Annotated in this window: 51 protein-coding genes (2 of these 51 running past the window's edge); 27 read left to right on the forward strand and 24 right to left on the reverse strand. The window is 70.7% G+C overall.

Annotation, left to right across the window (positions count from 1 at the left end; all coding sequences use genetic code 11):
• Positions 1–147: the end of a hypothetical protein gene (locus ACFY12_RS17935; protein ID WP_390716725.1), read on the forward strand. 237 nt of this gene lie to the left of the window's left edge; the window shows 147 of its 384 coding nt (coding positions 238–384); its start codon lies off the left edge, out of view; it ends in the stop codon at positions 145–147.
• A gap of 208 nt (positions 148–355) precedes the next feature.
• Here the strand turns inward: ACFY12_RS17935 and ACFY12_RS17940 are convergent, their stop codons facing one another.
• The 3 genes from ACFY12_RS17940 to ACFY12_RS17950 all read right to left on the reverse strand — a co-directional run bounded on the left by ACFY12_RS17940 (position 356) and on the right by ACFY12_RS17950 (position 4,691).
• Positions 356–1,339: a hypothetical protein gene (locus ACFY12_RS17940; protein ID WP_390716726.1), complete on the reverse strand. Its 984-nt coding sequence runs from the start codon at positions 1,337–1,339 to the stop codon at positions 356–358.
• Positions 1,340–2,088: 749 nt separating this feature from the next.
• Complete coding sequence (locus ACFY12_RS17945; RefSeq protein ID WP_390716727.1) at positions 2,089–3,309, reverse strand: acetyl-CoA C-acetyltransferase; 1,221 nt, start codon at positions 3,307–3,309, stop codon at positions 2,089–2,091.
• 362 nt (positions 3,310–3,671) lie between these two features.
• Positions 3,672–4,691, reverse strand: a complete 1,020-nt coding sequence (locus ACFY12_RS17950) for an SGNH/GDSL hydrolase family protein (RefSeq protein WP_390716728.1) — start codon at positions 4,689–4,691, stop codon at positions 3,672–3,674.
• Between the two features lie 212 nt (positions 4,692–4,903).
• On the opposite strand from ACFY12_RS17950, the gene ACFY12_RS17955 reads away from it, so the two are divergent.
• Positions 4,904–6,292: a cystathionine beta-synthase gene (locus ACFY12_RS17955; protein ID WP_390716729.1), complete on the forward strand. Its 1,389-nt coding sequence runs from the start codon at positions 4,904–4,906 to the stop codon at positions 6,290–6,292.
• A gap of 710 nt (positions 6,293–7,002) precedes the next feature.
• Complete coding sequence (locus tag ACFY12_RS17960) at positions 7,003–7,929, forward strand: MurR/RpiR family transcriptional regulator (RefSeq protein WP_390716730.1); 927 nt, start codon at positions 7,003–7,005, stop codon at positions 7,927–7,929.
• Positions 7,930–8,066: 137 nt separating this feature from the next.
• On the opposite strand, the gene ACFY12_RS17965 is transcribed toward ACFY12_RS17960, so the two are convergent.
• The 5 genes from ACFY12_RS17965 to ACFY12_RS17985 form a co-directional block, all read right to left on the reverse strand.
• A complete protein-coding gene (locus tag ACFY12_RS17965; RefSeq protein ID WP_390716731.1) occupies positions 8,067–9,431 on the reverse strand; it encodes a diaminopimelate decarboxylase in 1,365 nt (454 codons plus the stop codon).
• A gap of 127 nt (positions 9,432–9,558) precedes the next feature.
• The gene (locus ACFY12_RS17970) at positions 9,559–10,596 is read right to left on the reverse strand and encodes an ABC transporter permease (protein WP_390716732.1); all 1,038 of its coding nucleotides are present in this window, start codon (positions 10,594–10,596) and stop codon (positions 9,559–9,561) included.
• A gap of 59 nt (positions 10,597–10,655) precedes the next feature.
• Entirely contained in the window at positions 10,656–11,513 is an 858-nt protein-coding gene (locus tag ACFY12_RS17975) for an ABC transporter ATP-binding protein (RefSeq protein WP_390716827.1), read from the reverse strand.
• Between the two features lie 92 nt (positions 11,514–11,605).
• Entirely contained in the window at positions 11,606–12,004 is a 399-nt protein-coding gene (locus ACFY12_RS17980) for a transcriptional regulator (protein ID WP_390716733.1), read from the reverse strand.
• Positions 12,001–12,510, reverse strand: a complete 510-nt coding sequence (locus ACFY12_RS17985) for a hypothetical protein (RefSeq protein WP_390716734.1) — start codon at positions 12,508–12,510, stop codon at positions 12,001–12,003. Before ACFY12_RS17985 ends, ACFY12_RS17980 begins: the two co-directional genes overlap by 4 nt.
• A gap of 263 nt (positions 12,511–12,773) precedes the next feature.
• Here ACFY12_RS17985 and hutU point away from each other — a divergent pair, with 263 nt between their 5' ends.
• The 4 genes from hutU to hutI all read left to right on the forward strand — a co-directional run bounded on the left by hutU (position 12,774) and on the right by hutI (position 18,395).
• Entirely contained in the window at positions 12,774–14,444 is a 1,671-nt protein-coding gene (gene hutU, locus ACFY12_RS17990) for a urocanate hydratase (protein ID WP_390716735.1), read from the forward strand.
• Positions 14,445–14,461: 17 nt separating this feature from the next.
• Positions 14,462–15,703, forward strand: a complete 1,242-nt coding sequence (locus tag ACFY12_RS17995) for an allantoate amidohydrolase (RefSeq protein ID WP_390716828.1) — start codon at positions 14,462–14,464, stop codon at positions 15,701–15,703.
• Positions 15,704–15,735: 32 nt separating this feature from the next.
• The gene (locus ACFY12_RS18000; RefSeq protein WP_390716736.1) at positions 15,736–17,070 is read left to right on the forward strand and encodes a formimidoylglutamate deiminase; all 1,335 of its coding nucleotides are present in this window, start codon (positions 15,736–15,738) and stop codon (positions 17,068–17,070) included.
• Between the two features lie 143 nt (positions 17,071–17,213).
• Entirely contained in the window at positions 17,214–18,395 is a 1,182-nt protein-coding gene (gene hutI, locus ACFY12_RS18005) for an imidazolonepropionase (RefSeq protein ID WP_390716829.1), read from the forward strand.
• A gap of 133 nt (positions 18,396–18,528) precedes the next feature.
• Here the strand turns inward: hutI and ACFY12_RS18010 are convergent, their stop codons facing one another.
• Complete coding sequence (locus tag ACFY12_RS18010; RefSeq protein WP_390716737.1) at positions 18,529–19,467, reverse strand: RNA polymerase sigma factor SigF; 939 nt, start codon at positions 19,465–19,467, stop codon at positions 18,529–18,531.
• A 275-nt stretch (positions 19,468–19,742) separates the two neighbouring features.
• On the opposite strand from ACFY12_RS18010, the gene ACFY12_RS18015 reads away from it, so the two are divergent.
• The 5 genes from ACFY12_RS18015 (at position 19,743) to ACFY12_RS18035 (ending at position 25,448) form a co-directional block, all read left to right on the forward strand.
• Entirely contained in the window at positions 19,743–20,111 is a 369-nt protein-coding gene (locus ACFY12_RS18015; protein ID WP_390716738.1) for an STAS domain-containing protein, read from the forward strand.
• A 173-nt stretch (positions 20,112–20,284) separates the two neighbouring features.
• Positions 20,285–20,788, forward strand: coding sequence for an ATP-binding protein (locus ACFY12_RS18020; RefSeq protein ID WP_390716739.1), 504 nt, complete (start codon positions 20,285–20,287; stop codon positions 20,786–20,788).
• 435 nt (positions 20,789–21,223) lie between these two features.
• Positions 21,224–21,979, forward strand: coding sequence for an LPXTG cell wall anchor domain-containing protein (locus ACFY12_RS18025; RefSeq protein ID WP_390716740.1), 756 nt, complete (start codon positions 21,224–21,226; stop codon positions 21,977–21,979).
• A gap of 953 nt (positions 21,980–22,932) precedes the next feature.
• Positions 22,933–24,033 carry a hypothetical protein gene (locus ACFY12_RS18030; protein WP_390716830.1) on the forward strand — a complete coding sequence of 367 codons (1,101 nt, stop codon included), beginning with the start codon at positions 22,933–22,935 and terminating at the stop codon, positions 24,031–24,033.
• A 35-nt stretch (positions 24,034–24,068) separates the two neighbouring features.
• Positions 24,069–25,448, forward strand: coding sequence for a hypothetical protein (locus ACFY12_RS18035; RefSeq protein ID WP_390716831.1), 1,380 nt, complete (start codon positions 24,069–24,071; stop codon positions 25,446–25,448).
• Positions 25,449–25,554: 106 nt separating this feature from the next.
• On the opposite strand, the gene ACFY12_RS18040 is transcribed toward ACFY12_RS18035, so the two are convergent.
• Positions 25,555–27,084 (reverse strand): peptide MFS transporter, encoded by a 1,530-nt coding sequence (locus ACFY12_RS18040; protein ID WP_390716741.1) that lies wholly within the window; start codon positions 27,082–27,084, stop codon positions 25,555–25,557.
• 520 nt (positions 27,085–27,604) lie between these two features.
• On the opposite strand from ACFY12_RS18040, the gene ACFY12_RS18045 reads away from it, so the two are divergent.
• Entirely contained in the window at positions 27,605–28,285 is a 681-nt protein-coding gene (locus ACFY12_RS18045) for a response regulator transcription factor (protein WP_390716742.1), read from the forward strand.
• 6 nt (positions 28,286–28,291) lie between these two features.
• Positions 28,292–29,542: an ATP-binding protein gene (locus ACFY12_RS18050; protein ID WP_390716743.1), complete on the forward strand. Its 1,251-nt coding sequence runs from the start codon at positions 28,292–28,294 to the stop codon at positions 29,540–29,542.
• Positions 29,543–29,830: 288 nt separating this feature from the next.
• Here ACFY12_RS18050 and ACFY12_RS18055 read toward each other — a convergent pair whose 3' ends face one another.
• Both ACFY12_RS18055 and ACFY12_RS18060 read right to left on the reverse strand, forming a co-directional pair.
• A complete protein-coding gene (locus ACFY12_RS18055; RefSeq protein ID WP_390716744.1) occupies positions 29,831–30,340 on the reverse strand; it encodes a GtrA family protein in 510 nt (169 codons plus the stop codon).
• Positions 30,341–30,518: 178 nt separating this feature from the next.
• Complete coding sequence (locus ACFY12_RS18060) at positions 30,519–30,923, reverse strand: hypothetical protein (RefSeq protein WP_390716745.1); 405 nt, start codon at positions 30,921–30,923, stop codon at positions 30,519–30,521.
• Positions 30,924–31,282: 359 nt separating this feature from the next.
• Between ACFY12_RS18060 and ACFY12_RS18065 the strand changes: the two genes are divergently transcribed.
• The 3 genes from ACFY12_RS18065 to ACFY12_RS18075 are packed head-to-tail and all read left to right on the forward strand — an operon-like array spanning position 31,283 to position 34,211.
• Positions 31,283–32,437, forward strand: coding sequence for a 5-(carboxyamino)imidazole ribonucleotide synthase (locus ACFY12_RS18065; RefSeq protein ID WP_390716746.1), 1,155 nt, complete (start codon positions 31,283–31,285; stop codon positions 32,435–32,437).
• On the forward strand, positions 32,434–32,973 hold the full coding sequence (gene purE, locus ACFY12_RS18070) for a 5-(carboxyamino)imidazole ribonucleotide mutase (protein ID WP_390716747.1): 540 nt from the start codon (positions 32,434–32,436) through the stop codon (positions 32,971–32,973). Before ACFY12_RS18065 ends, purE begins: the two co-directional genes overlap by 4 nt.
• Complete coding sequence (locus tag ACFY12_RS18075; protein ID WP_390716748.1) at positions 32,970–34,211, forward strand: dipeptidase; 1,242 nt, start codon at positions 32,970–32,972, stop codon at positions 34,209–34,211. The genes purE and ACFY12_RS18075 overlap by 4 nt, the downstream gene beginning before the upstream one ends.
• Positions 34,212–34,253: 42 nt before the next feature.
• Here ACFY12_RS18075 and ACFY12_RS18080 read toward each other — a convergent pair whose 3' ends face one another.
• Positions 34,254–34,625, reverse strand: a complete 372-nt coding sequence (locus tag ACFY12_RS18080; RefSeq protein WP_390716749.1) for a VOC family protein — start codon at positions 34,623–34,625, stop codon at positions 34,254–34,256.
• Positions 34,626–34,703: 78 nt separating this feature from the next.
• Between ACFY12_RS18080 and ACFY12_RS18085 the strand changes: the two genes are divergently transcribed.
• The gene (locus ACFY12_RS18085) at positions 34,704–35,294 is read left to right on the forward strand and encodes a CGNR zinc finger domain-containing protein (protein WP_390716750.1); all 591 of its coding nucleotides are present in this window, start codon (positions 34,704–34,706) and stop codon (positions 35,292–35,294) included.
• Between the two features lie 70 nt (positions 35,295–35,364).
• Here ACFY12_RS18085 and ACFY12_RS18090 read toward each other — a convergent pair whose 3' ends face one another.
• A complete protein-coding gene (locus ACFY12_RS18090; RefSeq protein WP_390716751.1) occupies positions 35,365–36,708 on the reverse strand; it encodes a UDP-glucose dehydrogenase family protein in 1,344 nt (447 codons plus the stop codon).
• 206 nt (positions 36,709–36,914) lie between these two features.
• Here ACFY12_RS18090 and ACFY12_RS18095 point away from each other — a divergent pair, with 206 nt between their 5' ends.
• Entirely contained in the window at positions 36,915–38,090 is a 1,176-nt protein-coding gene (locus ACFY12_RS18095) for an acyl-CoA dehydrogenase (RefSeq protein ID WP_390716752.1), read from the forward strand.
• Between the two features lie 139 nt (positions 38,091–38,229).
• Here the strand turns inward: ACFY12_RS18095 and ACFY12_RS18100 are convergent, their stop codons facing one another.
• Positions 38,230–39,519: an LCP family protein gene (locus tag ACFY12_RS18100; protein WP_390716753.1), complete on the reverse strand. Its 1,290-nt coding sequence runs from the start codon at positions 39,517–39,519 to the stop codon at positions 38,230–38,232.
• Positions 39,520–39,850: 331 nt separating this feature from the next.
• On the opposite strand from ACFY12_RS18100, the gene ACFY12_RS18105 reads away from it, so the two are divergent.
• Positions 39,851–40,414 (forward strand): acyl-CoA thioesterase, encoded by a 564-nt coding sequence (locus ACFY12_RS18105; RefSeq protein ID WP_390716754.1) that lies wholly within the window; start codon positions 39,851–39,853, stop codon positions 40,412–40,414.
• On the opposite strand, the gene ACFY12_RS18110 is transcribed toward ACFY12_RS18105, so the two are convergent.
• From ACFY12_RS18110 to ACFY12_RS18120, 3 genes are read right to left on the reverse strand one after another with little or no spacing between them, the layout of a single operon-like run.
• A complete protein-coding gene (locus ACFY12_RS18110) occupies positions 40,356–40,952 on the reverse strand; it encodes a VanZ family protein (RefSeq protein ID WP_390716755.1) in 597 nt (198 codons plus the stop codon). The two genes, ACFY12_RS18105 and ACFY12_RS18110, sit on opposite strands and share 59 nt — an antisense overlap.
• Positions 40,953–41,010: 58 nt before the next feature.
• Complete coding sequence (locus ACFY12_RS18115; RefSeq protein ID WP_390716756.1) at positions 41,011–41,556, reverse strand: hypothetical protein; 546 nt, start codon at positions 41,554–41,556, stop codon at positions 41,011–41,013.
• A gap of 35 nt (positions 41,557–41,591) precedes the next feature.
• Positions 41,592–43,052 carry an LCP family protein gene (locus tag ACFY12_RS18120; protein ID WP_390716757.1) on the reverse strand — a complete coding sequence of 487 codons (1,461 nt, stop codon included), beginning with the start codon at positions 43,050–43,052 and terminating at the stop codon, positions 41,592–41,594.
• 203 nt (positions 43,053–43,255) lie between these two features.
• Here ACFY12_RS18120 and ACFY12_RS18125 point away from each other — a divergent pair, with 203 nt between their 5' ends.
• Positions 43,256–44,485 (forward strand): RNA-guided endonuclease InsQ/TnpB family protein, encoded by a 1,230-nt coding sequence (locus ACFY12_RS18125; protein ID WP_390716758.1) that lies wholly within the window; start codon positions 43,256–43,258, stop codon positions 44,483–44,485.
• 293 nt (positions 44,486–44,778) lie between these two features.
• Complete coding sequence (locus ACFY12_RS18130) at positions 44,779–45,810, forward strand: glycosyltransferase family 2 protein (RefSeq protein WP_390716759.1); 1,032 nt, start codon at positions 44,779–44,781, stop codon at positions 45,808–45,810.
• Between the two features lie 150 nt (positions 45,811–45,960).
• Here ACFY12_RS18130 and ACFY12_RS18135 read toward each other — a convergent pair whose 3' ends face one another.
• Positions 45,961–46,197, reverse strand: a complete 237-nt coding sequence (locus ACFY12_RS18135) for a DUF397 domain-containing protein (RefSeq protein ID WP_390716760.1) — start codon at positions 46,195–46,197, stop codon at positions 45,961–45,963.
• Positions 46,187–47,059: a helix-turn-helix domain-containing protein gene (locus ACFY12_RS18140; RefSeq protein WP_390716761.1), complete on the reverse strand. Its 873-nt coding sequence runs from the start codon at positions 47,057–47,059 to the stop codon at positions 46,187–46,189. The genes ACFY12_RS18135 and ACFY12_RS18140 overlap by 11 nt, the downstream gene beginning before the upstream one ends.
• A 282-nt stretch (positions 47,060–47,341) precedes the next feature.
• Between ACFY12_RS18140 and ACFY12_RS18145 the strand changes: the two genes are divergently transcribed.
• From ACFY12_RS18145 to ACFY12_RS18160, 4 genes are all read left to right on the forward strand, one after another.
• Complete coding sequence (locus ACFY12_RS18145; RefSeq protein ID WP_390716762.1) at positions 47,342–47,659, forward strand: hypothetical protein; 318 nt, start codon at positions 47,342–47,344, stop codon at positions 47,657–47,659.
• Positions 47,659–47,853, forward strand: coding sequence for a hypothetical protein (locus ACFY12_RS18150; RefSeq protein ID WP_390716763.1), 195 nt, complete (start codon positions 47,659–47,661; stop codon positions 47,851–47,853). Before ACFY12_RS18145 ends, ACFY12_RS18150 begins: the two co-directional genes overlap by 1 nt.
• A gap of 411 nt (positions 47,854–48,264) precedes the next feature.
• Positions 48,265–48,483, forward strand: a complete 219-nt coding sequence (locus tag ACFY12_RS18155; RefSeq protein WP_390716764.1) for a hypothetical protein — start codon at positions 48,265–48,267, stop codon at positions 48,481–48,483.
• Entirely contained in the window at positions 48,480–49,670 is a 1,191-nt protein-coding gene (locus ACFY12_RS18160) for a methyltransferase domain-containing protein (RefSeq protein WP_390716765.1), read from the forward strand. Before ACFY12_RS18155 ends, ACFY12_RS18160 begins: the two co-directional genes overlap by 4 nt.
• Before the next feature lie 191 nt (positions 49,671–49,861).
• Here the strand turns inward: ACFY12_RS18160 and ACFY12_RS18165 are convergent, their stop codons facing one another.
• From ACFY12_RS18165 to ACFY12_RS18180, 4 genes are all read right to left on the reverse strand, one after another.
• Complete coding sequence (locus ACFY12_RS18165; RefSeq protein ID WP_390716766.1) at positions 49,862–51,607, reverse strand: LCP family protein; 1,746 nt, start codon at positions 51,605–51,607, stop codon at positions 49,862–49,864.
• A 138-nt stretch (positions 51,608–51,745) separates the two neighbouring features.
• The gene (locus ACFY12_RS18170; RefSeq protein WP_390716767.1) at positions 51,746–53,596 is read right to left on the reverse strand and encodes an LCP family protein; all 1,851 of its coding nucleotides are present in this window, start codon (positions 53,594–53,596) and stop codon (positions 51,746–51,748) included.
• Positions 53,597–53,832: 236 nt separating this feature from the next.
• Positions 53,833–55,098 carry an LCP family protein gene (locus tag ACFY12_RS18175; protein WP_390716768.1) on the reverse strand — a complete coding sequence of 422 codons (1,266 nt, stop codon included), beginning with the start codon at positions 55,096–55,098 and terminating at the stop codon, positions 53,833–53,835.
• Positions 55,099–55,201: 103 nt separating this feature from the next.
• A complete protein-coding gene (locus tag ACFY12_RS18180) occupies positions 55,202–55,963 on the reverse strand; it encodes a TIGR03089 family protein (protein ID WP_390716769.1) in 762 nt (253 codons plus the stop codon).
• 128 nt (positions 55,964–56,091) lie between these two features.
• Here ACFY12_RS18180 and ACFY12_RS18185 point away from each other — a divergent pair, with 128 nt between their 5' ends.
• On the forward strand, positions 56,092–56,101 hold the start of the coding sequence (locus ACFY12_RS18185) for a peptidoglycan recognition protein (RefSeq protein WP_390716770.1). It continues 1,487 nt past the right edge of the window; only the first 10 of its 1,497 coding nucleotides appear in the window; its start codon is at positions 56,092–56,094; the stop codon falls past the right edge of the window.

The following is a 56,101-nucleotide window of genomic DNA, read 5'->3' on the forward strand; positions in this document are numbered from 1 at the left end:
GCCCTGCGGGCCGCGGCCGCCCGCCCGCCCGCCGAAACGACGCACTCTGACGCGAAAGTGGCCCCCGCCGAGGAACGGAAAGTGGCCCCCGCCGAGGAACTGGCAGAGGCCCTGCGCCTCATCCGCGCCGCGGCCGAGCTCTGCTAGGGCCCGGCCGAGCTCTGCTAGGGCCCGACCGAGCGCTGCTAGAGCCTGGAATATCTCTCGACCCCAGCCGGTTGTGGCCCGCAAGGGGGCCTCGTACCCCCTAGGGGATCTGTTCGACCGTCCCTTAGGGGAAAGCGGCAAACCCCATGACGCGTGCTGTGCCCGTAGTGTCGCGCCAGGTCGGAGTGACCAGGGCGGAGTGACCAGGTCAGAGTGAGGCGATGACGCGGTCGGCGAGGATGTAGGCGCTCTCGTCGCGGTTCTCGCCCCAGGAGAAGGTCAGTGCGTACGCACCGGAGATCCCGGAGCCGCCCAGCAGCACCGGGGTGCGCCCGGACTGCAGTGCGCCGGCGACGCGCTCGGCGGCCTCGCGCTGGCCGGGGGTCAGGCAGAGCGTGGTGCCGTCGGCGAAGACATAGACGTCGAGGGTGCCCAGCGGGCCGGGACGGACGTCCGCGACCGGGGTGCGCTCCTGCGCCAGCTCCTCCAGGCGCGCCACGGTGCGCTCATGGTCGTTGATCACCGGGGACGGTGTGAAGTCCGGATGCGAGGGGTGGCGGCGGCGGGCGGCGGCCAGCTCGGCGGACTCGGTCTCCTCGACCGGCTCCAACTCCGGTGCGTCCAGGGCGTCGAGCGCGTCCACCGGCTCCAGGGCGTCCGGGCCCAGCAGCGGTTCGATACCGGCGAAGTCCGCCTGGCGGGGCAGGAACGGCTGGGTGTCGAGCCGGTCGAGCCGGTCGAACTCCGGCCGCTCGGGCAGCTCGCACTGCTCGGCACGGGCGTCCATCAGCCCGTCGTCGCCGAGGCCGGCCAGGCCGCCGAGCAGGGACGGAGCGTCGGCGGCGTCCCGGGCCTCCTGCGCCGCCCAGAAGGCGCGGGCCTCGGCCAGTTCCCGTTCCCGCTCCTCCGCCAGCGCGTCGGCGACGGCCGCCCGTATGTCCGCGAGCGGAGTCTCGGCGGCCGGGGTGGTGCGGGCGGCCGGAATGGTCGCGCCGACCGCGTCCGCCGCGTCCGCCACGGGTGCCGCCTCGGCGCGCGCGGTGGCGTCCTGACGGGTGGCGACGAGCTCCGCGTGCAGCTCGGTGATCTGGTGGCGCAGCGCACGGGCGGTGCGCAGGGCGACGACGCCCAGTGCCACGGCGACGGTCGCGGCCAGCAGCAGGACCGGCAGGACCAGGGTGCTGACACTCATGCCGTAACCTCGCTTCGCTCCGCCGCGCGGGCGCGAGACACGTACCTCACCAGGGCTCCCCACCGGCCTCCGGCCGGGGCGACCCCCATGCTGCGCTCGCTCATGCGTGCTTCTCACTTCGCTCGGCGGCCCACTTGCCACGGGCCGCGCATCCGTACATGGACATCCCCCGACCGCCGGTGGGGCTGACCCCCTTGATGCGCTCGCTTACGGGGCGAACCCTGGTGGCGGCTCGGCCTGCTCCGGCGGTTCCGACGACTCCGACGGTTCCGACGACTCGGAGGGCGCGGACGGACGGCTCGTTCACCGGCGTACTCCCGTTAGCAGAATGTTCTCCGACTTCTACCTCAGCCTGCCGGAGATCTGCGACCGCTGCCGGTGCACTATGTCCTGAAATGCTGGGGGCCAGGGGGCTTCTGCGTACGGGTGCCCCCTTGCTGACCTGCAAGAACGCCTCGCCCCCAGGGCGTTGGTCACAATCCTGGGGGAGATTGGGTCGCGATCTTGTTAACGCGTGATACGGCTCACGCTGCCGTCGCCGCCCGTGTCTGTGTGACCGCGAAGGGTGTGCGCGGGGCGGGAGTTGGTCCGTTTTCTCCGCACATCTCTCCGCGCACGCCCTTCAGCGGGACGAGGAAGCCACGCCGACTCAGTTCAGTCCGACTCAGTTCAGTCCGACTCAGTTCGGTCCGGCTCGGTTCGGTCCGGCTCGGTTCGGTCCGGCTCGGTTCAGATCGGTTCGGTTCGGTTCAGCTCAGCCGCTCGATCACCATGGCCATGCCCTGCCCGCCGCCCACGCACATCGTCTCCAGGCCGAACTGCTTGTCGTGCCACTGGAGGGAGTTGATGAGGGTGGTGGTGATCCGGGCGCCGGTCATGCCGAAGGGGTGGCCGACGGCGATCGCGCCGCCGTTGACGTTCAGGCGGTCCAGGTCGATCCCCAGGTCGCGGTACGAGGGGATCACCTGGGCGGCGAACGCCTCGTTGATCTCGACCAGGTCGATGTCGCCGATGCTCATCCCCGCGCGGGCGAGGGCCTGCTTCGACGCCTCGACCGGGCCGTATCCCATGATCTCCGGGGAGAGGGCGGAGACGCCGGTGGAGACGATCCGGGCCAGCGGGGTCAGGCCCAGCTCGCGCGCCTTGGTGTCGGACATGATGACCAGCGCCGCGGCGCCGTCGTTCAACGGGCAGCAGTTGCCGGCGGTCACCAGGCCGTCGGGGCGGAAGGCCGGCTTCAGCCCGGCGACGCCCTCCACGGTGACGCCGGCGCGCGGACCGTCGTCCTTGGTGACGACCGTGCCGTCGGGCAGCGTGACCGGGGTGATCTCCCGCTCCCAGAAGCCGTCCTTGATCGCCTGCTCGGCCAGGTTCTGGGACCGTACGCCGAACTCGTCCATCTCCTGGCGGGTGATGCCCTTGAGGCGGGCGAGGTTCTCCGCCGTCTGCCCCATCGCGATGTACGCGTCCGGGATCAGGCCGTCCTCGCGCGGGTCGTGCCAGCTGGTGCCCTCCTCCTCGGCGCGTGCGGCGGTACGGGCCTCGGCGTCGGCGAAGAGCGGGTTGTGGGTGTCGGGCAGACCGTCCGAGCTGCCCTTCACGCTGCGCGAGACGGTCTCGACGCCGGCCGAGATGAAGACATCGCCCTCACCGGCCTTGATGGCGTGCAGCGCCATACGGGTCGTCTGCAGCGAGGAGGAGCAGTAGCGGGTAATGGTGCAGCCGGGGAGGTGGTCCATCCCCATCTGGACGGCCACGATGCGGCCGAGGTTGTGGCCCTGCTCGCCGCCGGGGAGGCCGCAGCCGAGCATCAGGTCGTCGATGTCCCGGGGGTCCAGCTCGGGGACCTTGGCGAGGGCGGCCTCGATGATCGTCGCGGTCAGGTCGTCCGGACGCAGCTCCTTGAGCGAACCCTTGAAGGCGCGGCCGATCGGGGAGCGGGCGGCTGAGACGATCACGGCTTCGGGCATCACGGCTCCTGAAGGACAAGAACAAGGGCAAACGCCAAGGGCAAGCGCCAAGGGGCGCACAAAGAAGGACTGTGAGGGAAGTTACCCGCACGTACTGCTGAGGTCACGACGTGCGGCCTGTGATGCGGACCTCTTTTCTAAGCGGGTGCTTATGCGAACGGCGTGGGGGCGCCGGGTATTCCGTAGCGAGGTGGGGCGCCGGGTGGTAGTCCGTGCCGTCCCGCTTGTGTGCCCGTGTGCCCGTGTGCCCGTCCGCCAGTCTGCTCGTCTGCGCGGTTCGGCTCAGTACGGCTCCGCCCTGTCGCGTCACCCGGTGACAGGCGGGCGATCCGCGTCACCCGGTGACGGGCCGGCGATCCGCGTCATCCGGTGACGGGTGATCCGTCCGTCGGCTCCTCCGCGGGCAGCCGGCGCCGCCTGCGGTGCTTGAGCAGCGCCCAGGGTCCCCGTGAGGCGCTGGCGGCGACCTCCGTGCCGCCCTCGGCGGCTGCCTCGGCGGCCGCCTGCTCGACCGGCAGAATGCCCTCGCCGCGGGCCGGCTCCGGCCGTTCCTCCTCCGGCCACAGCCCCAGCGCGGCGCACACCGTCGGCAGGACGGCCATCGCGGCGGTGGCGTAGCCCTCGGCCGACGGGTGGTAGTTGTCCGGGCCGAACAGCTCCCGCGGCCGCGCCTCGAACTCGGGGCCCAGCAGATCGCCCAGCGAGACCGTACGGCCGCCGCTCTCGACCACGCCGATGGTCTGGGCGGCCGCGAGCTGCCGGGACAGCCGCCGGGCCACCCAGCGCAGCGGCTGGTAGACCGGCTCGATGGTGCCCAGGTCGGGGCAGGTGCCCACCACCACCGCACAGCCCGCCGCGCGCAGCCGCCGCACCGCGTCGGACAGGTGGCGTACGGACTGCGCCGGCGGCATCCGGTGGGTGACGTCATTGGCGCCGATCATGATCACGCAGATGTCCGGCGCCCAGGGGTTGCCCGCCAGCATCAGCTCGACCTGCCGAGCCAGGTCGTCCGACTGCGCGCCCGGCAGCGCCACATTGCGGAAGTCCACCGGCAGCTCGGAGACTGCCGCGAGGCCGGAGGCGAGTAGCGCGCCCGGGGTCTGGGAGGCGCGGTGCACGCCTTGGCCGGCGGCCGTGGAGTCGCCGAGGAAGCCCATGCGAAGCGGCGGGCGGTCGGTGCGGTGGCCGAAGGCGGCGCCGTAGCGGCCGTCCGCGCACGGCGGGATGTCGCTGGAGCCGCCGACAGTACGGCGGGCCAGCCGGACCTCGGTCAGCAGTACCCCGAGGGCGGCGGCGCCCAGCAGGCCGATCCCGCCCCCGCCGAACGCGGCGGCGGTCGCGATCCGCCGCGCAACTCTCGCCCTGGACATCGTCATCGGCATCGGCCGGGCACCTCCCGTGCGGTACGGGTGCGCCACGGCCACCGGCGGCCGTGGCGCGTACTTCCACCACGCTTCTTGAATCGGCAAGAACCCCTACAACAGGGTGTTGCCCGTTCCTGCACGGAACGCAACGCGTCGGACCACCGCTCCATCCGGGCAATAGGCTGGCAGTACGGGCGCAGGAGAGCGTGCCCCCGACCGCGGAGACCACCGTGCAGTTTTACGATTCGATGATTGAGCTCGTCGGCAATACCCCGCTCGTGCGGCTCAATAACGTGACCAAGGGCATTCAGGCCACCGTCCTGGCCAAGGTCGAGTACTTCAACCCGGGCGGGTCGGTCAAGGACCGGATCGCGCTGCGGATGATCGAGGCCGCCGAGCAGTCCGGCGAGCTTCAGCCGGGCGGCACGATCGTCGAGCCGACCTCCGGGAACACCGGTGTGGGCTTGGCGATCGTGGCTCAGCAAAAGGGCTACAAGTGCATTTTCGTGTGCCCGGACAAGGTGTCCACGGACAAGATCAACGTGCTGCGGGCGTACGGCGCCGAGGTCGTGGTCTGCCCGACGGCGGTGGACCCCGAGCACCCGGACTCGTACTACAACGTCTCCGACCGCCTGGTGCGCGAGACCCCCGGAGCCTGGAAGCCCGACCAGTACAGCAACCCCAACAACCCGCGCTCGCATTACGAGTCGACCGGCCCCGAGCTGTGGGAGCAGACCGAGGGGAAGATCACCCACTTCGTGGCGGGCGTCGGCACCGGCGGCACGATCAGCGGCACCGGCCGCTATCTGAAGGACGCCAGTGAGGGCCGGGTCAAGGTCATCGGCGCCGACCCGGAGGGCTCCGTCTACAGCGGCGGTTCCGGGCGTCCGTACCTGATCGAGGGCGTCGGCGAGGACTTCTGGCCGACCGCGTACGACCGTACGGTCGCCGACGAGATCGTGGCGGTCTCGGACAAGGACGCCTTCCAGATGACCCGGCGGCTGGCCAAGGAGGAGGGGCTGCTGGTCGGCGGCTCCTGCGGGATGGCCGTGGTGGCCGCGCTGGAGGTCGCCGCGAAGCTCGGCCCGGACGACGTGGTGGTCGTGCTGCTGCCGGACAGCGGCCGTGGCTACCTCTCCAAGATCTTCAACGACGAGTGGATGGCCGACTACGGCTTCCTGGAGGAGGGCGGCACCGCGGCCCGGGTCGGCGACGTCCTGGAGTACAAGGAGGGCGCGCTGCCCTCGCTGGTGCACATGCACCCCGAGGAGACCGTCGGCGAGGCGATCGAGGTCCTGCGCGAATACGGCGTCTCGCAGATGCCGATCGTGAAGCCGGGCGCCGGGCACCCGGACGTGATGGCCGCCGAGGTCGTCGGCTCCGTCGTCGAGCGGGAGCTGCTGGACGCCCTCTTCGCCCAGCGTGCGTCCCTCACCGACCCGCTGGAGAAGCACATGTGCCCGCCGCTGCCGCAGGTCGGCTCGGGCGAGTCGGTCTCCGACCTGATGGCGGTCCTGGAGGGCGCGGACGCGGCTGTCGTCCTGGTCGAGGGCAAGCCGAAGGGCGTGGTGAGCCGGCAGGACCTGCTGGCGTTCCTGGCCCGGGAGGCGGGCAAGTAACGCGCTGGTACGGAGCGCGCCGGCGCGTGGCGGCGTCGGCGCGCGGCGATGCCGACGCGTAGGGCCGATGCGTGGACTGACGCGTTGTGCCGACGCGTAGGGCTGGCGAGTAGTGATGCCGGAGCGGCGGCGGCTGTCCCCAGGGCGGCCGCCGTTTCCGCTGTGTTCTGTGGTGTTCTGCATCCTGTTGTGTTCTGCGCCCTGTTGTGTTCTGCACATTGCCATCAGGAAACGGCCCGTCAGCACCAGGTGTACGTATGCGTCATGTGCTCGCAGCACGGACTTAACACGCGTCAGGCACAGTCATGTGCACGGCGATACGGACCTCCGGAGCGGCTCCCGGACCTCCACGATCGCCACCCGGATGCGACGACCGGCCAGGGCCCGGATCGCGTCCCTTGCGGGGACCGCCGTCGTCCCGCCCCCGGCCCCGGCCGGGGTGCGGCGGTCCCCGCAACAACCGGCCCCAGACGCGGCGGCCGGCCGGTGGAGCGCTGTGCGTACCCCGGACCGGCCCGGACCGGCAGGTAGTCCGCACCGGCAGGCGTAGTCCGCACCGGCAGGTAGTCCGCCTCGGCAGGTAGTCCGCCTCGGCAGGTAGTCCGAATCGGCAGGTGTAGTCCGGGCCGGCGCGAGCCAGAAATTCCGTACAGTCGGTCGACACAGGACAAGGCCCCTACCGGGCCCCTACCGGCCGGGAGGAAGAGGCGATGAGCGGGGACGGGGAGCGCGGCGGCATCAGCGGTAGCGGCGGTGCCGGTGGTGTCAGCGGTGCCGGTGGTGTCGGCGGTACCGGCGGCGCGGACACCGGCGCCGCCGCCCGCCTCCAGAAGCTCTTCGAGGGCCACCGGCTGACCCCCACCCAGCGCCGGATCGCACACTGCATGGTGCGCCGGGCCGCCGACGCGCCTTTCCTGTCCAGTGTTGAACTGGCCGAGCTGGCCGGTGTCAGCCAGCCCTCCGTCACCCGCTTCGCGGTCGCGCTCGGCTTCGACGGCTATCCGGCGCTCCGCCGCCATCTGCGCGAGGTCGCCCCCGCCGGGAAGGTCGGCGACACCGGCTCGTACAACGAGTACCAGCAGGCCGTCCAGGTGGAGATCGACAATCTCCGTCACCTCGCCGCCGCGCTCGCCGACCCCGCGCCGGTGACCGAAGCCGGCCGCCTGCTCGCCGCCTCCCGCCCGCTGCCCGTCCTGGGCCTGCGCGCCGCCACCGCCCAGGCCGCCGGCTTCGCCTACTTCGCCCGTAAGGTCCACCCCGACGTCCGTCTCCTGGACGAGGGCGGCACCATGCTCAGCGACCGCATCGACGCCGCCGTACGCGCCGGGGCGAGCGCCCTGATCTGCTTCGCCCTGCCCCGTCACCCCCGCGAGGTCGTCGACGCCCTCGCCTACGCCCGGACCTCCGGCCTGACCGTGATCACCGTCGCCGACAGCGCCTTCGCCCCCGTTGCCCACCACACCGACCTCCTCCTCCCGGCCCCCGTCGGCACCGGCCTGGCCTTCGACACGGCCTGTGCCCCGATGCTCCTGGGCCGGGTCCTGTTGGAGGCGATGTGCGACGACCTGCCCGACGCCCAGGCCCGCCTGGAGGAGTTCGACACGAAGGCGGCGGCGCGGGGGCTGTTCGTTGAGTGACGGCAGCGGCGCGGGGCTGTTCGTGGAGTGATGGTGACGGCGGCGGCGCGGGGCTGTTCGTAGTGATGGTGATGGTGATGGCGATGGCGTTGGCGCGGGGCTGTTCGTGAGTGACGGCGCCTGCGCGCCTCCCGCGTCTACCGCTGCCCACCGAGGCCGAGGCTGCCCAGTTCCTCCCCCTCCTCCCCGTACGCGCCGCCGCTCTCCGCCACCAGCTCGTCCAGGGACTGCGGACTGCGGATCGTCGCGAAGCGAACGGTGCCGTCGGTGCCGTCGGTGGCGGCCGAAAAGCCGTAAATCCCGGGGCGGGGGAGGGAGTTGTAGGCGAAATGGGTGGAGAAATAGTACGCGCCGGTGTCCAGCAGGGCGATGTGGTCGCCGGACTCCAGGAGTGGGAGCGGGCGGTTCTCGGCGACCAGGTCGCCGGCGAAGCAGCACGGCCCCGCGACGTCCTGCGCGACCGGTTCACCCGTTTTGGGGCGGCCCTCGGCATCGTAGGCGACGACCCGGATCGGCCAGGACTCGGGTGCGAAGACCGTACGGGTCGCGACCTGCGCGCCGGCGTGGGTGACCGCGATGGCGCGGCCACCCGCCGTCTTCGCATACTCGACGCGGGCCAGGACCATGCCCTGCTTGGCCAGCAGCGAGCGGCCGAACTCGGTGACGAGCCCGTAGCGGCCGGAGAACAGCCCGGGGACGGTCGAGCGCAGGAGGGCGGCGTACTCGCGGTACGTCGGGGTGGTGGTGTCGGAGGAGAAGTTGACCGGCAGACCGCCGCCGATGTCGAGGGTGTCGATCCGGCGTCGGCCGGCCTTCGCGTTGATCTCCTCGGCGAGCTCGAAGAGCGTGCGTACGCCGGCGGCCATCAGCTCCAGCGGCATGCCCTGGGAGCCGACGTGGGCATGCAGCCGGGTGAGCCAGGGGCGGGCCAGGGCGGCACGGACGATCCACTCGCGGGCGCCCTCGTCACGTAGCGCCACCCCGAACTTGGAGGTGTCGGTGGCCGTGCTCATCGCCCCGATGCTGCCGCCGCCGATCTGTGGATTGACCCGCAGACCGATGGGTGGTGCGGTACTCGGCACGGCGGCCAGCAGCCCGTCGATACGGGCCAGTTCCTCGGGATTGTCGGCGTTGACGGCGATCCCCAGGGCCAGCGCCTCCCGCAGTTCGGCGAGGGTCTTGGCGGGTGAGTCCAGCACCGTGCGCGCCACCGGTACCCCGGCGGCCCGCGCCAGCGCCAGCTCCCCGGGGCTGGCCACCTCGCAGCCGAGCCCCTCCTGCGCGAGCAGCCGCAGTACGGGCACGAGCGAAGCGGCCTTGACCGCGAACGCGTGCAGCACCGGGGTGCCGGGCGCCACGAACTTCTCGAACGCGGCGCGCAGTTCGCCCGCTGCCCGACGGATCCCGTCCACATCCAGCAGCCCGGCGACCGGCTCTCCCGCCCCCACCAGCCCCTGCGCGACGGCCGCCTGTACGGCACGCTCCCGGTCCATCACCCTCATACCTCCACTCCACCACCGGGCAGGCCCCAGGCGCCATCGCAACCCGCCCCGCGCCTCTCCTCCCAGTGCTCCTCCCCGGTGTTCCCCCTGGTGCTCCCCCCGGTGCTCCTCTCCGCCGTGGCGGGGATCAGGCGGGCCCGGCGGCACCGGCCAGGGTGGCCTTGCGGTGGCGTTCGCTGAGGCGGGAGCCGGATTCGCGGCGGGCGGCGCGGCGGAGGAGGGGGATGGCGAGGAGGAAGCCGAGGACGGCCCAGGCGGTGAGGACGAGGGCGACCGTCGGCAGCTCCCAGGAGCCGGCCGGTTCCGCGGCGCGCGCGGCGTCCGGCAGCAGAGCCGAGCGCAGCCCCTGCGCCATCCACTTGAGCGGGAAGACGGACGCGATCTTCTGGATCACCACGGGCAGCGAGGTGAGCGGGAACATCGCTCCGGAGGTCACCAGCAGTCCCATCGCGGGCAGCATGATCAGTGCGAGCGCCTCGCGCGGGTTCGGCAGTACGGCACCTATCGCCGCGCCCAGCGGTACGACGGCGAGCAGGCCCAGCACACTCACCCAGAGCAGCGTCAGCCACCCGGCGGGACTGTGCGGCAGCGGACCGTCCACCAGCAGTGCGGCGGTGGCCAGCAGCAGCACCAGGGGGCCGAGTGCCATGACGACCACCAGCAGCGCCTTGGCGACCAGGTAGGCCGGTATACCGCCGGGGGTGGCGCGCAGCCGCAGCAGGGCGCCTTCCTCCCGTTCGGTCACCAGGATCTGCGGGAGGTTGAACAGCCCGACCTGGAACAGCAGATAGGCGGCGAAGCCGCAGAGCATCAGATGGGCCATCGGGACCTGGGTGCCGGGCACCTTGGAGCTGATGTAGCCGGCGAGCACCAGCGCCACCACGATGTTGGCGAAGTGGCCCGTCGTCTCCTTGGGGTTGCGGAGGAGGTGGCGCACCTCGATCCCGCCGCGATGGAATCCGGCACGCCAGTAGCGGCGGTGTACGGCCGGGCGGGACGTGGCGGGCCCGCCGTCCCGGTGCGGGCGCCGGCCCTGGTTCCCGTCCTGGTTCAGGTCCTGCACTTGTTCCTGCACCTGTTCCTGGGCCTGGTCCTGGTGATGAACGGTTGTGCCGTCCGGGCTGGTTGGGCCGGTGGTGTGGGTTGTGGCCGGTGCCGCTGTCATCGCTTTCCCCCTGTCATTGCTGTCCCCCTGTCGGTCTGTGAACGGGATGCCGATGCCTGTCATGCGCTGAGGCGCTCCCCGGCCGGCACCCCGGCACCGGCCGCATCGCCCTGGTGCACCATGTGCAGATACGTGTCCTCCAGCGTCGGGCGGCGGACCTCCAGGTCCGCGATCGGCCCGCCCGTGTCGCGGTGGAGCTCCCAGACCAGCTGGGACGGATCCGCGGTGCGTTCGCGGCGGGCCCGGCCGTCCGGGGCCGTCCAGCGGACCTCTGCCTCCGCGGCAGCCCGACGGGCCAGTTCCGACGGGGTGCCACAGGCCTGGATCCGGCCGTTGACCAGCATCGCTATGCGATCGGCCAGCCGCTCGGCCTCCGCCAGGTCGTGGGTGGTGAGCAGGACCGTGACGCCCTCGTCGCGCGCGAGCCGTTCGACCAGCTCGTGGAAGGCGCGGCGGGCTTCCGGGTCGAAGCCGGTGGTCGGCTCGTCCAGGAAGAGCAGCTCGGGGCGGCCGACGATGGCGAGCGCCACATCCAGCCGGCGGCGCTGGCCGCCGGACAGCCGGTCGACCTGCTGGCCGGCCTGCTCCGTGAGGCCCACCAGGGCCAGCACGTCGGCCGGGTCGCGCGGATCCGGGTAGTACGTGGCGAAGTGCGCCAGCAGCTCGGCCACCCGCCAGCGGCGGTGGTCGCGCCAGTGCTGCAGTACCAGGCCGATCCGGCCGCGCCAGGCGTCCCCGCCGCGTGCCGGGTCCGTCCCCAGGACGCGGACCGTACCGGCGGAACGCTGCCGGAAGCCCTCCAGGATCTCGACGGTGGTCGTCTTCCCGGCGCCGTTGGGCCCGAGCAGGGCGAAGATTTCGCCGCGGTGAATGTCGAGGTCGACGCCCTGCAAGACGTCCGTGCTGCCGTACGACATCCGCAATTCGCGTATATGGATGACTGGTTGGGCGGTGGACACGGTATCGACGGCAGGTGTGGAGGTCGTGGTCGGGCACTGTTCGGCTGTGGTCATCGGCCCGCCTCCGCGTGGTGTTGCTTTTGCTGGTGATGGTGTGGTGGTGCTGTGGTCTCTGCCGGCGCGGACTGCGCCGGAGTCGTGGGTGCGGCATTCGGGCCGGCGCCCTCGACGATCGCCCGGAGGGCGGCCACATGGCCCTCGAAGGCCGTGCGGCCGCGGCTCGTCAGCCGGACTTTGGTGCGGCGTTTGCGGCCGCCGCCCTCCTTGCGTATTTCCAGGTACTCGGCCTCTTCGAGAGTGTGGAGCTGCTTGGAGAGGGCCGAATCGCTGAGCGAGAGGCTGTCCCGGATGAAGGAGAAGTCGGCCCACTCCGTGGCGGCGAGCAGCGCCACGACCGACAGCCGGGTGGACGGGTGGATCAGTTCGTCGAAGCCGCTGGGTGTGCTCATCGGCAGGCCTCCGCCTGGACGGGTTTTGCGTCTCGGGTGCGCAGTGTGCTGATCGCCCAGCGGTTCGCCGGGCCGACGAAGAGCACGAAGAAGCCCACCGAGACGGTGGCCTGGATCAGGCTGCCGAACGGCAGCGCCAGCGACTCCACCAGATGGCCCGAGACCACGATGATCGTGCCCGTGATGACCGCGCTCCCGATGAGGGTGGCGACCTGACGCCAGCTGTGGCGGGAGCGGTGCAGTCGCATCCGTGACCGGCGGTTGCAGATCACGGCCAGGGCGCTGATCAGCGCGACATACGTGGTGAACACCAGCCAGAACGCCCAGGTGGGCAGGTCAAGGCCCGAAGTGGCCAGGAAGACCCACATGAGCGCGGCGCTCAGGTACGTCGTCTTGGCGTCGTCCTGCGCACATCTCTCGACCTCGTCGTACACCCGCTCCTGCGGTACGCGGATGCGCTGCAGTTCCTGCCAGGCCTGTTCGGCGTCCAGTTGTGTGGTGGTCATGGCCATCGCCTCCCCAAGGCGGTCCGGGGTGTGCCCGGACGGTTCCCCGTTTACTTGCCTGCCAGGAAAGTTACCGTGAGCTTTCCTGGCAGGCAAGTCGAATTTTCGGAAGTCGGGGGAGAGTGAGGGTTCACCCTTAGGGGGCGGTTGGCCGGTGAGCGCGGCGCGCGGCGGGCGGGTCGCCGCGCCCTGTTGACTGGCGATATTCAGCAGCCCCACTATGTGAATAGCTCGATCCATTCGACGTCAGGGAGGCACGGCCCATGTCGGGACCGCGACCCGTGCGGGCACCGCGCGGCACGCAGCTGAGTGCTCGGGGATGGCAGCAGGAAGCCGCGCTGCGCATGCTGCAGAACAACCTCGATCCGGAGGTGGCCGAACACCCGGACCGGCTCGTCGTCTACGGCGGCACGGGCAAGGCAGCCCGCGACTGGCGCTCCTTCGACGCGATGGTGCGCACGCTCACCACGCTCAAGCAGGACGAGACGATGCTCGTCCAGTCCGGCAAGCCGGTCGGCGTGATGCAGACGCACGAGTGGGCGCCACGGGTGCTCATCGCCAACTCCAACCTCGTCGGCGACTGGGCCAACTGGGAGGAGTTCCGCCGCCTGGAGGCCCTCGGCCTGACCATGTACGGCCAGATGACCGCCGGTTCGTGGATCTACATCGGCACCCAGGGCATCCTGCAGGGCACGTACGAGACGTTCGCGGCCGTCGCGGCGAAGAGGTTCCACGGCACACTCGCCGGGACGATCACGCTCACCGCCGGCCTCGGCGGTATGGGCGGCGCCCAGCCGCTCGCCGTCACGATGAACGACGGCGTCGCGATCTGCATCGACTGCGATCCGCGCGCCATCGAGCGCCGGATCGAGCACCGCTACCTGGACGTGCGGGCGGACAGCCTCCAGCATGCGCTGCAGCTCGCCGTGGAGGCCCGGGACCAGCGGAAACCGCTCTCCATCGGACTGCTGGGCAACGCCGCGGAGCTACTGCCGCGGATGCTCGCCGAGGGTGCGCCGATCGACATCGTCACCGATCAGACCAGCGCCCACGACCCGCTCTCGTACCTGCCCCTCGGCATGGACTTCGCCGACATGGCCGCGTACGCGGCGGAGAAGCCCGCCGACTTCACCCAGCGGGCGCGCGAGTCGATGGCCCGGCACGTAGAAGCCATGGTCGGCTTCCAGGACGCCGGAGCCGAGGTCTTCGACTACGGAAACTCGATCCGTGGCGAGGCCCAACTCGCCGGATACCGGCGGGCCTTCGACTTCCCGGGCTTCGTCCCGGCGTACATCCGGCCGCTGTTCGCCGAAGGGAAGGGGCCGTTCCGCTGGGCGGCGCTCTCCGGCGACGCCCAGGACATCGCCGCGACCGACAGAGCGATCCTCGACCTCTTCCCGGAGAACGAGTCGCTGGCCCGCTGGATCAAAATGGCCGGCGAGCGGGTCCACTTCCAGGGCCTGCCCGCGCGGATCTGCTGGCTCGGCTACGGCGAGCGGGACAAGGCCGGTGAACGGTTCAACGAGATGGTCGCCGACGGGACGCTGCGGGCGCCGCTGGCCATCGGCCGCGACCACCTCGACTGCGGCTCGGTCGCCTCGCCGTACCGCGAGACCGAGGCCATGAAGGACGGCTCGGACGCGATCGCCGACTGGCCGCTGCTCAACGCCATGGTCAACATCGCCTCCGGAGCCTCCTGGGTCTCGCTGCACCACGGCGGCGGCGTCGGCATGGGCCGCTCGATCCACGCCGGCCAGGTCACCGTCGCCGACGGCACCCCGCTGGCCGGGGAGAAGATCCGCCGGGTGCTGACCAACGACCCGGGTATGGGTGTCATCCGGCATGTCGACGCGGGCTATGAGCGCGCCGAGGAAGTGGCCGCCGAGCGCGGCGTCCGCATCCCGATGCGCGAGGGCGAAGGCGAGGGCGAGTGACCGCCTCGTTCCACGAGATGTGGCAGGAGCTGCGACCCCTCGGCCGCAGCTCCGCCACCGGGGGCTACCGCCGCTACGCCTGGACCGGTGCCGACGCCGACTGCCGCGCGTGGTTCACGGCACAGGCCGAGGCCCGCGGCCTCGCCTGCGAGACCGACCGCAACGGCAACCAGTGGGCCTGGCTCGGCGCCACCGGCTACCAGGACGTGGCCCCCGGGGAAGCCGTCGTCACCGGCTCCCACCTGGACTCCGTGCCGGACGGCGGCGCCTTCGACGGCCCGCTGGGCGTCGTCTCCGCCTTCGCCGCGCTGGACGAACTCCGCAGGAGGGGAGCGGAGCTCGGCAAGCCACTGGCGATCGTCAACTTCGGCGACGAGGAAGGCGCCCGCTTCGGCCTGGCCTGCGTCGGCTCCCGCCTCACGGCCGGCGCGCTGACCCCGCAGGACGCACACCAGCTGCGCGACGCCGACGGGATCACCCTCCCGCAGGCCATGGAGCGCGCCGGGTACGACCCCGAGACGATCGGCCCGGACCCCGAACGGCTCGCCAGGATCGGCGCGTTCGTCGAACTCCACGTCGAGCAGGGCCGCGCGCTGGCTCTGTACGACAGCGGCTCCGCCGCGGGCTCGGGCGCCCCGGTCGGCATCGCCTCCGCCATCTGGCCGCACGGCCGCTGGCGGTTCGACTTCCGCGGCGAGGCCAACCACGCCGGCACCACCCGCCTCGAGGACCGCCGCGACCCGATGCTCAGCTACGCCGCGACCGTGCTCGCCGCCCGCGAGCAGGCCCGGCTGGCCGGCGCCCTGGCCACCTTCGGGAAGATCAGCGTGGAGCCGAACGGCGTCAACGCCATCCCCTCGGTCGTCCGCGGCTGGCTGGACTCCCGCGCCCCCGACCAGGAGACCCTGGACACCGTGATCGACGCGATCGAGCGGGCCGCCGCCGAGCGCGCCGCACGCGACGGCGTCGACCTGGCCGTGGTCCGCGAATCCTTCACCCCCGTGGTGGAGTTCCAGCACGCCCTGCGGGACGAGCTGGGCGCGATCCTCGGTAAGACGCGGGAACGGCCGGTGCCCGTACTCGGCACCGGCGCCGGGCACGACGCCGGTATTTTGTCGGGAACCGTCCCCACGGCCATGCTGTTCGTCCGCAACCCCACCGGTGTCTCGCACTCACCCGCCGAAGCGGCGGCGGACGACGACTGCGTCGCCGGGGTCATCGCACTCGCCGACGTACTGGAGGGGCTCGCGTGCCACTGACGACGCAGGCAACACCGACGACACCGGCACCCATGACGTCGTACTGGCTCGAACATGCCTGGCTCGGCACCCACGTCGAGCCGGGCGTGACCGTGGACGTGGCGGACGGTCGGATCGCGGCCGTACGGAAGGAGACGCCCGTACCGCCGCCGGAGGCCGTGGTGTTGCGCGGCTTCACGATTCCCGGGCTCGCCAACGCGCACAGCCATGCCTTCCACCGAGCGCTGCGCGGCACCGTCCAGGTCGGCAGCGGGACTTTCTGGACCTGGCGCGAAGTGATGTACGGCGTCGCCGACCGACTCACCCCCGAGACCTATTACGCGCTCGCCCGAGCCGTCTACGCCGAAATGGCCCTGGCCGGCATCACCTGCGTCGGCGAGTTCCACTACCTCCACCACGCGCCCGGCGGCACCCGCTACAGCGACCCCAACGCGATGGGCGAGGCGCTGATCGCGGCCGCCGCCGACGCCGGTATCCGCATCACCCTGCTCGACACCGCCTACCTCTCGTCCGGCTTCGGTGCCCCGCCCAACCGGCACCAGCTGCGCTTCTCCGACGGCACCGCCGACCGCTGGGCCCAACGCGCCGACGCGCTCAAGGACGGCCGCGCACACGCCCGTATCGGCGCCGCCCTCCACTCTGTACGCGCCGTCCCCGCCGACCAGTTGGGCACCGTCGCGGACTGGGCCCGCGAGCGGCAGGCGCCGCTGCACGTCCACCTCTCCGAGCAGACCGCCGAGAACGACGCCTGCCACGAGGCCCACGGCCGCACGCCCACCCAGCTGCTGGCCGACCACGGCGTGCTGGGCCGCCGCACCACCGCCGTGCACGCCACCCACCTCACCAGCGGGGACATCGGGCTGCTCGGCGACTCCACGACCGGTGTGTGCATGTGTCCCACCACCGAACGCGACCTCGCCGACGGCATCGGCCCGGCCGCCCCACTCCAGGGCCGCGGCAGCCCGCTGTCGCTCGGCAGCGACAGCCACGCCGTCATCGACCTCCTCGAAGAGGCCCGCGCCATGGAGCTCGACGAGCGGCTGCGCACCCGCACCCGCGGGCACTGGACGGCCGCCGCCCTGCTGCGCGCCGCCACCGCCGACGGCCACGCCGCCCTGGGCTGGGACGACGCCGGCACCATCGAGGCCGGAGCGCTCGCCGACCTCACCACGATCGCGCTGGACTCCGTACGCACCGCCGGACCGCTGCCCCGGCTGGCCGCGGAGACGGCCGTATTCGCCGCCTCCGCGGCGGACGTCCGGCACACCATCGTGGGCGGTCGGCAGATCGTCCGGGACGGTGTGCACACTCTTCTCGCCGATGTACCCACCGCCCTCGCCGAGTCCATCGCCGCCGTACGCGGCTGAACCGCCCTACCCGGCTGAACCGCCCTACCCGGCTGAACCGCCCTACCCGGCTGAACCGCCCTACCCGGTTGGACCGCCCCACCCGGCTGAACCGCCGTACGCAGCTCACCCGCCGTACCCGGCTCAAGGAGAACACCCCCGCGATGACGACGACTTCCGCGCCGACCACCGCCATCACCCACATCTCCCAGCTCGTCACCAACGACCCCTCCCTCGGTGAAGGCCCCCTCGGTCTGATCCAGGACGCGGCGGTCGTCATCGACGGCGACCGCATCGCCTGGGTCGGTACGTCCAGCAAAGCACCCGCCACTGACAACGCCGTCGACGCCGGCGGCCGGGCCGCCCTCCCCGGCTTCGTCGACTCCCACTCCCACCTGGTCTTCGCCGGCGACCGCACCGCGGAGTTCAACGCCCGGATGTCCGGCCGCCCGTACTCCGCCGGCGGTATCCGCACCACCGTCGCCGCCACCCGCGCCGCCACCGACGACGCCCTGCGCGCCAACGTCGCCCGCTACCTCGCCGAGGGGCTCCGCCAGGGCACCACCACCCAGGAGACCAAGTCCGGCTACGGACTCACCGTCGAGGACGAGGCCCGCGCACTGCGCATCGCCGCCGAGCAGACCGACGAGGTCACCTTCCTCGGCGCGCACATCGTCCCGCCCGACTACGCCGACGACCCGGCCGGTTACGTCGGCCTCGTCACCGGCCCGATGCTGGACGCCTGCGCCCCGTACGCCCGCTGGATCGACGTCTTCTGCGAGAAGGGCGCCTTCGACGGCGACCAGGCCCGCGCCATCCTGACCGCGGGCAAGGCCAGGGGACTTGAGCCGCGGGTGCACGCCAACCAGCTCGGCCACGGCCCCGGCGTCCAGCTCGCGGTCGAGCTCGGCGCCGCCTCCGCCGACCACTGCACCCACCTCACCGATGCCGACATCGATGCCCTCGCGCAGTCCGACACCGTCGCCACGCTCCTCCCGGGCGCCGAGTTCTCCACCCGCGCCACCTGGCCCGACGCCCGTCGGCTGCTCGACGCCGGCGCCACCGTGGCACTGTCCACCGACTGCAACCCCGGCTCGTCCTTCACCAGTTCCATGCCGTTCTGCATCGCGCTGGCCGTCCGGGACATGGGGATGACACCCGACGAGGCCGTCTGGTCGGCCACCGCGGGCGGCGCCCGCGCGCTGCGCCGTACGGACGTCGGCCGGATCGCCCCCGGCGCCCGCGCCGACCTCGCCCTCCTGGATGCGCCCTCGCACGTCCACCTCGCCTACCGGCCGGGCGTGCCGCTCGTATCGGCCGTGTGGCACAAGGGAGTTCTGATCTGACGGTGACGCATCTGACGGTGACGCAGAGGAGGGCCTGCCCCCGGTGGTCCCGGGGCAGGCCCTCCTGTGCGCGGGCGGTGGCCGGCCGTGGTGCGGGTGGGCCGGCCGGGACCGCGGTGCGTCGCCGCGCCGGTTACTCCTCGACCATCAGCCCTTTGCGGAGCCGTACGAGCGTGCGGGAGAGCAGGCGGGAGACGTGCATCTGGGAGATGCCCAGCTCCTCGCCGATCTCGGACTGCGTCATATTGGCGACGAAGCGCAGCGAGAGGATCTTCCGGTCGCGTGAGGGGAGTTCGGCGATCAGCGGCTTGAGGGACTCGACGTACTCGATGCCCTCCAGGCCGTGGTCCTCATAGCCGATACGGTCCGCCAGCGCGCCTTCGCTGTCGTCCTCCTCGGGCTGGGCGTCCAGCGAGCTCGCGGTGTAGGCGTTGCTCGCCGCCATCCCCTCCACGACCTCGTCATGGGTGATGCCGAGGCGGTCGGCGAGCTCGGGCACCGTGGGGGAGCGGTCCAGCTTCTGCGCCAGTTCGTCGCTCGCCTTGGCGAGGTCCAGACGCAGTTCCTGCAGACGCCTCGGTACGCGCACCGACCAGCTGGTGTCACGGAAGAAGCGCTTGATCTCGCCGACGATGGTCGGCATCGCGAACGTCGGGAACTCGACGCCGCGGCTGAGCTCGAAGCGGTCGATCGCCTTGATCAGGCCGATCGTGCCCACCTGGACGATGTCCTCCATGGGCTCGCTGCGGGAGCGGAAACGGGAGGCCGCGAACTTCACCAGGGCGAGGTTGAGCTCGACCAGGGTATTGCGGACGTACGCGAATTCGTGGGTGCCTTCCTCAAGCGATTCCAGTCGCTCGAAGAGGGTTTTGGACAGAGCCCTCGCGTCTACCGGACCCACCTCGTCGAACGGCGGGATCTCGGGCAGACCGTCGATCTCAGGCATACCCGCCGGGTCTGTTTCGGCAGGGAGCGGCTGGGAAGGGATGTGCCCGGTCGGTTCGGACAGGGGTGTCGACGATGCGGGCTGCCGGTGGTCGTCGGTGCGCAATTCGTCGAGCCGGGGTGACATGGTCTCCTCCATCGTTCTCGGCATATGGCTGCCGAAGCCTCTGTGTGAAGCTGCGGTGTGCGGCGCCTCCAAAGCCGGCCGTATCGAATGTGTCCTTACTACGCCTACCTGCCTTTGCCTGAAGATGGCAAGTGCGTGTTGTCCGCATATTGGGCAATATGCGGTTTGTACGGCTACCGGTGTGCGTCAGGAAGGCGTAGGGTTCCACGAGCGCAGTCGTAAGCGATCAGTCGATCGATCAGTCGTTGTCGAGACAGCAAGAGGGGTGCGCGCGCATGGACCGCGGGACGGTCGGCAGTGCGAGCCGGGGGCGGCTTCAGGTCGGAGTCCGCCATCACGGTGCCAGCGCGGTCGTGACGGTCGCGGGTGAGCTTGATCACCACACCGCGGATCTGTTGCGTGAGTCACTGGAGGGCTGTGTGAATGACGGATATGCACGCCTGGTGGTGGACTGCTCACGCCTTGAGTTCATGGACTCCACCGGTCTCAATGTGCTGCTCGGTGCACGCCTGAAAGCGGAGGCCGAAGGGGGCGGGGTCCATTTGGCCGGAATGCAGCCGGTGGTTGCCCGGGTTTTCGAGATCACCGGCGCCGACGCGGTCTTCACGGTGCACGACTCCCTTGATACGGCCCTGGCCGACTGACATGGCGTCGACGCCCGGAACATCGTGGTCCGGGCGCGTTGTACGTGTCACAACTTCCGTACCCAAGAAGTGGGTGTTCTCGCGGTCCGGTCGGGCAGGAGACACCTGAATCCGTTGCAATCAGTCAGGTATCTGTTCTCCGTGAATAGGCGAATCGGTGAGGTGAAGCGCTGATGAGCACCACCCGGCCGTACCCGCCGGGCGATCTCGGCCCGGAGCCGGGCGGCGCCGGTGCTTCCGCCGCCGTTCCGGCCGCCGCCACCCCGGCGGGCCAGATCCGCCGGCTGCGCCTGGCGGGCACCCGGGGCGCCGTGGCGCGTGCCCGTGACTTCGCCCGGCAGGCCCTGCACGACTGGGGCTGGTTGCCGGCCGCCAATGCCGATCAGCGTGCCGCGGCCGAAGATGTCCTGCTCGTCGTCTCGGAGCTGGTCACCAACGCCTGCCTGCACGCCGAAGGGCCTGAGGAACTGCGGCTGCGCTGCACCTCCAAGGTGCTGCGCCTGGAGGTCAGCGACCTCGGCGCGGGCTCGCCGGCGCCACGCAGTCCGCACCGCCCGGGCCGTCCGGGGGGTCATGGCATGTTCATCGTGCAGCGGCTGTGCCTGGACTGGGGCGTGGTGCGCAATGCGGATGGCGCGGGCAAGACCGTCTGGGCGGAGCTCGCTGCGCCGTCCTGACGGGTGGGGCACACGGAACGAACTGTCCCTGGTGGGTGGGTCGCGGATCGAACCGTCCTTGGTGGGTGGGTCGCGGATCGAGCGGTGGGACGGGGAGAGAGCGGGAGAGCGGGGGAGCGCGGGCCTTTCGGGGTCCGCGTTCTGGTGTCCGGGTCCGGTCGGTGCCCATGACTTCCTTTGGCCAGTGCCCATGACTTCCGTCGGCTGGTGTGCGTGACCTCCGTGCCTGCTGCCGATGGCCTCCGTTCCTCCTGCCGATGACCTCCGCGCCTGCTGTCGTACGCGCGGCCGGATTTCCCCGCCGGCGTCGGCTCGTACCGATCGGGGCTGTGCGGTGCCTTCCCTCGGCAAGGTCCCCGGCGTACCTTGAGCGGCCAATCTGATGTGCCGTCAGCTACGTCCGGCGGTGCGCTCCCGGGAGGAGGGGAACGGACAGTGGCCCGCTTCTACGAACAGCACGGCAGGTGTCCGCGCCGGACGGCCGGCCTCACCGCTGCCGTGGCGATGGCGGCGGGGTCCGCGGTGATGCTCGCCGCGCCGGCCGCCCACGCCGAGGTCGTCGACGTCAACTACCAGTGCAGGACACCGATCGGGGACAAGGGTGCGGTCTCGCCGATCGACATCAAGGGAACCCCCGACGGCAGCGGCGCGTACAAGCTGGTGATGTCCTTCCAGAAGGGGGTCTCCTCCAGCCCCGTGGAACTGGGCAAGGGCGCCATGAAGCCCAGCGCGCTGATCAGGCTGGGCGGCGCGGAGAGCGGTACGGTGCCGGTCTCCGGGCCCCCTAACGGCAGTGCGATACCGGCCAATACCCCGATCAAGATCAGCGACTTGAGCGGTACCTACACCCCCAAGGGCAGCGGCAAGGTCACCTTCACGGCCGCCACGCTCACCATCAAAGCGCTGGGTACCACCACGACCTGCACCCCCGCCAATGACCCCAAGCCCTCGCTGACCCTCGATGTGAAGGGGTCCGGCGGTTCCGGGGGTTCCGGCGGATCCAGTGGTTCCGGCGGTTCTGGTAGCTCCAGTGGCTCTGGTGGTACGGCCACCGGTGGCTCATCCGGCGGACAGCTCCCGCAGACCGGGCCGGCGGACTCCGCGATCGCGCTGGGCACGCTCGGCGGCACGGTGCTGCTGGCCGGTGTGGCCGGTGTGCTCTGGCTGACCCGGCCCCGGCAGCACGCCTGATGCCGTTGCGGATCTGGACTCGGATCTGGACTCGGACCTGGACCTGGGCCTGGACCTGGAGCCGGACCCGGGCCGCGGTCTGTGGTGCGGTCCTCGCGGTCGCCGCCGCGCTGTTGGGCGATCCCGTCGTGGCCGCGGCCGCGGCCACGACCGTGGCGGTGCCGGCGGACCGGGGCTGGTCCGCTGCGCCCGCGCCCGGTGACGGCACCGACCCCGGTGCGCGGGACCGACCGTACTTCTACCTGGAGGGCGCGCCGGGCACGGTTCCGGCCGACCGGCTGACCCTCAGCAACCCGACCGGTCATGCCGTCACCGTGCGGCTGCGCGGCTCGGGTTCCGGCACCAGTGCCCCTGCTGGTGCCGGCTCGTGGATCAGGATGGCCTCGTCCGAGGTGAAGGTCCCGCCGCGTACCCGCGCAAGCGTGCCGTTCACGGTGACCGTGCCGCGCGACGCGGTCCCCGGCGAGCGCTCGGGTGCGATCGTCGCCACCAGCGGAATGGAGGCGGGAAAGGGCGCCGGTCAGCGTGTGGCGATACCGCTCCATCTGCGGGTGACCGCACCGGCGTTGTCCGCGCTGACCGTCGAGAACGTGAACGTGCAGGGGGACGTGCACGGGCACGGGGACGGGGACGGGGACGTTATCCGGTACACGCTGGTCAATCGTGGCAATACGACGCTCGCCCCGCGGCTCACGGTGCGTGCCGACGGGGTGTTCGGGCCGGTGCTGCGGCGCGCCGCCCGTACTCTGCCGGTCGCGCTGCGGCCCGGGCAGGCCGTCGAGCTGACGGAACGGTGGCCGGACCCGCCCGCTCTGGACGCGGTCGACGTCCGGCTCACGGTGACCGCCGCGGGCGGGGCACATGGGTCGGCCACCGCCTCGTACACGGTGGTTCCGTGGGGAGTTGTTGCCGGGGTGGTGTGTCTGGCGGCGGCGGGGGTGGGCGGCGCCCTGGTGGCCGTACGGCGGCGCCGCCGCACCAAGGGGACGCGCCGGGGCGGGGCTGCGGTGGTGCTGGGTGCTCTGGCTGTCCTGTTGCTGACGATCATCACTGGCACCACCACCACTGCTGCCGCCGAGGCAGCCGTACGGACCGACGGTGGACCCACCGTCCGGCTCTCCAAGGAGGAGGCGGGCAAGGGCGGCAGCATCACCGTGACCGGCCGCGGCTGGCGGCCCAAGGCGCTGCTCACCCTGCTGATCTGCGGACAGAACATGATCGGCGGTACCAACTCGTGCGCCAACGGGGACGGACGGGCCGTCACCACCGATGCGAACGGGGCGTTCCACAAGAGCCTTCCGGTCGCCGAGCCGCCCAAGCCCTGCCCCTGTGTGGTGCATGTGTCGACCGTGACGGGAGCGGCGGCCGCGGTGGATGCCGCGTTCCAGGTCGCGGGCCACCCCGTCGCGCCGCTTCCCAAGGAGAGCACCGGCGGCCGGCTGGCGGTGCTCTCCCCGCCGCGGCTGACGGGCAGCAGCGGCCTGCTGACCTGGTTCGGTGCCCCGCCACAGCGCGAGTTGACCGTCACGATCGGCAATCTCGGCCCCACACCTGCCAAGGACCCGGTGTTCCACGTCGGCACCTCACACGGCGTCTTCGCGCCCCAGTGGGAGGAGCGGCAGTGGCGGGGGACCGTACTCGCCGGCAGGAAGGCCGAGGTCAGACTGCCGGTCGAGCTCGCGGCCGGTGCGCACGGTGACTATCTGGTCTCGCTCAAGTACGGCGGCAAGGTGCTGGCGGAGCAGCCCTGGGGGGTCGCGAGGCCGTGGGGTGTGACGCTCTTCTGGGGGCTGCTGTGCCTGGTGGTCCCGATGGCGGTGTTCCGCGTCGGGATGGCGATCGTGAACCGGGTGCGTCCGAACCGTAGGGCTGCGGGTGGTGCCGGCCACGGGGCCGCCGCCCGAACGGCCGGTGGCTCTGCCGCGCTGCCCTGGTTCACCCCGGACGCCGCACCGTCCGCCACCCCATCACCGCCCAGTACCCCATCACCGTCCAGCGCCGCATCACCGCCCAGCACACCCACCGAACGACCGACGTCGAAAGGTTCTGCGTGATGAGGCAGATGAGGGAGATGAGGGAGATGAGGCAGATGAGGCCACGGAGGAGAGCCGCGGCGGCCTCGGTGGCCGCGCTGGCGCTCGCGGGAGCGGGCGTGCTGACCTTGGCCGGCCCTGCCCGGGCGGCGGAGGTCTCGTACCGGACGGAGTGCCTGCCACCGCCGATATCGGGGCTGCCGCCGATCGAGGGGACCACGAAGGTGGCGGTCAGCGCGCCCGCGACCGCGAAGGTCGGGGACGAGATCACGGTGGTCTGGAAGACCCTGGAGGGCGCGTCGAAGAACCCCGACATCCTCGACCTGGGGGAGAACACCGTCCAGCCGACCGGCACGATCACGGTCGCCGGGGCCCAGACCGGTGAGCTGCCGATGAAGGGGCCGCGGCAGAATCCGCCGATCCCCAAGGGCAGTCCGATGAAGCTGTCGGATATGACGGGCAAGCTGACGCTGACGAAGCCCGGTGAGATCACGCTGACCCCCGGTTTCTACAACATCAACGTCAGCAAACCGATCTCCACGGACACCAAGTGTTCGCCCAAGGAGACAGTGCGGCCCGCGGTCACGGTCAAGGTGACCGACGGCGGCGGTTCGACCGGGGGCGGTTCTACCGGCGGTGGTTCCACCGGTGGAGGTTCGACCGGGGGCGACACCACCAGTGGCGGCTCTACCGGGGGCGGTTCCACCGCCGGCGGTTCGACCGGCGGCTCCGGTAGCGATCCCGACGGCACCGCGTACCAGGGCAAGGAAGTCCGCGTTCCGTACGCCTGCAAGACGCCCATCGGCGACAAGAAGGCGGTCTCGCCGGTCCAGATCAACGCTGTGAAGAAGAGCGGCGGATACGACCTGACGGTGCGGTTCAAGAAGTCCGTCATGACCAGCCCGGCGGACATCCCCAAGGGCGCGGTCAAACCGTCGATGGCCGTCACGGTGGGCGGCGCCGACAAGGGATCGGTGAAGGCCGAAGGGCCCGTCAACGCCGAACCGATCAAGTCGGGCGACCCGATAGAGATCCCCGACCTCAAGGGCACCTACACGCCGGGCGCCACCGGTACGGCCACGCTGACTCCCGGCGTGCTCACCGTCAACGCTCTGGGAACGACCACCACCTGCACCCCGGAGAAGGCCCCGGGTGTCTCGCTCGCCTTGGACACCGCCGCACAGCCGGGCGGCACCTCCGGCGGCTCGACGACCGGTTCGACGAGCGGCTCCACGACCGGTTCGTCCGGCGGCTCCTCGGGTGGCGCGGAGGCCTCCGGCGGAGCAGGGGCCTCCGGCGGCGCGGGCGGCGGCCTCGCCCAGACCGGCGCGGCCGACGACGGCGCGCTGACCGCCCTCGGCTTCCTCGCCGGCACCCTCATCCTGCTCGGCGGCGCGCTCCTCACCGTCACCCCATGGCGGCGGCTGCGGCGCTGAGCACAGCCGTCTCCACCGGCCGGTACGCCGCAGGGCCCCGCCGCACCATCCGGTGCGGCGGGGCCCTGCGCGGCGGCTGCGACGACGCGTCAGCCGCGAAAGCGGATCAGTGCACGTCTCCCATGAGCGCAATGATCTTCTTGCGGGACATGTGCACCGCGAGCCCGGCGAGCAGTGCGAGGGCGGCCTCGGCCGCCACCACCCCGGTGCCGCTGAGGTCCGCGCCGGCGGTGGAGAGCAGCGAGGTGATGCAGTCGCCGGCCGTGACGGCCAGGAACCAGACGCCGAGCATCTGGCTGGCGTACTTCTGCGGCGCCATCTTCGTGGTGAGCGACAGGCCGACGGGGGAGAGGCAGAGCTCACCCATCGTCTGGACGCAGTAGATGGCGATCAGCCAGGCCGGGCTGACCTTGCCGCCGTCCGCGGTCTGGCTCATCGCGTAGGCGAAGACCACGAACGAGAAGCCGATGAGGACCATCGCCATGGAGAACTTGACCGTGGTGCTGGGCTCGCGGTTGCGCCGGGCCAGCTTGATCCATACCGAGGCGAAGACCGGGGCAAGGGCCATGACCCACAGCGGGTTGACCGACTGGAACCAGGAGGACGGGAAGCTCAGCCCGAAGACGGTGTCCGCGGTCTTCTTCTCGGCGAAGGTGGACATCGTCGAACCGGCCTGGTCGAAGATCATCCAGAACACGGCGGCGGCGACGAAGAACCAGATGTAGCCGCTGACCTTGGTCTGCTCCGTGGCCGTGAGCTCCTTGTCCCGCTTGATGCGGGCCAGCACGGTGACCGGGATGGCCAGGCCCAGGAGCGTCAGCGGCAGGACGATCCAGTTCATGGTGAAGCTGCCGGTGCCGACCACGACGCCGTAGAAGACCACCGCGATGGCCAGCCAGATCAGGCCCTTGCGCAGCAGGGCGCCACGCTCCTCGGCCACCAGCGGGGACGGCACCGTGCTGCTGACCGGCGACAGGTGCCGGCTGCCGATGAGGAAGAACGCCAGGCCGATGCCCATGCCGACGGCGGCCATCGCGAAGCCGAGGTGCCAGTTGATGTTCTGGCCGACCAGGCCGATGGCGAGCGGAGCGGCGAAGGCGCCCATGTTGACGCCCATGTAGAAGATCGTGAAGCCGCCGTCCCGGCGCGGGTCCTGCGGGCCGTCGTAGAGGTGGCCCACCATCGTGGAGATGTTGGACTTCAGCAGACCGGAGCCGATCGCGACCAGCGCCAGACCGGCGAAGAAGGTCGCCTGGCCCGGCAGGGCCAGCACCAGGTGACCGGCCATGATCACGCCACCCGCGATGGCAACGGTCTTGCGCGGGCCCCAGATCCGGTCGCCGATCCAGCCGCCGGGCATGGCGAGCAGGTACACCATGGCCACGTAGACGGAGTAGATGGCCACCGCCTTGGCCTCGGGCATGGCGAGGCCGCCGCCCTGGCTGCCGGGCTTCGCGTCGGGGCCACCGGCGATCAGATACAGGACGAGCAGGGCGCGCATGCCGTAGTAGCTGAAGCGCTCCCACATCTCGGTCATGAAGAGGGGGGCCAGTCCGCGGGGATGGCCGAAGAAGGTCTTGCCACCGGCTACAGGGGTCCCCTGCCGGTCCTCGTCCTTCGTCAGGCTCGACGCCATGGGTGCTTCCTTGCTGCTCGGGACGCGTTCGGAGGCCGTTTCGCGCCCGGTGGGGGATGACCGGCACCGGCGTGGACCCGCCGTCCCCCCACCCCGGGGGTTCGGTGCTGTCCCTCGAGGTCAGTCGGGGAGACACCGGCAGAGCGGTCCGACACCGGGATCCACGCCCTCCGTGCTGCACTGCGCGGTGGACCCGGTCGACAGGTCAATCACTGTGTATCGGGACTGGGGGCCAGTCCCGCACACAACGAGGGACCGATGACGTCAGTGGCGTCACGGGCCCCAATGGTTGTGCTTTGGACGTTCGGGACACCATACGTCTGTTCACTCGAGGTGGGAATACGTGAGACAACGCTCACACCGGCCCGGGGAACCGCGCGCCCCTCTCCGGGCGACCGCGCGCGATCACGCCCGAGCGCCCCGCCCCAGCTCACAGCGGCCGCCGGTGTACGGACCGCCCCGGTGCGTCATCCGCGCTGGTCCACCCCGCGTGCGCGATACATCGGACTACCATCGGCCCATGACCCGTGTACTGCTCGCCGAGGATGACGCGTCCATCTCGGAGCCGCTCGCCCGCGCCCTGCGCCGCGAGGGTTACGAAGTCGAGGTGCGCGAGGACGGCCCGACGGCGCTCGACGCCGGTCTCCAGGGCAATATCGACCTCCTCGTGCTGGACCTGGGACTGCCCGGTATGGACGGCCTGGAGGTCGCCCGCCGGCTGCGCAACGACGGCCACTCCTTCCCCATCCTGGTGCTGACCGCCCGCGCCGACGAGGTGGACACCGTCGTCGGCCTGGACGCCGGCGCCGACGACTACGTCACCAAGCCCTTCCGGCTCGCCGAACTCCTCGCCCGCGTACGGGCCCTGCTCCGCCGCGGCTCCACCGTCGAGCCCCAGCAGCCGCCGGCCACCCACGGCGTACGGATCGACGTCGAGTCCCACCGCGCCTGGATGGGCGACGAGGAACTCCAGCTCACGGCCAAGGAATTCGATCTGCTGCGGGTCCTGGTACGGGACGCCGGCCGGGTCGTCACCCGCGACCAGCTGATGCGTGAGGTCTGGGACACCACCTGGTGGTCGTCCACGAAAACGCTCGACATGCACATCTCCTGGCTGCGCAAGAAGCTGGGGGACGACGCCGCCAACCCCCGCTATATCGCCACCGTCCGCGGAGTCGGCTTCCGCTTCGAGAAGAGCTAGGGGCCCGTGCGCCGCCGCCTGATCAACTCCACGCTCGCCGTGGTACTCGTCGTGATCGCCGTCTTCGGTGGCGCGCTCGTCATCGTCGAGACCCGCACCATCCAGGCCGGCGCGGAGGAGAGCGTGGCCTCCGAAGCGGTCCGGCTGGTGGGGATAGTCGAGAGCCGGCAGAGCAGCGGCGAGAAGATCACCTCGGACGTGCTCTCCGAGCAGATCGCCGGCAACCGGTACGCCGAGATCACGGTGCCGGGCAAACCGCGGATCGAGATCGGGCACCGTCCGTCCGGCAAGGTCATCGAGTCGACGCAGCACGGCGACCGCGGTGAGTCGGTCACGGTCCAGGAGCCCCGCTCCACGATCAACTCCGAGATCGGCCGGACACTGCTCGTCATCCTGGCCGTCGCACTGCTGGCGATCCTCGCGGCCGTGGTACTCGCCGTCCGCCAGGGCCGCCGGCTGACCGCGCCGCTCATCGATCTCGCCGAGACCGCCGAGCGTCTCGGGTCCGGCGATCCGCGCCCGCGCCACCGCCGGTACGGCGTCCAGGAGCTGGACCGGGTCGCCGATGTGCTGGACGCCAGCGCCGAGCGGATCGCCCGGATGCTCACCGCCGAGCGGCGGCTGGCCGCCGATGCCTCCCACCAGCTGCGTACGCCGCTGACCGCGCTGTCCATGCGGCTGGAGGAGATCACCGTCACCGACGACCCCGACACCGTGAAGGAAGAGGCCGCCATCGCGCTGGCGCAGGTGGAGCGGCTGACCGATGTGGTCCAGCGGCTGCTGACCAACTCCCGGGATCCGCGTACCGGCTCGGCGGTCGCCTTCGACCTCGACGAGGTGGTCAAGCAGCAGATCGAGGAGTGGCGGCCCGCTTACCGCAGCGCGGGCCGGGCCATCGTCCGCTCCGGCAAGAAGGAGCTGCGGGCCGTCGGTACACCGGGCGCGGTCGCCCAGGTGCTGGCCACCTTGATCGAGAACTCGCTGATGCACGGCTCCGGGCCGGTCGCCCTGCGGACCCGCGTCACCGGCAACCAGGCGGTCGTCGAGGTCACCGACGCCGGCCCCGGGGTCCCGCCGGATCTCGGCTCACGGGTCTTCGAGCGGACGGTCTCCGGCCGCAACTCCACCGGGCTCGGACTGGCCGTCGCCCGGGACCTGGCCGAGGCGGACGGCGGGCGGCTGGAACTGCTCCAGCAACGGCCGCCGGTCTTCGCGCTGTTCCTGGCCCGGGAGTCGGAGCTGTCCGCCGAGCACTGAGCCGCTGAGCACCGAGCCTGTGGGCCGACGGCTCGGGGAACCCCTAGGGGAAGCTCGAACAGATCCCCTAGGGGACGAGAGCGCCCCCTGCGGGGCCTCAACGAGGCGGGCCAGGACGGTATTCCCGTCGGGACTACGGCCCCCGCTCGCTTCCGGAGAGGACCCGCTCACTTCCGGGAGGTCCCGCTCACTTCCGGGAGGTCCCGCTCACTTCCGGGAGGTCCCGCTCACTTCCGGGAGGACCCGCTCACTTCCGGGAGGTCCCGCTCACTTCAGGGGAGGTGCCGCTCACTTCCGGGAGGTGGTGTGCGGCCGCTGCGAGTCGTCGGTGAGGAAGGACTCGGCGGTCTCCACCGCCTCGCGTGCGGGCAGGGTGCGGAAGACCCAGGTGCGGTAGGACCAGAAGCGGAAGAGCGTGGCGAGGCCGATGCCGAGGAACTTGAAGACATTGCTCTGCAGCGGGGTGTGCCAGCCGAACCCGTACGTCGCGACGTAGAGCAGACCGTTCTCGATCACCAGGCCGACCGCGCTGAACAGCAGGAAGAGCGTGAGCTCCCGTGTGCGGCGCTGCTTGTCGCGGTCGCGGTAGGTGAAGTAGCGGTAGCCGATGTAGTTGGTGCCGGTGGCCACGACCGTCGCGATGATGCTGGCGCGGACGACGGGGAGCTCGGTCAGGTGCCGTACGACGTTGAACACCGCGAAGTTGACCACGACGCCGGCGCCGCCCACTGCCCCGAATTTCACCAGTTCCCGCGTGAGCGCCTCCAGTTTGGACAGCAGTGCGCTCCGGTTACTCATGGTGGTGGTTCAGCTCCCTGACGTGGGCGTCTCGCGGCCGTCAACCCTGGCCCGCCCCCTCATGCTAACCACGCCCGAATGGCGGTGCCGATCGCCTTGCCGTCCCGTCCGCGGAGGCCGGCTCCGTAACGGTCAGTAGCGGTCGGCTCCGTAACGGTCAGCTCCGATTCCGTGACGATCAGCCGACCCTGATACGGAAGTTGAGGGTGCGGGCTCCCGGCTCGTCGGCGGCGTCGGCCGAGCAGATCCGGCAGCGGAGCAGCCGGAGATCGGTGCGGCCCGGGCGCACCGTTTCGAAGTCCAGGTAGCGCTCGCGGCCGGTGCCGGACGGCAGCGGCCCGCCGGGGACCTCGCGCCGGCCGACGGCCTTGAGGACGGCGGGGTCGGGGCGGGGTTCGGCGATGATCCAGCGGTAACCGCCGGCGGGGTCACCGGCGGGGTCGTCCGCCACCTTGACGCTGAAGCGGTCCCCGGCGGAGACCGCTATCTCGGAGTCGTCGGCGCCATAGACCTCCGGCGCGGACAACTGGCTGACGACGGAGTGCAGGGCGATCAGCAGGGCGGCGACCGCGACGGCGATCACCAGCGCGCTGCCGCCCTTGCATATCCCACTGTGCGCCGGTATGCCTCCGCTCCCTGATATGCCTCCGCTCCCCGATATGCCTCCGCTCCCTGATATGCCGCTGCTCCCCGATATACCGCCGCTTTCCGATATGCCGCTGTTCTCCATTCGATGCCTCCCCTTGGCCGGGCGGCCCGCGCCCGGCGTCCGTCGCACGCGCGTGCCCGAGACCAGTGATCGGTGCGTTCTGCACTAGCTAGTGCTCGGTGCGTTCGTGCTGACCTTTGCGGGTCATCCGTCCGAGACCTTCGAACGCGTGAATTCGGAGGATCGTCCAAGCCGGAGTCGGTGCCGCGGTGCCGGGCGGATACCCTGGGGGCGTGACGTTCCCGGTAGTCGGCATGGTCGGCGGCGGTCAGCTCGCCCGTATGACCCACGAGGCGGGTATCCCCCTCGGCATCAGGTTCAAGCTCCTCAGTGACACCCCGCAGGATTCGGCGGCCCAGGTGGTCAGCGATGTCGTCATCGGCGACTACCGCGATCTGGAGACGCTGCGCGCCTTCGCCCGCGGCTGCGATGTGATCACCTTCGATCACGAGCATGTCCCCACCGAGCACTTGCGGGCTCTGGAGGCGGACGGCATCACCGTCCGGCCCGGCCGTGAGGCGCTGCGGCACGCCCAGGACAAGGGGGTGATGCGGGCGAAGCTGGACGCGATCGGCGCTCCCTGCCCACGGCACCGCATCGTCTCCGATCCGGAGGATGTGGCGCGTTTCGCGGCGGAGGGGGAAGGGTTCCCGGTGGTCCTCAAGACCGTTCGCGGGGGCTATGACGGCAAGGGGGTGTGGCTCGTGCGATCCTCCAAGGAGGCCGCGGAGCAGCTTTTCGAAAGGAGGGGTTTCGCCGGCGTGCCCGTCCTCGCGGAGGAGAAGGTCGACTTCGTCCGCGAACTGGCGGCCAATATCGTCCGTTCCCCGCACGGCCAGGCCGTCGCCTACCCCGTCGTGGAGTCCGTCCAGGTCGACGGCGTCTGCGACACCGTGATCGCCCCGGCACCCGATCTCGACCCCGAGCTGGCCGGTCAGGCCCAGGAACTGGCGCTGCGCATCGGCAAGGAGCTGGACGTCGTCGGTCATCTGGCGGTCGAGCTCTTCGAGACCGCCGACGGCCGGATCCTGGTCAACGAGCTGGCCATGCGTCCGCACAACTCCGGCCACTGGACCCAGGACGGCGCGGTCACCTCGCAGTTCGCCAACCACGTCCGGGCCGTGCTCGACCTCCCGCTCGGCGACCCGCGCCCGCGCGCCCGCTGGACGGTGATGGCCAACGTCCTCGGCGGCGACTATCCCGACATGTACTCCGCGTATCTCCATTGCATGGCACGGGACCCGCAGTTGAAGATCCATATGTACGGCAAGGACGTGAAGCCCGGCCGGAAGGTCGGGCACGTCAACACCTACGGCGACGATCTGGCGGATGTGCGCGAGCGCGCCGCGCACGCCGCCGGCTACCTGCGAGGAACGATCACCGAATGACCTCCCCCGCACACCCTGTCGTCGGCATCGTCATGGGCTCCGACTCCGACTGGCCCGTCATGGAGGCCGCCGTCCAGGCCCTCGCCGAGTTCGAGATCCCCTACGAGGTCGACGTCGTCTCGGCCCACCGCATGCCGCGCGAGATGATCGCGTACGGCGAGGAAGCGGCCGGCCGCGGCCTGAAGGCGATCATCGCGGGCGCCGGCGGCGCGGCCCACCTGCCCGGCATGCTCGCCTCCGTCACCCCGCTGCCGGTCATCGGCGTCCCCGTCCCGCTGAAGTACCTGGACGGTATGGACTCCCTGCTCTCCATCGTGCAGATGCCCGCCGGCGTGCCGGTCGCCACCGTCTCGGTCGGCGGCGCCCGCAACGCCGGACTGCTCGCCGCCCGGATGCTCGCCGCCCATGACCCCGAACTCCTCGCCCGTATGCGGGAGTTCCAGCAGGAGCTGAACGACCAGGCCACCGAGAAGGGCAAGCGGCTGCGCAACAAGGTCGCCACGCCGAACGGTTTCGGCTTCGGCGGCGCCCAGTGAGCACGTCCGAGGGCCGAGCGCCCGATGCGCTCCATGCGTCCGAGACGTCCGAGGACGCCGCACGGGAGCTGCTCGCCCGCTGGCCCGTCGTCGATGGTCACAACGATCTTCCCTGGGCGCTGCGGGAACAGGTCCGCTACGACCTCGACCGGCGGGACATCGCCACCGACCAGTCGGCGCATCTCCACACCGACCTGCCGCGACTGCGGGCCGGCGGTGTCGGCGCGCAGTTCTGGTCGGTGTACGTACGCGCCGACTACGCGGGCGACACGGCGGTCAGCGCCACCCTCGAACAGATCGATGTGGTGCGGCAGTTGCTGGCCCGCTATCCGGACGACCTGCGTCCGGCGCTGACCGCCGATGACATGGAGGCGGCCCGCGCCCAGGGCCGGATCGCCTCCCTCATGGGTGCCGAGGGCGGCCACTCCATCAACAACTCGCTGGCCACCCTGCGCGCTCTGTACCAGCTCGGCGTCCGCTATATGACGCTCACCCACAACGACACCATCGACTGGGCGGACTCCGCCACCGACGCACCGCGCCACCAGGGCCTGTCGGCCTTCGGCGAGGAGGTCGTCCGGGAGATGAACCGCTGCGGGATGCTGGTCGACCTCTCGCACGTCTCGGCCGACACCATGCGCGACGCGCTGCGCGTCAGCACCGCGCCGGTGATCTTCTCGCACTCCTCCGCGCGCGCCGTCTGCGACCACCCGCGCAACATCCCCGACGACGTACTGGCCGAACTGCCCGCCAACGGCGGCGTCGCCATGGCCACCTTCGTGCCGAAGTTCGTCCTGCCCGAGGCCGTCGAGTGGACCCGGCGCGCGGACGAGAACATGCGCGCCCATGGCCTGCACCACCTCGACACGACCGAGGCCGGTATGGCGGTCCAGCGGGCCTTCGAAGCCGCCCATCCGCGGCCGAAGGCCACCGCGGCCACCGTCGCCGACCACCTGGACCATATGCGCGAGGTCGCCGGCATCGACCACCTCGGCATCGGCGGCGACTTCGACGGCACCGCCTTCACCCCGGACGACCTGGCCGATGTCGCCGGCTACCCCCGCCTGATCGCCGAACTGCTGGACCGCCGCTGGTCCAAGGCCGATCTGGCCAAGCTGACCTGGCAGAACGCGGTCCGTACGCTGCGCGCCGCGGAGGACGTGGCGCGCGCCGAACAGGGTCGGCGCGGCCCGTCCCACGCGACGATCGAGCAGCTGGACGGCTGTACGGTCACGTGATCCGTACGGATACGTGATCCGCACGGTCACGTATCCGCACGGTTACGTGAAGCAGAGGCAGAAGGGGTGCCCGACGGGGTCGACATAGACCCGGAAGTTGCGCACCCCTTCGTCATGCCGGACGAGCTTGGCACCCAGTGCGACGACCTTGCTCTCCGCCTCGTCGATCCGCGCCCGCGGCACATTGAAGTCGAGGTGCTGTTGCTGCGGCACCTCCTGGCCGGGCCACTGCGGCGGCCGGTAGCCCTCCGCCACCCGCTGGAAGGCGAGGGGACGGCCCTCGGCCCCCGCGATCTCGACCCACTCATCGCCGTCGGCGGTCACCTGCCAGCCGAGCATCTCGGCATAGAAGGCGGCCAGCGCCCGCGGGTCGGGACAGTCCAGTGCGGCGAGGTCGAGCGTGATCAGACTCATGTCGTTACCCCCATAGCCATTCAACCGGTAACTCGGTGCGTTACTGCATGATGGCGAGGTATCGGTAACATTGCAAGAGTGGCAACGCGAACCGCTCCGGAATCCCTGCTGCTGGTGCAGGACCTGGTGAACACCCTCGACATCGAGACCGGCGAGGACGCGCTGACCGCCGAGGGCGGCCTCGCCGCTTTTCTGGAGCCGCAAGAGCCGCGAGAGCCGCAAGAGCCCGACCAGCCACGAGAGCCGCACCAGCCGCAAGAGCCGCAGGATCTACGTGAGCTGCAAGAGCTGCGCGAGGCGCTCCGGGCGGTCTGCCTCGCGCACACCGTGGGCACCGCCGTCCCCGAGCCGGCGGCCCGCGCCCTGGACCGCCTCCTGGCCGCCGCACCCCTCGTCCTGGCCATGCCCCCCGATGGTGACGCAGCCCTGCGCCCGGCACCCGGGCTGCGGGGGGCCGCCCACCTCACCGCCCGTATCGCCGCGGGCATCGCCACCGCCGTCGCGGACGGCACCTGGAAACGGCTCAAGGCCTGCGAAGCGTACGACTGCCGCTGGGTCTTCTACGACCGGAGCCCGGGCGGCCGCAGCCGTTGGTGCAGCATGGCGGTCTGCGGCAGCCGGGCGAAGATGCGCACCTACCGCGCCCGCCGCGCGGAGCCCGATACGTAGCCCCGCCGGGAGCGGAAGAGCGGAAGAGCAGGAGAGCGGGAACGGGAGAGCGGGAGAGCGGGAGAGCGGGTCAGGCCCGCGGGCGGCCCAGTGCCCGGTACGTCCAGCCGGCCTTCCGCCACAGCTCCGGGTCCAGCGCGTTGCGCCCGTCCAGAATGCGCCGCTCGCCGGCCACCTCGGCCAGCGCCGCCGGGTCCAGCTCCCGGAACTCGCGCCACTCCGTCAGATGCAGCACCACATCCGCGCCGCGCACCGCCTCCAGCGCGCTGTCCGCGTACGCCAGGGTCGGGAAGAGCCGCCGTGCGTTGTCCATCCCCTTCGGGTCGTAGACCGTCACCTGGCCGCCCTGGAGGTGGATCTGGCCGGCGACGTTGAGCGCCGGCGAGTCCCGTACGTCGTCCGAGTCCGGCTTGAAGGTCGCGCCGAGGACGGCGACCCGCTTGCCGAGGAAGGAACCGCCGCCGACCGCGTCCCGGGCCAGCTCGACCATATGGCCGCGCCGCCGCATGTTGATCGAGTCGATCTCGCGGAGGAACGTCAGCGCCTGGTCGGCGCCCAGCTCGCCGGCGCGCGCCATGAAGGCCCGCAGGTCCTTCGGCAGGCAGCCGCCGCCGAACCCGATCCCGGCCCGCAGGAACTTCTTCCCGATCCGCTCGTCATGGCCGATGGCCTCGGCCAGCTTCACCACATCGCCGTCGGCGGCCTCGCACACCTCTGCCATGGCGTTGATGAACGAGATCTTCGTCGCCAGGAAGGAGTTGGCCGAGGCCTTCACCAGCTCGGCGGTCGGGTAGTCCATCACGATGAACGGCGAGCCCTGGGCGATCGGCGTGGCGTAGACCTCGCGCAGCAGCTCTTCGGCCCGCGCACTGGCCACACCGGCCACGATCCGGTCCGGGCGCAGGGTGTCCTCGACGGCGAACCCCTCACGGAGGAACTCCGGGTTCCAGGCCAGCTCGGCGTCCGCGCCCGCCGGGGCGGTCGCGGCCAGCCGCTCGGCGAGCCGGGCCGCGCTGCCCACCGGCACCGTCGACTTGCCGACCACCAGTACGGGCCGGGTCAGATGCGGCGCCAGTGCGTCGAAGGCGCTGTCGACGTACGACATGTCGCACGCGTACTCACCGTGCTTCTGCGGGGTGTTCACGCAGACGAAGTGCACATCGCCGAACGCGCCGGCCTCCTCGTAGGAGGTGGTGAAGCGCAGCCGCCCGCTGGAGCCCTCGATCCCGGCGACATGGCGGCGCAGCAGGTCCGCCAGCCCCGGCTCGTACATCGGGACCTCGCCGCGCTGCAGCATCTCGATCTTCTCGGGCACCACGTCCAGTCCCAGCACCTCGAAACCGAGCTCGGCCATGGCGGCGGCGTGGGTGGCGCCGAGGTAGCCGGTGCCGATCACGGTGATCTTGAGGGCCATGGGTGCTCCAGACGCATGCGAGAAAAGCGGCCGGACCGAGCATAGTCGTGCGGGGAATGGCCTACTCCAGCCCTGCCGTGGGCAGGTGACAACTGTCGGCAACCTCACGTATCCGCGATCCGCTTCCGGCGCCTAGAATCCGCGGAGAGAACGGGTTACTTAACGGTAGTTAGCGCTGCCGGGAGCTCACAGGGGAGTGAGAGTTAGTGGCGGGAACCGCTGATTTCGATCTGTACCGGCTGTCGGAGGAGCACGACATGCTCCGCGAGTCGGTGCGCTCGCTCGCCGAGGCGAAGATCGCTCCGTTCGCCGCCGAGGTGGACGAGGAGGGCCGCTTCCCGCAGGAGGCACGCGATGCGCTGACCCTCAACGACCTGCACGCCGTGCACGTCCCCGAGGCCTACGGCGGCGCCGGCGCCGACGCGCTGGCCACCGTCATCGTCATCGAGGAGGTCGCCCGGGTCTGCGCCTCCTCCTCCCTGATCCCGGCCGTCAACAAGCTCGGCTCGCTCCCGGTGATCCTCTCCGGCTCGGAGGACCTCAAGAAGAGGTACCTCACCCCGCTCGCCAAGGGCGACGCGATGTTCTCGTACTGCCTGTCCGAGCCCGACGCGGGCTCCGACGCCGCCGGCATGAAGACCAAGGCGGTCCGCGACGGGGACCACTACATCCTCAATGGCGTCAAGCGCTGGATCACCAACGCCGGCGTCAGCGAGTACTACACGGTCATGGCGGTCACCGACCCCGAGAAGCGCTCCAAGGGCATCTCCGCGTTCGTCGTCGAGAAGGACGACGAGGGTGTCTCCTTCGGCGCCCCGGAGAAGAAGCTCGGCATCAAGGGCTCCCCGACCCGCGAGGTCTACCTCGACAACGTCCGGATCCCCGCCGACCGCCTCATCGGCGCGGAGGGCACCGGCTTCGCCACCGCCATGAAGACCCTGGACCACACCCGCATCACCATCGCGGCCCAGGCGCTCGGCATCGCCCAGGGCGCCCTGGACTACGCCAAGGGCTACGTCCAGGAGCGCAAGCAGTTCGGCAAGCCGATCGGCGACTTCCAGGGCGTCCAGTTCATGCTCGCCGACATGGCCATGAAGCTGGAGGCGGCCCGCCAGCTGACCTACGCCGCGGCCGCCCGCTCCGAGCGCGTCTCGGCCGGCGCCAAGGGCGAGGACCTGACCTTCTTCGGTGCCGCGGCCAAGTGCTACGCCTCCGACGCCGCCATGGAGATCACCACCGACGCCGTCCAGCTGCTCGGCGGCTACGGCTACACCCGCGACTACCCGCTGGAGCGGATGATGCGGGACGCCAAAATCACGCAAATTTATGAGGGCACGAACCAGGTCCAGCGGATCGTGATGGCCAGGAACCTGCCGCAGTAGCCCGCGGCCCGCGCAGACGAAAGCGCAGACGAAAGCGCCGCCGAAAGCGCAGACGAACGCAGACGAAAGGGCCCCGGATCGCCGTGCGAACCGGGGCCCTCGCGCTGCGGTCGGTCGGCCGCGCTGCTGCGGTCGGTCGTCAGTCGGCGGTGACCGTGACCTTCTCGTCGTTGTTCAGCTGCTGGACCAGCTTCCGCAGCTTGGCCTGGTCCCAGACCAGGTTGCCGCCGCGGGAGCCGGATACCGGCATGTTCATGGACGCGCCGTCGCCGCTGGTGACGCCCTTCATCGCGAAGAACATCCGGCCCAGGTCCCACAGACCCATGTCCTTGTCGACGATGAGGGTGTCCAGGCCGGCACCCATCGTCGGGTAGAGCTTGAAGGGGTTGAGGATCGTGCCGGGCGTGGCGGCCTGGGAGGCCAGCGAGGCCAGGAACTTCTGCTGGTTCTTCGTGCGGTCCAGGTCACTGCCCGCGAAGGCGTGCCGGGTGCGGACGAAGGCGAGGGCCTGCTGGCCGTTGAGGGTCTGCTTGCCCGCCTGGAAGTCGGCGCCCGACCACTTGTCCTTGAACGCCTTGGGGATGTCCATCTCGACCCCGCCCAGGGCGTCGACGATGTTGGCGAAGCCGGCGAAGCCGATCTCGACGTAGTGGTCGATGCGGAGCTTGGTGTTGTGCTCGACGGTGCGGACCAGGAGCTCCGGGCCGTCCTCGGCGTAGGCCGCGTTGAGCTTGGTGTGCCGGCCGGTGGCCGGGTACTTCTTGCCCGAGTCCGAGCCGATGAAGGAGGGTATTTCGACGTCCGAGTCGCGGGGCAGCGAGATCAGCGTCGGGCCGTTGCTGCCGTCGTGCAGGATCATCATGGAGTCGGTCCGCTTGCCGTCGGCGGAGCCGGTGTGCAGCTTCTTCTTCTCCTCGTCGGACATGCCCTCGCGGCTGTCCGAGCCGACGATCAGGTAGTTCGTGCCGTCGCCCCCCTCCGGGCGGTCGATGACCTTGCTCAGGTCCACCTCGCCGCGGAGCTTGCTGTCCGCCCAGAAGTACGTGCCGACCGAGGCGACCAGGAGCACCACGGCCAGGACGACCAGAGTGCGCTTGATGCGCCGGCCCCAGTCGGGGCGCGGCCGGGCGCTGTATCCGCCGTCGTACCCGCCGGCGTGGCCGCCCCGGCCGCCACCGTAGACCTGGCCGGTGTTGTAGCCGTCGCCGTACGCGCCGTCGTAGCCCTGGGACTGCTGCGGTGGCACGGTGGCGCCGCGACCACGGTGAGGGGAGAGCGACGGCGGCAGCGGCGGCTCCTGCCGCGGACGGCCGGGGCCGGTGTGGCGCTGTACCTGCGGCATGGCGCGCGCACCCTCGGGCTCGCCGCTGCTGCCGCGTCCGTACCGGTTGCCTTGGTCCCCGGACCATCCATTGGGCCACTCGTTCATAGGTGGCAGTGTGCCTGGAGGGGAGGCGTGCCCCATAGGGCGGGTACGGGATCGGGCCCCGGCTGTTGCAGAGCTGATGCAAAGCTACGGGCCGGGGACGGTGGCAGAGCTGATGCAAGCTACGGGCCGGGGGCGGTGGCAGAGCTACGGGCTGGAAGGCGTGCGTCACGGAGGGCGGCCGTGCCCGGCACCGGACGTCACGGAGGGCGGCCCGTGCCCGGCACCCGGAAGACCGGATCATGCGCGCGGAAGACCGGATCGTGCGCGTGGGAGACCGGCGTCACGTACGGTGCGGGGCCAGGGCCCGTACGGGCCCGCTTAGGCTGGCCGCATGACCGAAAACGCCACCAGTGGCCCCGAGGGTGAGCTCGCCGGCAAGCCCACCTCCGTGTCCCGCATCACGCTCAGCCACATCATGACGGCCGGTGACGCGAACCTCCTGGGCACGGTGCACGGCGGCGTGATCATGAAACTGGTCGACGACGCGGCCGGTGCGGTGGCCGGGCGCCACTCCGGCGGCCCGGCGGTGACCGCCTCCATGGACGAGATGGCCTTCCTGGAGCCGGTACGGATCGGCGACCTCGTTCATGTCCGTGCCCAGGTCAACTGGACGGGCCGCTCCTCGATGGAGGTCGGTGTACGGGTCCTGGCCGAGCGCTGGAACGAATCCAGCCCGGCCCAGCAGGTCGGTTCTGCCTACCTCGTCTTCGCCGCCGTCGACGAGCACGGCAAACCCCGCACGGTGCCGCCGGTGATCCCCGAGACCGAGCGGGACAAGCGCCGCTACCAGGAGGCGCAGATCCGCCGTACGCACCGCCTCGCCCGGCGCCGCGCGATCATGGAGCTGCGCGAACGGCACGTCGCGGAAGGCCTCGACGGCGCAGACGGCGCATAACGGTCACCGCCAGCTGCGCCAGCAGCGTCAGCGCCGTACCGACGACGGTCCCGGCCGCCGCGCACAGCACATCGTCGATATCGGCGATCCGGCCGGCCCGCATCAGCAGCTGCGCCGCCTCGATGGCCAGGCACAGCCCCACCCCCAGCAGGAACGCGAGGGCGGCCGGGGTGCGTGGCACCGCGAAGCGCAGCAGCAGCGGCCCCGGCACGAACAGGGCGGCACCGGCGATCTGCCGGCGCACCAGCATGGCCGTCTCCCCGGGCTCCAGCTGGGCGCCGAGCTCGAACAGCCCCTCACCGGGCCGCCACCACACCGTCGCATCCCCCGAACCGATCGGCTGGACCGGCGTGAGCGTCACCGCCAGAAGTACCAGCAGCCAGCAGGCCAGCAGCGCGCGGGCGGTGCCGCGGGCCGCGCCGCTGTCCGGGACGAGCGTGGTCCACACGGTGAACGCCATCGCCAGGCCCAGCGCCATGACGAGGAAGAGCGCCACCGAGGCGGGGGTGATGCCCAGCACAACCTGCCACAACACCATGCACACCTTTCACGTTCACAAAAGGGTCGGCGGCCCGGGTATCCGGGCGTCCCGGGCGTCAGCCGCAGCTCCACTTGGTGACGTAGACCGTCCGCCCGTGCTCCATGACGCCCCGGATGCATTCGTCCGGGAGCATCTCCACCCGGCCGTTCAGCCCCACCGCCCCGCCCGCCGTGCGCCGGGCGCCGAACCAGCCCGGGAACGCCGTGATCCGGGAGTTCTTGCGCTGGTAGCCGAGCCGTACGGTGATCTCGTCCGACCCGGCCCGCGCGGCCGCCGCCCCGGAAAGATCCGCTGCCCCGGCGGGACCTGCTGCCCCGGCGGGACCTGCTGACCCGGCGGGACCTGCCGCCCCGGTGGAACCCGCCGCACGCGGTGGTGCCCCGTCGTACCGCCGGTACGTCACGGAGTACGTCCCGGTGGCGCCCACCGGGCCGCGCAGACACAGCCGGCCGCGCACCAGATCACCGCACCCGGTCGGGGCCTCGGGCGCGGCCGGCGCCGCCGCCATGGTGGCCGCGATCAGACCCGCCGACACCATGGCGACCGACATCCGGCGAGCCCGGCGCCGCCCGTCCGGCCGCTGCGAGGGCGGCCCGGTCACGGTCCGACGGGGCGCGGGAACACTCCTGGGCACGCTCATGGACACACCGCCTCATCGCCGGTGATCGCCTCGATCCCGCCCGGCTCCCGCGCCGGCTGCTCGGCCCGTACCCGCCGGACCTCCGCGTGGTCCCGCCCGACCGTCACCCGCAGCACCGGTCCCTGCCCGGCCACCGGCCGCAGCTGCGCACCCGGCAGTGCGGCGGCCAGCGAACGTGCCGAGCGGTTCCAGCGCGGGTCGTAGGCGATGACCGTATGGGGCGCCTTGCCGGTGGCGGCGCTGCCCGGGGGGCCCACGACGGTGAAGCCGGTGGCGCGCAGGTCCCTGGCCACCGCCGGGCCGAGCCCCGCCCGGTCGCTGCCGTTGGCGACCCGTACCTGGATCCGGTCGGGCGCCACCTCCACGGCCGTGGCCCGCGGCTCCGGCCGGTCCCGGTGCACCGCGATCGGCCGGTCCTCGCGGATCGCCTGGAACAGTTTCGGCGCCGCCACCGGATCCCAGCGCACCGTCGAGCCGACGCCCGGCACCGCCTGTTCCAGACTGGCCAGCGGTACGGAGGTGAACTCCGACGACGACGGGGTGAACCCGCGCATCGCCTGCCCCAGGTCGACCAGGTCGTTGGCCGTGAAGCCCGAGTCGGCGCGCACCGACCCCAGCATCGCGCCGGCGACGTCCTTGACGCGGATCGGGTTCATCAGCACCCCGGACGAGGTCACCTTGTCGATGAGGGCGGCCAGGAAGCGCTGCTGGCGCTGCATCCGGCCGAGGTCGGCGGAGCCGTCGAGATGCCGCGAGCGTACGTACTGCAACGCCTGCCCGCCGTTCAGGCGCGACTTGCCGGGGGGCAGGTCCAGCCCCGTATAGCTGTCGCGCAGCGGCCGCGCGGTGCAGAGCTCCACCCCGCCGACCGCGTCCACACCGCGCATGAAGCTGGTGAAGTCGACCTCCAGGTAGTGGTCGATATGCACCCCGGTCATGTGCTCGACGGTCCGCACGGTCAGGTTGGGGCCGCCCTCCGCGTACGCCGCGTTCAGCTTCATGGCGCGCCGGTCGTGCGGCCGGCCGGACACCGGGTCGACATGGGCGGGGACCTCGGCGTACGAGTCGCGCGGCAGGCTGATGACACTGGCCCGGTCCCGGTCGGCGGAGAGATGCACCAGCATCAGCGTGTCCGTGCAGTGACAGGGCTGGCCGCCCAGGTGGTACCGCCGCTTCTCCTCCTCGGTGAGCTTGTCGCGTCCGTCCGTGCCGACGACCAGGAAGTTCAGCCCGTTGCCGCCGCCGGGCCGGTTGCTCATCCCGGTGAAGGCGTCCACCCGCCCGATGCCGCTCTCCACGCCCGTGACCATCGCGTGCCCGACGCCGCTCGCGGACAGCAGCAGTACGGACGCGCCGGTGCCGATCCGCAGTCCCCAGCGCGGGCCCGGGCGCCGCTGCCCGTCGCGCCGGGCGGCCCGACGGCCGGCCCGGTGGCGGGAGCGGAACGGCGTGGTCACAGGTTTCCTCCGAGGATGCCCCGTGCTTTAGGGCGGGGTGGGGGCACCTCCCGCTCGCGGGGGAGAATCGGATTCCCGCGGAGCAGGGCAGAGGCAGCTGTTTCGCCGCCAGGGCGAAACGGCGTCCACTTGTTGACGGGGCGGGCAAGCCAACCAAGATCAATCGTTCTCAACTGTCAGTCCTCCCCGATAGGTTGATGTGCATGACTGCCGCAGCGAATACGGAGGATGCCGGGCACGCCCGGTGGACCTTCCGCCTGCGTGTGTCGTCTACGGCCCGGCGTCGGCTTGAAGCGGAGTGGGACCGGTGCCGGTGGCTGTGGAACGAATGCGTTGCGAAGTCGAAGCAGACCCACCTGTGGAACAAGCGGCGTCCCGAGGGCATTGCCAAGCGCACGTGCGGCCCGGCCCAGCTCGACAAGATGCTGACCGAGGCCCGCAAGGGCACGCCGTGGCTGTGTGAGGGATCCAGCGTTCCGCAGCAGCAGTTGATACGGGACTTCGGGAAGTCGAAGGCCAAGGCGCAAAAGGACATCAGGGAACGCTTGCCGATGCGGCAGCGGGCCGGGATGCCGCGTTGGAAGAAGAAGCGTGAGGCACGGCCGACCCTCAACTACACCCGGCGTGGCTTCCGCCTCAAAGACGGACGTCTGCACGTGGCTGGGGGTGTCGCGTTGACCGTGGTGTGGTCGCGGGATCTCCCGGCCGAACCGTCCAGTGTCCGCATCTACCAGGACAGTACGGGCGCCTGGTACGCGTCGTTCGTCGTACCCGCCGAAGTCCAGCCGCTGCCGGAGACCGGACGCGTGATCGGGATCGACTGGGGCGTCAAGGAGGCCGCGACCACGACCAGTGACGACCACGACCTTCCCCACGCCCAGCACGGGCGCACGGCCGCGCAGAAGCTCGCCCGGTACCAGCGCATGATGGCCCGCAGGAAACCGAAGCAGGGGCAGCCCGGATCGAAGGGCTACCGGCAGGCCAAGGCGCAGACGGCGAAGCTGCACAAGAAGGTGGCCCGCAGGCGCCAGGACACCGGCCGCAAGTGGGCCAAGAAAGTCGTCCGCGACCACGACGCCCTGGCCGTAGAAGACTTCCGTCCCAAATTCCTCGCCAAGACCACCCTGGCCCGCAAAGCCGCCGACGCCGCCATCTCGGCAACAAAGACGGCCCTTGTCGAAATGGGCCGCAAGCACGGCCGCGCCGTGCACCTGGTACACCCCGCGCACACCACCATGGACTGTGCGCAGTGCGGAGCGAGAACCAAGCACGCACTACCCCTCTCTGAACGAACCTACGCCTGCACCGTGTGCGGAGCCGTCTCACCCCGAGACAAAAACTCCGCCCGCGTGATGCTGGTCCGGGCTGGTCTCAACCCGGCTAGTGCTGATCGTGGAAGTCCAGGCGGGGCGCTGCCCGGCCTGGCAGCGTGAGCTCGAAATCCCCACATCAGCTCTGAAGGGTGAGGACTCCCCTCCCCTTCAGGGAGGGGAGGATTCAAAGGCGGGCACCTCCACGAAAACGCCACGAAGACGGCGAGAACACCGTAGATCCATACGATCTTCTGTAAAGCGCCACACGCCGGGCGTCCGCCCTCCCGCCACCCGGCTGCGTCCGAGGACGTCCGCCATTCGCGGTAACGTGAGGCGCGATACCGCATACCGCAGTCTCCCGGCGGGCGCTGCCGTCCTGGCGGCTCCGCCACGGGCCGTACCCCCGAGGAACCATGCCGCAGCAGCAGCCCCCGGCCGTCTCCGTGATCATGCCGGTGCTCAACGAAGAACGTCACCTGCGCAATTCGGTCCGGCACATCCTGGAGCAGGAGTACGCCGGCGAGATGGAGGTGGTGATCGCCCTCGGCCCGTCCACGGACCGTACGGACGAGATCGCCGCCGAGCTGGTGGCCGAGGACGCCCGGGTCCACACCGTGCCGAACCCGACGGGCCGCACCCCCGCCGCGCTCAACGCCGCGATCAAGGCCTCCCGGCACCCGATCGTCGTCCGCGTCGACGGCCACGGCATGCTCTCCCCGAACTACATCGCGACCGCCGTGCGCCTCCTGGAGGAGACCGGCGCGGCGAACGTCGGCGGGATCATGCACGCCGAGGGCGAGAACGCCTGGGAGGACGCGGTCGCCGCCGCGATGACCTCCAAGATCGGCGTGGGCAACGCCGCCTTCCACACCGGCGGCCAGGCGGGCCCCGCCGAGACCGTCTACCTCGGAGTCTTCCGCCGCGAGGCCCTGGAGCAGCAGGGCGGCTACAACGAGGAGTTCATCCGCGCCCAGGACTGGGAGCTGAACTTCCGCATCCGCGAGGCCGGCGGCCAGATCTGGTTCTCGCCGGAGCTGAAGGTCCAGTACCGCCCGCGCCCCAGCGTCAAGGCGCTCGCCAAGCAGTACAAGGACTACGGCAAGTGGCGCCACGTCGTCGCCCGCTACCACGCCGGCTCGATCAACCTCCGCTACCTCGCCCCGCCGACCGCCGTCGTCGCGATCGCCGCGGGCCTGGTGGCCGGCGCCACCCTCACCCCCTGGGGCTTCGTCGTCCCGGCCGGCTACCTCGCCGCCATCACCGCGGGCTCCCTCCCCGCGGGCAAGGGCCTCCCGCTCAAGGCCCGCGCCCAGATCCCCGTCGCCCTGGCCACCATGCACATGTCCTGGGGCGTCGGCTTCCTGACCAGCCCCCGCTCCCTCGCCAAGAAGGTCATCGCCAGCCGCCGCCCAGCGGTGCTCGCTCGGTCGGGCGGGGCGGAGTAGCGACGCGAGCGCCCCTTGCAGGCCGCAACGGCCATGTGCGGGGGCGCTTTTGCGTTGCCGGACGCGGACGGCAACGACAGCGTGCCGACACGAGGACGGCCCCCGCCCGGGAGGACGGGGGCCGACCGTTCGGGGACGCTGTGGGGCGGCTCAGCCGGAGAACTCCCCGCCCTTGACGGCGGATACGAACGATGACCAGCCGCCCGCCGAGAAGACCAGCGCCGGGCCCTGGGGAGCCTGGGAGTCACGGATGGCGACCGCCGCGTACGCAGTCTTGGTCAAGTCGGCAGCCTCCACACACTGGGATTGGTCAGTCCCGCTGTAGCTGGACTTGAACCAGGTCGCCTCTGCCAGGTCGCTGGCATTCCTGACGGCCTTACCGATCATGGAAGTTTCCCTTCATGTACTTCTTGATCACTTCTTGCGAGTCATCAACAGTCAGAGCTGCGTCGTAAACAGCGTCGAATGCCGCAGAGAAGGCGCGTACGTCATCCGGCTGTTCCAGAAAGACGCCGCCCCTGATGTGGTCGATCGTCACCAGCGACGGCCAGGGGTGCCGGAAGTCCATGATCGTCATGTTGCTGGTCAAACCTGAGTGGACGGGCGCGTCCAGTGGCATGACACGGATGGAGATGTTGTCGCGCTCCGACATGTCCAACAGGCTGAGCAGTTGGTCACGCATAACGTCAGACGTGGACCCGGAGCGGGGGTGGAGCGCGGATTCATCGATCACCGTGCGCAGCGCTGCGGGGCCGGTTGCCCGGGTCAGAATTGCCTTTCGCCCTTGCCGGACCTGAACGAGCGCATCAGCATCCCTCTGTGTCTCCGCACGGGGAGAGCTGGAGATGATCGCATGGGCGTAGGCAGGCGTCTGGAGCATGGCAGTGATCAACTGCGGGAAGTAGGCGCGGATCTGCGTCGCCTCGCTTTCCAGCGCGATGCTGTCGGCGTAAGCCCTCGGGAGTATGTCCGAGTAGGCAGCCCACCATGCTCGGACATTCGATTCCGCTGCTCGCGTCAGCTCAGCGATGACCTCGGGGTCGCTGACTCCGTACGCCCCCAGGAGTCTTGAAGCCTCTTGCTCCTTGATCTGGTACTGCCCCGTCTCGATTCGGGACAGCCGAGTGCTCTCCCACCCGACGCAAGATGCAGCCTGCGCCAGCGTCATTGCAGATTCGTTCCGATAGTGGCGCAACATCCCGCCAAGTCTGCGCCGCATAACCGGCGGTGACGCCTGAGCACTGGTCATGTGCGGAGTGTGGCACAACATTGCGGGCAGGCAGAAGGGAACAACGGTTCTAGCTCTCTGCGGATTCGATTCGCAATATTGCGGAAGTCCTGCAAGTAGGAGCAAGCTAACGGCAGGCGGCTTGACTGTGTGTCAACGGCGCCTTACTGGCTGCTGCCGCAAGACATCCAGGAGCGCGGCACCAGTGACCTCTCCGAGACAGGAACGGCCACGCGCGAAGACCCCCGCAACCGATGCACGTCGGTCCGGGGGCGTGGCCTCAACCACATGGAGGTTGAAAGCATGCTCCACACTATCGGAACGATCTTCGAACTGCTGTTGCGGGTGTTACTGCCCGCGCGCGGGCGTCACCGGTCCGCTGGCCAACTGCCCACCGTGGGGCGCGCGGACGCGCCGACGCTTGTACTCCCCCGCGTGCCGGTCCGGCAGCAGGAGCTGCTGCGGGGTGAGGACTCGGCCCTGATCCGCCCGTACGTCCTCACGCCCGAGGAGCGACAGGAACGACGGTTGCAGCGCGGGCGACGGCGGGCGCTATGGCTCGCGGCACACGGTATCGATGCCGGGCCGCGCTTCATCCACGGTGTGGAGGTGATGGGTTGATGCCCCGCAACTGCCGCGCCGTCCACCTGAAGGACCCCTTCCCCGCGCCGGAGCCCGAGCCGGTCGACGGGTGCGACGTATGCGCCGCCCTGGTCCGGCAGCGCACCGAGGCGCGCGCCATCGGCGACAAGACGACGGTGGTCGACTGCAACGTCGAACTCAGCCGTCACCCGCACGCGAAGGGGGAGAGCTGATGTCGAACGAAGGTCGCACGGGCAATCGGAAGGCGGCGAACGCCTACCGGGATCGTCAACTCGCCCTCGCTGACGCGGAGATCATCTTCCCTGAGACAGCATTCAGGGACGGAACCACTCTGAGGCAGGCGCGGACATGAGCGCGGGCATGTGGTCGCGGCTGCGCTACAGGAGCGAGGAAGCGTGGAACCGACACGTTAGGTATAGGGAGTTGTACCGGCGGCTGGATTACATGCGGGCGGTATGCAAGGCGCGGGCCGCTTGGGTGGATGAGCTGACCGAGGCCGACCTGGCAGCGATGCGGCGCCAGCTCGTCGAGTGCATCGAGGCGGCGCGGACTCGGAACTCCGGGGGTGCGTGGTGAGGGCGCGCTACCGGTTCCTGGAATGGACGCTCCGGGCCGAGCCGGGCATGGACCTCAGGCACGTGGGCAAGTGCCTCATCTGCGCGGAATTCTGTGTGGACACCGCCGCTCCCGACGAGGCCCAGGACTGGTGCCTCAAGCACGCGGGCGCCACTGGCCACACCCACTATGAGATGGCGGCGTTCCAGTATTTCGACGCCATCCTGACCGACCCGAGAAGGTGGACTGCGGCCACCGCCGACGAGCTGCAAGGAGTAACCGCGTGACCGAATCCGCCATCGACACCGCCCGCCCGCACTTGGCGGTGATGGTCGAGGAACTGACCAAGGCCGGTGCGATCCGGACGCCGGAATGGGCCGAGGCATTCGCCGCCGTCCCCCGGCACGTGTTCGTGCCGCGCTGGTACGAGCAGGAGACCAACGATCAAGGCATCGCCGTATGGCGCATGCAGCACCTCGCGCACGAAGGCCGTCTCGTGCGCGTGTACCGAGACACCACCCTCGTCACCGCCCTCGATCCGGACACCGCCGAGAAGGTCGACGAGACCGCATGGACCGGCATCCCCACGTCGTCCAGCACCCTGCCGAGCCTCATGGCCGGAATGCTGGAAGACCTCGCCGTCGACGACGGACACCGCGTACTCGAAATCGGTACCGGCACCGGATACAACGCCGCCCTGCTGTGCGCCCGCCTCGGCGAACAACGCGTGCACTCCGTCGATGTCGACGCGGACCTCATCGATACCGCACGGCGCCGACTCTCCTCCATCGGCTACGAGCCCCACCTCGCACCCGCGGACGGGCGCAACGGTTACCCCACCGAGGACCGGTTCCGGTTCCACCGGGTCATCGCCACGTGCTCAGTGCCGGACATTCCCCGGTCATGGATCGCCCAGACCCACCCCGGCGGCCTGATCGTCGCCGACGTCGACCTCGGGATCGAGGGTGGCTTGGTATGCCTCACGGTTGACGCCGAGCACAGCGCGTACGGGCAGTTCACCACCACCGGCGGCCGCTTCATGGCCGCCCGCGGCGACGCCCGGACCTACCCGCGGCGCGAGCGCACCCCGTACGCGGACGAGGCCGGCACCCGCCCCACCAACGTCACCGCGGCAGACATCCGGGCGCACTACCCGTTCCGCCTGCTGCTGGCGTTCCATCTGCCCGGCGCCGAGCTCGTCTACCACTCCGACGAAACCACCGGCACCATGTCTCTCCAGCTCCAGCAGTCCGACGGCTCGTGGGCACGCGTGCCCCTCGCCGGCGACCGGCTCGACACCGTGACGTACGGCGGATCGCCGGAAATCTGGCAGCAGGTCGAGGCGGCGTGGGAGTGGTGGAACGACGCCGACCGCCCCGGACAGGACCAGTTCGGATACGCGCGCGAGCCCGACGGCCACGTCGCCGTATGGCACCTTCCCGACGGCCGCCGATGGGACCTCCGCCCCGCGTAACACCCGTAACACCACATCCGCACACATGTCGACACCCCGCAGCCTTCAGCGGCTGCGGGGTGTCGTCGGTGTTGGTCGTTGCCCCTAGGGGATGGTCGAACGGATCCCCTAGGGGGCGGGAGCACCCCTTGTAAGCCACAACCAGGCGGGGCCTGGGGGTATTTCACAGGTCATTTCACGCGTCTCACGCGTCAGAAGCTGTACTGCGGATTCACGTTCATGCAGGCCTTGGTGTCCTCGCCGTTCAGGGCGTCGGCGCTCTCCGGGGCCTTGTGGGCGGGTTTGTCGTCGGTGGGTTTCTTCGGGTACGTCGTGCCGTCCCGCCAGTCGTTGCCGATCACCAGGCGCATCGAGGTGACCGAACTGGACTCGCGTACGGCGCTGTTGGGCAGGCCGAGTGCTTTGGCGAGGGCCAGGGCGTCGCCCCGCTGGTCCTTGCCGTGGTAGGTCAGGGTGGTGTCCGCCTGGCTGGTGAGTACCGAGTCGGTGGTGGCCGCGGTGTAGCCGAGGCCCGCCAGCCGTTGCTGGACGGCCGAGGCGCGGCCGGACGCCGGGCCGGTCACCCTGCTGTCCGTGCCGTTCTGCACCACAACCTTCAGCTGGTCCTTGGGAGTTGACGGCTTGGGCTCGGGGGCGGGCTTCTTCGCCTTGTCCTTGCCGTCCAGTGCGGTGTCGTTGCGCAGCATCGCGAAGGTCTCGTCCGCCTCGCCCGGCTTGGGCAGGACGTACTCCTCGCCGGCGCTGTACACCCACGGCATGGTGACCATCGTGATGCGCTCGGTCGGCACCCGGCTGAGGTCACCGCCCAGGTCGTAGAGCTTCTTGACGGTGCCGAGGCCGTCATCCACGGTGAGTGCGCTGGTCGCGGCCTCCGCGAGGGCGCGCAGCTCGCCGGGGTTGGTGAGCTTGGCGTCCTTCTTCAGCTGGCGGACCATCGAGTTCATGTACATGTGCTGGGCCTTGGCCCGGCCGATGTCGGTGTTGTCCTCGAAGCCGTAACGGGTCCGCAGCCACTGCAGCGCCTGCACGCCCTTGACCGCGTGGGTGCCCTTGGTGAGCTTCAGGCCGCTGCCGTGGCCCTTGCTGTCGTGCGAGTAGACGTTCCGGTCGACGCAGACGGGGACACCGCCGATGGCGTCGGCCATGGACACCACACCGGCGAAGTCGACCATCATGAAGTGGTCGATATAGATGCCGGTCAGCTCCTGCCAGGTGGCGAGGGTGCAGCCCGGACCGCCGTGCTGGAGGGACTCGTTGATGGACGCGGTGGTCTGCGGGTAGACCTCGCGCGTCTTGGGGTCGGTGCACTGGGGGATCGTCACCCGGGTGTCCCGGGGGATGGAGATCACCGACATGCTGCTGCGGTCGGCGGAGACGTGCACCAGCATCTGGACGTCGGCCAGCGGCTTGCGGTCCGCGTCCTGCCGGGCGCCGCCCAGCTCGATGTTCTTCTCGCTGTTCCGGCCGTCCGAGCCGAGCAGCAGGATGTTCATCGGGGTCTGCCCGAAGGCGTTGGGGTCGGGCTTCTTGAGCCCGCCGCCGCCCAGGGAGCGCGGTGCCTTGTGGAGGTTCGCGTTGAGGTGCTCGTAGTACCAGTAGCCGGCGCCGGCTGTGCCCGCTATGAGGACGGCGAGGGTGATCGCGGACCAGCGCAGCGCCTTGCGGCCTTTTCGGCCGCTGCTGCCTGTGCCGCCCGTGCCGCCCTTGCGGCCCTTGCTGCCTCTCCCGCCCTTGCCGCCCTCGCCGCTACTGTCCTTGGGGCCCTCGGGGTCCTTGGGGTCGTTGTCGGGGGTGTCGCCGTCCGCCGGCGGTGTCCGGTCCGGAGCGTCCGGCGACTGTCCTTTGTTGTCGTAGAGGCTGTCGTCCCAGCCCAGTTGCTGTGCGTCCGGCCGGTTCCGCCGGCCCGGCCGGTCACCACGCACACTGCTCTGCGGCATTGGGCCTTCTCCCCGTTCGGTTCAGTTCAGTTCGGTGCTGCGGCCGGCGCCCGGGGTGGGCGGCGGCCGGCCCCCGCTCGGATGATGCGGACTACTGGATGATGCGGATTACGGCGCGTTGGTTCGCGTTGGGCCGCGTTACTTCGCGCAGATGTTCTTGTCGTCCGCGTTGACGTTCTGTACGCCGTCCGGGGTTTCGGTCGGTGCCGTGACCGGCGTGCCCGGTGCCGTGAAGTCCTTGCCGAGGACGAGCTTCATCGGTACGCGGGCACCGGCGTCCTGCGCGGACTTCTTCAGCGCGCTCTTGGGCAGGCCCATCCAGTCGGCCAGCGTCGCGGCCTGATCCGCCTGGTTGGGGGCGTATTCGAGGCGGGTGGCGTCCAGCTTCCCGGGGGCGTTGCCGGCGTTGGTGGAGAGCCGGGCGCCCTTGGTGTTCTGCAGCCAGTCCACGGTCAGTTGGGCCGAGCCGATCGGGCCGCCGCCGTTGGTGACATCGACCCGTACCAGCGCCGCCGGGGCCTTCTTGGCCGGCTCGGAGTCCTTCTTCGAGTCCTTCTCCGGCTTCTTCTTCTCGCCCTTGGCCAGGGTGTTGTCGGCCCGCACCATCGCGAACAGCGGGTCGGCCTTGGCCTTGTCCAGGATGACGGTGGCCTTGTCGCTGGGGTTGTCCAGCACCGGCACCGTGGCGAAGGTGACCTTGTCGAGGTTGACCCGCTTGAGGTCGGAGCCGAAGTCCAGCAGCTTCTTCGCGGTGTCGATACCGGTGTCGACGGTGAGCGCCTTGGTCGCAGCCTGGCTGACGTTGTAGAGCTTGCCGGGGCTGGAGAAGGTGTCCGACTTCAGCTTGCGGATCAGCGAGCTGAGGAACTGCTGCTGCATCTTGATCCGGTCCAGGTCGCTGCCGAAGCCGATGGCGTGCCGGGTACGGACGAACGCCAGCGCCTGCTCGCCCTTGACGGTGTGCCGGCCGGCCTTGAGCTTCAGATGCGACTTGGGGTCGTCGATGTCCTTGGAGGCGCAGACCTCGACGCCGTCCACCGCCTCGGACAGGTCCTTGACCGCGTTGAAGTCGGCCATCATGAAGTGGTCGATCTTCAGGCCGGTGAGCTTCTCGACGGTGCGCCAGGTGCAGCCGGGGTCCCGGTTCTCCTGGCCCAGACTGGTGTTGAACCGCACGCCCCGCTGACCGGGGATGACCTTCTTCGAGCCGTCCTTCTGCGTCGTGGGACAGTCCGGGATGTCGGTGATCAGGTCGCGAGGGATGCTCAGCGCGGTGGCGTTCGACCGGTCCTTGGAGATGTGCATCAGGATCGTGGTGTCCGCGTGCCCGACGCTCTCGGCGTCGCCGTAGCCGGAGTTGCCCTTGCCGGTACGGGCGTCCGTCCCGATGATCAGCAGGTTCACCGGGCCGTCGGACACCGCGGGGTTCTCCACGCCGACGTCGACCTTGCTGATGTTGCCGTTCAGCTGCTGGTAGAGGTAGAAGGCGCCGCCGCAGCCGACGACGAGGACGAAGCCCACCACACCGGCCGTCCAGTACAGCGCCTTCTTCTTGCCGGTCGCCTTCGGCTTGGGCTTGCGCCGGCGCGTCGGACCTCCCGCCGAGGAGGACGCCGCGGTGCGGCTCCCGGCCGCCCGGCGCGCGGCCCGGCCGCCGGTGGCGCGGGGCTCGCCGTCCCCGTCTCCGTTCCCGGTCCGCTTGCCGCCGTCGCCCTCGGACCGCCGCCGCTCACCCGCGTCGCCCTCGGGCCGCTCGGTCCGGTGGCGGCGCTGGACCGGCAGCGGCCGGGTGTCGGTGTCGCCCGTCTCGCCGCCGGGGTGGTGCGTGGTGCGTCCGGCGCCGGGCGTCCCGCGTCTCGCAGGCCGGCCGGGGCCTTGACCGGCGGGGTCAAGCCGCAGCTGGTAGCTGCCGGTGTTCGGGTCGAACACCCACTGATCGGCGGGATCGACGTTGTTGTCGCCCGCGCGCCCACGGCCTTGCGCGTCCACGGTGCCTGAAGTCCTCCGTCGGTGCCACGCGGCGCCATCCCCTCAAGGCGCTCGGTAGGTCGATCGTGCGTACATGTCAATAGTGCATGGTCATCGGCCGGCCAACTGCGGCGGCCGGGTCGCTCACACTATCCGCCCAGTTCAGCGCCCCGCGACGCGCGTGACAAATTCCACTTCCCTACAACTGGGCAATCCGCCCAATCCATTCGAGTCGCCAAGCGTCCTTTGCGGCATCTTTATTCGCAGATCCCGCGTTCCGCCGTCGTCCCCGGAAAGGTCGGGCCGGAACTCGCCGGCGGCGGTGAGGGGGCTTCCGGCGTGCCCCGCGAGACCCCGCCGGCCGACGGGACCCCGCCGGCCGATCTGCCGCCGCGGCGGGACGGCTCCGCCCCGGTGTCGCGCCCCGGCTCCACCGTTACGGGAAGATCCCCGCGCAGCTGGCCGAAGAGCCGGTCGGCGTCCGGCTGTACGAGTTCATCGCGATTGGGATCGTAGCGGTACTCGCGGCGCGGAACGGTCAGGAACTGCACCCGGTCGGAGGGAATGCGGCGCGTACTGCGGACCAATTCGTACAGTCCTCTCAGCGACGCGAGCCCGGGGTCCGTCGTCAGCGAACTCGTCGCGGCGTCCAGGACCGGATACAGCCGGGCCGGATTGAGCAGGACACCATTACTCTGCACTCTCTTCACCAGAGCACCAAGAAAGCGCTGTTGCCTCTCCATGCGCTGGGTGTCGCTGCCGTCGCCCAGACCCTCCCGTGCCCGGACATATGCCAGGGCGTCCTCGCCGTTCAGCGTCTGCCGGCCCGCGGCCAGCCGCAGCCGCGCCGCGTCGTCACGGACCGCCCGCGGCAGACAGACCTCGACGCCGCCCACCGCGTCCACCATCTTCGTGAAGCCGACGAAGTCGATGATGAGGTAGTGGTCGATGCGGACCGCGGTCATCTGCTCGACCGTACGGATCGAGCAGGCCGCCCCGCCGAAGGCGAACGACCAGTTGAACTGGGCCGTTTGAGGCTCGGTCTGCTGCCCGTCGGAGCGCTCGCACCGCGGCACCCGCACCATCAGATCGCGCGGGATGCTGACCGCGGTGGCGCTCCGCCGGTCCGCCGCCAGGTGCAGCAGCATCGTGGTGTCCGCGCGCCGGCCGCCGACGCTGCCGTACCGGCGGTTGCCGCCCTCACGGCTGTCGGACCCGATCAGCAGCAGGTTCTCGGCGTTCGGCGGCCCGCCCGGCGGCCGCTCCGACTCCCACTTGCGCAGCTCCCGCTCGATGGCGCTGTCGATACGGATATTGCCGTTCAGCCCGGCGTACAGCACCCAGCCGAGGCCGGACGCGGCCAGCAGCACACCGGCCGTCCCGAAGACCACCCAGCGCCGCCCTCCCGACCGCCTCGGCCGCGGGGCCCCCGGCCGCCCCGTCCCCGGCCGCCCCGCCCCCGTCCCCCTGGCGGGGCGCTCGGCCCAGCCGGCGAACCGGGGAGGCTCGGGGGTATCGGTCATCCCACGAGCATGGACCGAATCGGGCAAACCGTCCTGCCGGGAGCGCCCGGGCTCGTCCGCCCGGCGGACGAGACCGCAGGCGGCCAGTGGCAGCCCGGTCGGCTCAGACCGTCGACGGCGCCCGGAACGTGATCTTCTCGCTGGTCTCGCGGTCCGCGGCGGCCTCGGCGCCCAGCTGCTCCGCGTGCCGGCAGAGCACCACCGAGCCACCCGTCGCCAACGGCGCGTACAGCCCGTAGGACAGGCCCTCCCAGGTGCCGAACGGCAGCCCCGACAGCACACGGGGCGCCTCCGGCAGCCCGGCCGCGCCCGCGTCGGCCCGCGCCCGGGCCACGATCCCGGCACCGGTCAGCTCCTCGCCGCCGACGGACAGCGCCACCGCGCCCGGGTCCACCGGAGCGAACGGCGCGAACCGGTCGCCCTGGCCGGGAACCTCCACGGCGTAGTCCGCGAAGCCCTCCGGCGGCTGCGGGAAACGGCCGCCCATCGGGCGCAGCGCCAGCGCCACCCGCTCCCCGGAGCACGCCCGGGCCACGTCGAGCCGGTCGGGCCCCGCGACGACGAGATCCGCGGCGGCCGGATCGCCGTCCACCTCCGCGACCACGCCCACCGAGGAGCAGGCCAGCAGCCAGACGGCGGTCTGCCAGTGTGCGGGCAGCAGCAGGGCCAGCCGGTCACCGGGTTCGGCGGCCAGATCGCCCTGGAGGTAGTTGGCGGTCTTGGCCACCCAATTGGCGAAGGTGGCGACGGACAGTTCCACACGCTCACCGGTGGCGTCGTCGTAGAAGGTCACCAGCGGGCGGGCCGGGTCCGCGGCGAGCGCGGAACTCAGCAGGTCGGCGGGGGTGCGGTCGGTGGCGTTCATCGCGGCAAGGGTACGCGGGGCGGCGGCTGACGGAGGGTCGGGCACGGCAGGCCCGGGACACCGGATCGGCGGATGCCCCGTCAGATCCGCGTTGGCGGGTTCCCGTCGGCCGTGTTCACGATGCTGCCATGCGCCCCT

It is taken from the genome of Streptomyces sp. NPDC001339 (genome assembly GCF_042895955.1).
GTDB lineage: Bacteria > Actinomycetota > Actinomycetes > Streptomycetales > Streptomycetaceae > Streptomyces.

What these genes read in the sequence shown, in the direction of transcription:
- ACFY12_RS17940 (WP_390716726.1), bottom strand. Translation starts at nt 1,339, where the DNA reads ATGAGTGTCAGCACCCTGGTCCTGCCGGTCCTGCTGCTGGCCGCGACC.
- ACFY12_RS17945 (WP_390716727.1), bottom strand. Translation starts at nt 3,309, where the DNA reads ATGCCCGAAGCCGTGATCGTCTCAGCCGCCCGCTCCCCGATCGGCCGC.
- ACFY12_RS17950 (WP_390716728.1), bottom strand. Translation starts at nt 4,691, where the DNA reads ATGCCGATGACGATGTCCAGGGCGAGAGTTGCGCGGCGGATCGCGACC.
- ACFY12_RS17960 (WP_390716730.1), top strand. Translation starts at nt 7,003, where the DNA reads ATGAGCGGGGACGGGGAGCGCGGCGGCATCAGCGGTAGCGGCGGTGCC.
- ACFY12_RS17965 (WP_390716731.1), bottom strand. Translation starts at nt 9,431, where the DNA reads ATGAGGGTGATGGACCGGGAGCGTGCCGTACAGGCGGCCGTCGCGCAG.
- ACFY12_RS17970 (WP_390716732.1), bottom strand. Translation starts at nt 10,596, where the DNA reads ATGACAGCGGCACCGGCCACAACCCACACCACCGGCCCAACCAGCCCG.
- ACFY12_RS17975 (WP_390716827.1), bottom strand. Translation starts at nt 11,513, where the DNA reads ATGTCGTACGGCAGCACGGACGTCTTGCAGGGCGTCGACCTCGACATT.
- ACFY12_RS17980 (WP_390716733.1), bottom strand. Translation starts at nt 12,004, where the DNA reads ATGAGCACACCCAGCGGCTTCGACGAACTGATCCACCCGTCCACCCGG.
- ACFY12_RS17985 (WP_390716734.1), bottom strand. Translation starts at nt 12,510, where the DNA reads ATGACCACCACACAACTGGACGCCGAACAGGCCTGGCAGGAACTGCAG.
- hutU (WP_390716735.1), top strand. Translation starts at nt 12,774, where the DNA reads ATGTCGGGACCGCGACCCGTGCGGGCACCGCGCGGCACGCAGCTGAGT.
- ACFY12_RS17995 (WP_390716828.1), top strand. Translation starts at nt 14,462, where the DNA reads ATGTGGCAGGAGCTGCGACCCCTCGGCCGCAGCTCCGCCACCGGGGGC.
- ACFY12_RS18000 (WP_390716736.1), top strand. Translation starts at nt 15,736, where the DNA reads ATGACGTCGTACTGGCTCGAACATGCCTGGCTCGGCACCCACGTCGAG.
- hutI (WP_390716829.1), top strand. Translation starts at nt 17,214, where the DNA reads ATGACGACGACTTCCGCGCCGACCACCGCCATCACCCACATCTCCCAG.
- ACFY12_RS18010 (WP_390716737.1), bottom strand. Translation starts at nt 19,467, where the DNA reads ATGTCACCCCGGCTCGACGAATTGCGCACCGACGACCACCGGCAGCCC.
- ACFY12_RS18015 (WP_390716738.1), top strand. Translation starts at nt 19,743, where the DNA reads ATGGACCGCGGGACGGTCGGCAGTGCGAGCCGGGGGCGGCTTCAGGTC.
- ACFY12_RS18020 (WP_390716739.1), top strand. Translation starts at nt 20,285, where the DNA reads ATGAGCACCACCCGGCCGTACCCGCCGGGCGATCTCGGCCCGGAGCCG.
- ACFY12_RS18035 (WP_390716831.1), top strand. Translation starts at nt 24,069, where the DNA reads ATGAGGCCACGGAGGAGAGCCGCGGCGGCCTCGGTGGCCGCGCTGGCG.
- ACFY12_RS18040 (WP_390716741.1), bottom strand. Translation starts at nt 27,084, where the DNA reads ATGGCGTCGAGCCTGACGAAGGACGAGGACCGGCAGGGGACCCCTGTA.
- ACFY12_RS18045 (WP_390716742.1), top strand. Translation starts at nt 27,605, where the DNA reads ATGACCCGTGTACTGCTCGCCGAGGATGACGCGTCCATCTCGGAGCCG.
- ACFY12_RS18055 (WP_390716744.1), bottom strand. Translation starts at nt 30,340, where the DNA reads ATGAGTAACCGGAGCGCACTGCTGTCCAAACTGGAGGCGCTCACGCGG.
- purE (WP_390716747.1), top strand. Translation starts at nt 32,434, where the DNA reads ATGACCTCCCCCGCACACCCTGTCGTCGGCATCGTCATGGGCTCCGAC.
- ACFY12_RS18080 (WP_390716749.1), bottom strand. Translation starts at nt 34,625, where the DNA reads ATGAGTCTGATCACGCTCGACCTCGCCGCACTGGACTGTCCCGACCCG.
- ACFY12_RS18090 (WP_390716751.1), bottom strand. Translation starts at nt 36,708, where the DNA reads ATGGCCCTCAAGATCACCGTGATCGGCACCGGCTACCTCGGCGCCACC.
- ACFY12_RS18100 (WP_390716753.1), bottom strand. Translation starts at nt 39,519, where the DNA reads ATGAACGAGTGGCCCAATGGATGGTCCGGGGACCAAGGCAACCGGTAC.
- ACFY12_RS18105 (WP_390716754.1), top strand. Translation starts at nt 39,851, where the DNA reads ATGACCGAAAACGCCACCAGTGGCCCCGAGGGTGAGCTCGCCGGCAAG.
- ACFY12_RS18110 (WP_390716755.1), bottom strand. Translation starts at nt 40,952, where the DNA reads ATGGTGTTGTGGCAGGTTGTGCTGGGCATCACCCCCGCCTCGGTGGCG.
- ACFY12_RS18125 (WP_390716758.1), top strand. Translation starts at nt 43,256, where the DNA reads ATGACTGCCGCAGCGAATACGGAGGATGCCGGGCACGCCCGGTGGACC.
- ACFY12_RS18130 (WP_390716759.1), top strand. Translation starts at nt 44,779, where the DNA reads ATGCCGCAGCAGCAGCCCCCGGCCGTCTCCGTGATCATGCCGGTGCTC.
- ACFY12_RS18135 (WP_390716760.1), bottom strand. Translation starts at nt 46,197, where the DNA reads ATGATCGGTAAGGCCGTCAGGAATGCCAGCGACCTGGCAGAGGCGACC.
- ACFY12_RS18140 (WP_390716761.1), bottom strand. Translation starts at nt 47,059, where the DNA reads ATGACCAGTGCTCAGGCGTCACCGCCGGTTATGCGGCGCAGACTTGGC.
- ACFY12_RS18145 (WP_390716762.1), top strand. Translation starts at nt 47,342, where the DNA reads ATGCTCCACACTATCGGAACGATCTTCGAACTGCTGTTGCGGGTGTTA.
- ACFY12_RS18150 (WP_390716763.1), top strand. Translation starts at nt 47,659, where the DNA reads ATGCCCCGCAACTGCCGCGCCGTCCACCTGAAGGACCCCTTCCCCGCG.
- ACFY12_RS18155 (WP_390716764.1), top strand. Translation starts at nt 48,265, where the DNA reads ATGGACCTCAGGCACGTGGGCAAGTGCCTCATCTGCGCGGAATTCTGT.
- ACFY12_RS18165 (WP_390716766.1), bottom strand. Translation starts at nt 51,607, where the DNA reads ATGCCGCAGAGCAGTGTGCGTGGTGACCGGCCGGGCCGGCGGAACCGG.
- ACFY12_RS18175 (WP_390716768.1), bottom strand. Translation starts at nt 55,098, where the DNA reads ATGACCGATACCCCCGAGCCTCCCCGGTTCGCCGGCTGGGCCGAGCGC.
- ACFY12_RS18180 (WP_390716769.1), bottom strand. Translation starts at nt 55,963, where the DNA reads ATGAACGCCACCGACCGCACCCCCGCCGACCTGCTGAGTTCCGCGCTC.